General features: G+C 58.1%; 49 protein-coding genes and 1 pseudogene (1 of these 50 only partly in view). 37 read left to right on the plus strand and 13 right to left on the minus strand.

All coding sequences use genetic code 11. From position 1 onward, the window contains the following. From V6N02_RS18390 to V6N02_RS18480, 19 genes are all read left to right on the plus strand, one after another. Positions 1 to 1,429, plus strand: the 3' portion of a protein-coding gene (locus tag V6N02_RS18390) for a GcvT family protein (protein WP_371227992.1). It extends 962 nt beyond the left edge of the window; 1,429 of the gene's 2,391 nt are visible here — the last part of the coding sequence; the start codon falls outside the window, past its left edge; it ends in the stop codon at positions 1,427 to 1,429. A gap of 4 nt (positions 1,430 to 1,433) precedes the next feature. Next, positions 1,434 to 2,192: a beta-keto acid cleavage family enzyme gene (locus tag V6N02_RS18395; protein WP_371227994.1), complete on the plus strand. Its 759-nt coding sequence runs from the start codon at positions 1,434 to 1,436 to the stop codon at positions 2,190 to 2,192. Next, complete coding sequence (locus V6N02_RS18400; RefSeq protein ID WP_371227996.1) at positions 2,189 to 3,529, plus strand: aspartate aminotransferase family protein; 1,341 nt, start codon at positions 2,189 to 2,191, stop codon at positions 3,527 to 3,529. Before V6N02_RS18395 ends, V6N02_RS18400 begins: the two co-directional genes overlap by 4 nt. Before the next feature lie 667 nt (positions 3,530 to 4,196). Further along, complete coding sequence (locus V6N02_RS18405; protein WP_371227998.1) at positions 4,197 to 4,559, plus strand: hypothetical protein; 363 nt, start codon at positions 4,197 to 4,199, stop codon at positions 4,557 to 4,559. 43 nt (positions 4,560 to 4,602) lie between these two features. Then, positions 4,603 to 5,232: a lytic transglycosylase domain-containing protein gene (locus tag V6N02_RS18410; protein ID WP_371228000.1), complete on the plus strand. Its 630-nt coding sequence runs from the start codon at positions 4,603 to 4,605 to the stop codon at positions 5,230 to 5,232. Continuing rightward, on the plus strand, positions 5,229 to 5,513 hold the full coding sequence (locus V6N02_RS18415; protein WP_371228002.1) for a TrbC/VirB2 family type IV secretion system protein: 285 nt from the start codon (positions 5,229 to 5,231) through the stop codon (positions 5,511 to 5,513). The genes V6N02_RS18410 and V6N02_RS18415 overlap by 4 nt, the downstream gene beginning before the upstream one ends. A 12-nt stretch (positions 5,514 to 5,525) precedes the next feature. Further along, on the plus strand, positions 5,526 to 5,804 hold the full coding sequence (locus V6N02_RS18420) for a VirB3 family type IV secretion system protein (protein ID WP_371228004.1): 279 nt from the start codon (positions 5,526 to 5,528) through the stop codon (positions 5,802 to 5,804). Beyond that, positions 5,794 to 8,175: a VirB4 family type IV secretion/conjugal transfer ATPase gene (locus V6N02_RS18425; RefSeq protein WP_371228006.1), complete on the plus strand. Its 2,382-nt coding sequence runs from the start codon at positions 5,794 to 5,796 to the stop codon at positions 8,173 to 8,175. The genes V6N02_RS18420 and V6N02_RS18425 overlap by 11 nt, the downstream gene beginning before the upstream one ends. Then, on the plus strand, positions 8,172 to 8,339 hold the full coding sequence (locus V6N02_RS18430) for a hypothetical protein (protein ID WP_371228008.1): 168 nt from the start codon (positions 8,172 to 8,174) through the stop codon (positions 8,337 to 8,339). Before V6N02_RS18425 ends, V6N02_RS18430 begins: the two co-directional genes overlap by 4 nt. A 58-nt stretch (positions 8,340 to 8,397) precedes the next feature. Then, complete coding sequence (locus tag V6N02_RS18435; protein WP_371228189.1) at positions 8,398 to 9,486, plus strand: lytic transglycosylase domain-containing protein; 1,089 nt, start codon at positions 8,398 to 8,400, stop codon at positions 9,484 to 9,486. Next, positions 9,486 to 10,313, plus strand: coding sequence for a type IV secretion system protein (locus tag V6N02_RS18440; protein WP_371228010.1), 828 nt, complete (start codon positions 9,486 to 9,488; stop codon positions 10,311 to 10,313). The genes V6N02_RS18435 and V6N02_RS18440 overlap by 1 nt, the downstream gene beginning before the upstream one ends. A gap of 18 nt (positions 10,314 to 10,331) precedes the next feature. Further along, the gene (locus V6N02_RS18445; protein ID WP_371228012.1) at positions 10,332 to 10,985 is read left to right on the plus strand and encodes a VirB8 family type IV secretion system protein; all 654 of its coding nucleotides are present in this window, start codon (positions 10,332 to 10,334) and stop codon (positions 10,983 to 10,985) included. Between the two features lies 1 nt (position 10,986). After that, entirely contained in the window at positions 10,987 to 11,679 is a 693-nt protein-coding gene (locus tag V6N02_RS18450; RefSeq protein ID WP_371228014.1) for a TrbG/VirB9 family P-type conjugative transfer protein, read from the plus strand. Further along, positions 11,679 to 13,070: a TraB/TrbI/VirB10 family type IV secretion system protein gene (locus tag V6N02_RS18455; protein WP_371228016.1), complete on the plus strand. Its 1,392-nt coding sequence runs from the start codon at positions 11,679 to 11,681 to the stop codon at positions 13,068 to 13,070. The genes V6N02_RS18450 and V6N02_RS18455 overlap by 1 nt, the downstream gene beginning before the upstream one ends. A 2-nt stretch (positions 13,071 to 13,072) precedes the next feature. Next, positions 13,073 to 14,062, plus strand: coding sequence for an ATPase, T2SS/T4P/T4SS family (locus tag V6N02_RS18460; protein WP_371228018.1), 990 nt, complete (start codon positions 13,073 to 13,075; stop codon positions 14,060 to 14,062). Then, entirely contained in the window at positions 14,059 to 14,271 is a 213-nt protein-coding gene (locus V6N02_RS18465) for a hypothetical protein (protein ID WP_371228020.1), read from the plus strand. The genes V6N02_RS18460 and V6N02_RS18465 overlap by 4 nt, the downstream gene beginning before the upstream one ends. Beyond that, positions 14,268 to 14,669, plus strand: a complete 402-nt coding sequence (locus V6N02_RS18470) for a hypothetical protein (RefSeq protein ID WP_371228022.1) — start codon at positions 14,268 to 14,270, stop codon at positions 14,667 to 14,669. Before V6N02_RS18465 ends, V6N02_RS18470 begins: the two co-directional genes overlap by 4 nt. 14 nt (positions 14,670 to 14,683) lie before the next feature. Then, positions 14,684 to 15,769, plus strand: coding sequence for a TrbL/VirB6 family protein (locus tag V6N02_RS18475; RefSeq protein WP_371228024.1), 1,086 nt, complete (start codon positions 14,684 to 14,686; stop codon positions 15,767 to 15,769). Between the two features lie 95 nt (positions 15,770 to 15,864). Next, positions 15,865 to 16,824, plus strand: coding sequence for an IS481 family transposase (locus V6N02_RS18480; protein ID WP_371228026.1), 960 nt, complete (start codon positions 15,865 to 15,867; stop codon positions 16,822 to 16,824). Between the two features lie 389 nt (positions 16,825 to 17,213). On the opposite strand, the gene V6N02_RS18485 is transcribed toward V6N02_RS18480, so the two are convergent. The 4 genes from V6N02_RS18485 to V6N02_RS18500 all read right to left on the minus strand — a co-directional run bounded on the left by V6N02_RS18485 (position 17,214) and on the right by V6N02_RS18500 (position 22,631). Then, a complete protein-coding gene (locus V6N02_RS18485) occupies positions 17,214 to 19,235 on the minus strand; it encodes a dipeptide ABC transporter ATP-binding protein (protein ID WP_371228028.1) in 2,022 nt (673 codons plus the stop codon). Then, positions 19,232 to 20,119: an ABC transporter permease gene (locus tag V6N02_RS18490; protein WP_371228030.1), complete on the minus strand. Its 888-nt coding sequence runs from the start codon at positions 20,117 to 20,119 to the stop codon at positions 19,232 to 19,234. Before V6N02_RS18490 ends, V6N02_RS18485 begins: the two co-directional genes overlap by 4 nt. 4 nt (positions 20,120 to 20,123) lie before the next feature. Next, positions 20,124 to 21,083 carry an ABC transporter permease gene (locus V6N02_RS18495; protein WP_371228032.1) on the minus strand — a complete coding sequence of 320 codons (960 nt, stop codon included), beginning with the start codon at positions 21,081 to 21,083 and terminating at the stop codon, positions 20,124 to 20,126. A gap of 69 nt (positions 21,084 to 21,152) precedes the next feature. Continuing rightward, complete coding sequence (locus tag V6N02_RS18500) at positions 21,153 to 22,631, minus strand: ABC transporter substrate-binding protein (RefSeq protein WP_371228034.1); 1,479 nt, start codon at positions 22,629 to 22,631, stop codon at positions 21,153 to 21,155. A gap of 210 nt (positions 22,632 to 22,841) precedes the next feature. Here V6N02_RS18500 and V6N02_RS18505 point away from each other — a divergent pair, with 210 nt between their 5' ends. Then, complete coding sequence (locus V6N02_RS18505; RefSeq protein ID WP_371228036.1) at positions 22,842 to 23,537, plus strand: Type 1 glutamine amidotransferase-like domain-containing protein; 696 nt, start codon at positions 22,842 to 22,844, stop codon at positions 23,535 to 23,537. Here V6N02_RS18505 and V6N02_RS18510 read toward each other — a convergent pair. Next, entirely contained in the window at positions 23,529 to 24,587 is a 1,059-nt protein-coding gene (locus tag V6N02_RS18510; protein WP_371228037.1) for a LysR substrate-binding domain-containing protein, read from the minus strand. The genes V6N02_RS18505 and V6N02_RS18510 overlap by 9 nt on opposite strands. Between V6N02_RS18510 and V6N02_RS18515 the strand changes: the two genes are divergently transcribed. From V6N02_RS18515 to V6N02_RS18550, 8 genes are all read left to right on the plus strand, one after another. Beyond that, positions 24,571 to 25,509, plus strand: a complete 939-nt coding sequence (locus V6N02_RS18515) for a ketopantoate reductase family protein (protein ID WP_371228039.1) — start codon at positions 24,571 to 24,573, stop codon at positions 25,507 to 25,509. The genes V6N02_RS18510 and V6N02_RS18515 overlap by 17 nt on opposite strands. Continuing rightward, positions 25,506 to 26,360: a fumarylacetoacetate hydrolase family protein gene (locus V6N02_RS18520; protein WP_371228041.1), complete on the plus strand. Its 855-nt coding sequence runs from the start codon at positions 25,506 to 25,508 to the stop codon at positions 26,358 to 26,360. The genes V6N02_RS18515 and V6N02_RS18520 overlap by 4 nt, the downstream gene beginning before the upstream one ends. Positions 26,361 to 26,370: 10 nt before the next feature. Next, on the plus strand, positions 26,371 to 27,618 hold the full coding sequence (locus V6N02_RS18525; protein WP_371228043.1) for an aminomethyl transferase family protein: 1,248 nt from the start codon (positions 26,371 to 26,373) through the stop codon (positions 27,616 to 27,618). A gap of 19 nt (positions 27,619 to 27,637) precedes the next feature. Further along, a complete protein-coding gene (locus tag V6N02_RS18530; protein WP_371228045.1) occupies positions 27,638 to 31,045 on the plus strand; it encodes an indolepyruvate ferredoxin oxidoreductase family protein in 3,408 nt (1,135 codons plus the stop codon). A 731-nt stretch (positions 31,046 to 31,776) separates the two neighbouring features. Beyond that, on the plus strand, positions 31,777 to 33,063 hold the full coding sequence (locus V6N02_RS18535; RefSeq protein ID WP_371228047.1) for an ABC transporter substrate-binding protein: 1,287 nt from the start codon (positions 31,777 to 31,779) through the stop codon (positions 33,061 to 33,063). A gap of 89 nt (positions 33,064 to 33,152) precedes the next feature. Beyond that, entirely contained in the window at positions 33,153 to 34,007 is an 855-nt protein-coding gene (locus V6N02_RS18540; protein ID WP_371228049.1) for an ABC transporter permease, read from the plus strand. 10 nt (positions 34,008 to 34,017) lie between these two features. After that, positions 34,018 to 34,842 carry an ABC transporter permease gene (locus tag V6N02_RS18545; RefSeq protein ID WP_371228051.1) on the plus strand — a complete coding sequence of 275 codons (825 nt, stop codon included), beginning with the start codon at positions 34,018 to 34,020 and terminating at the stop codon, positions 34,840 to 34,842. Between the two features lie 28 nt (positions 34,843 to 34,870). After that, on the plus strand, positions 34,871 to 35,977 hold the full coding sequence (locus V6N02_RS18550; RefSeq protein ID WP_371228191.1) for an ABC transporter ATP-binding protein: 1,107 nt from the start codon (positions 34,871 to 34,873) through the stop codon (positions 35,975 to 35,977). Here the strand turns inward: V6N02_RS18550 and V6N02_RS18555 are convergent. After that, positions 35,974 to 36,882, minus strand: coding sequence for a LysR family transcriptional regulator (locus V6N02_RS18555; protein WP_371228053.1), 909 nt, complete (start codon positions 36,880 to 36,882; stop codon positions 35,974 to 35,976). The genes V6N02_RS18550 and V6N02_RS18555 overlap by 4 nt on opposite strands. 199 nt (positions 36,883 to 37,081) lie before the next feature. Here V6N02_RS18555 and V6N02_RS18560 point away from each other — a divergent pair, with 199 nt between their 5' ends. From V6N02_RS18560 to V6N02_RS18575, 4 genes are read left to right on the plus strand one after another with little or no spacing between them, the layout of a single operon-like run. After that, positions 37,082 to 37,801: an isochorismatase family protein gene (locus V6N02_RS18560; RefSeq protein ID WP_371228055.1), complete on the plus strand. Its 720-nt coding sequence runs from the start codon at positions 37,082 to 37,084 to the stop codon at positions 37,799 to 37,801. Between the two features lie 54 nt (positions 37,802 to 37,855). Beyond that, the gene (locus V6N02_RS18565; protein ID WP_371228057.1) at positions 37,856 to 39,928 is read left to right on the plus strand and encodes a hydantoinase/oxoprolinase family protein; all 2,073 of its coding nucleotides are present in this window, start codon (positions 37,856 to 37,858) and stop codon (positions 39,926 to 39,928) included. 14 nt (positions 39,929 to 39,942) lie between these two features. Next, positions 39,943 to 41,718, plus strand: coding sequence for a hydantoinase B/oxoprolinase family protein (locus V6N02_RS18570; protein ID WP_371228059.1), 1,776 nt, complete (start codon positions 39,943 to 39,945; stop codon positions 41,716 to 41,718). A 6-nt stretch (positions 41,719 to 41,724) separates the two neighbouring features. Next, complete coding sequence (locus tag V6N02_RS18575; protein ID WP_371228061.1) at positions 41,725 to 42,795, plus strand: GlxA family transcriptional regulator; 1,071 nt, start codon at positions 41,725 to 41,727, stop codon at positions 42,793 to 42,795. Positions 42,796 to 43,400: 605 nt separating this feature from the next. Here the strand turns inward: V6N02_RS18575 and V6N02_RS18580 are convergent. Both V6N02_RS18580 and V6N02_RS18585 read right to left on the minus strand, forming a co-directional pair. Then, on the minus strand, positions 43,401 to 44,081 hold the full coding sequence (locus tag V6N02_RS18580; protein WP_371228193.1) for a LysR family transcriptional regulator substrate-binding protein: 681 nt from the start codon (positions 44,079 to 44,081) through the stop codon (positions 43,401 to 43,403). Positions 44,082 to 44,120: 39 nt separating this feature from the next. Continuing rightward, positions 44,121 to 44,324, minus strand: a pseudogene (locus V6N02_RS18585) (helix-turn-helix domain-containing protein); the annotation flags it as partial. Positions 44,325 to 44,425: 101 nt separating this feature from the next. Here V6N02_RS18585 and V6N02_RS18590 point away from each other — a divergent pair. From V6N02_RS18590 to V6N02_RS18610, 5 genes are all read left to right on the plus strand, one after another. After that, a complete protein-coding gene (locus tag V6N02_RS18590; protein ID WP_371228063.1) occupies positions 44,426 to 45,994 on the plus strand; it encodes a sulfatase family protein in 1,569 nt (522 codons plus the stop codon). A 27-nt stretch (positions 45,995 to 46,021) separates the two neighbouring features. Beyond that, positions 46,022 to 47,578, plus strand: a complete 1,557-nt coding sequence (locus tag V6N02_RS18595; protein ID WP_371228065.1) for an ABC transporter substrate-binding protein — start codon at positions 46,022 to 46,024, stop codon at positions 47,576 to 47,578. 79 nt (positions 47,579 to 47,657) lie between these two features. Next, entirely contained in the window at positions 47,658 to 48,605 is a 948-nt protein-coding gene (locus tag V6N02_RS18600; protein WP_371228067.1) for an ABC transporter permease, read from the plus strand. Further along, positions 48,602 to 49,450, plus strand: coding sequence for an ABC transporter permease (locus V6N02_RS18605; protein WP_371228069.1), 849 nt, complete (start codon positions 48,602 to 48,604; stop codon positions 49,448 to 49,450). The genes V6N02_RS18600 and V6N02_RS18605 overlap by 4 nt, the downstream gene beginning before the upstream one ends. Further along, complete coding sequence (locus tag V6N02_RS18610; protein ID WP_371228071.1) at positions 49,450 to 51,102, plus strand: ABC transporter ATP-binding protein; 1,653 nt, start codon at positions 49,450 to 49,452, stop codon at positions 51,100 to 51,102. Before V6N02_RS18605 ends, V6N02_RS18610 begins: the two co-directional genes overlap by 1 nt. 676 nt (positions 51,103 to 51,778) lie before the next feature. On the opposite strand, the gene V6N02_RS18615 is transcribed toward V6N02_RS18610, so the two are convergent. The 5 genes from V6N02_RS18615 to V6N02_RS18635 all read right to left on the minus strand — a co-directional run bounded on the left by V6N02_RS18615 (position 51,779) and on the right by V6N02_RS18635 (position 57,592). Further along, positions 51,779 to 53,791 carry a type IV secretory system conjugative DNA transfer family protein gene (locus V6N02_RS18615; RefSeq protein ID WP_371228073.1) on the minus strand — a complete coding sequence of 671 codons (2,013 nt, stop codon included), beginning with the start codon at positions 53,789 to 53,791 and terminating at the stop codon, positions 51,779 to 51,781. Further along, positions 53,791 to 55,653 (minus strand): relaxase/mobilization nuclease domain-containing protein, encoded by a 1,863-nt coding sequence (locus tag V6N02_RS18620; RefSeq protein ID WP_371228075.1) that lies wholly within the window; start codon positions 55,651 to 55,653, stop codon positions 53,791 to 53,793. Before V6N02_RS18620 ends, V6N02_RS18615 begins: the two co-directional genes overlap by 1 nt. Beyond that, a complete protein-coding gene (locus V6N02_RS18625) occupies positions 55,640 to 56,218 on the minus strand; it encodes a helix-turn-helix domain-containing protein (RefSeq protein WP_371228077.1) in 579 nt (192 codons plus the stop codon). The genes V6N02_RS18620 and V6N02_RS18625 overlap by 14 nt, the downstream gene beginning before the upstream one ends. Before the next feature lie 293 nt (positions 56,219 to 56,511). Then, complete coding sequence (locus V6N02_RS18630; RefSeq protein WP_371228079.1) at positions 56,512 to 56,715, minus strand: hypothetical protein; 204 nt, start codon at positions 56,713 to 56,715, stop codon at positions 56,512 to 56,514. Between the two features lie 361 nt (positions 56,716 to 57,076). Beyond that, the gene (locus V6N02_RS18635) at positions 57,077 to 57,592 is read right to left on the minus strand and encodes a hypothetical protein (protein ID WP_371228081.1); all 516 of its coding nucleotides are present in this window, start codon (positions 57,590 to 57,592) and stop codon (positions 57,077 to 57,079) included. Positions 57,593 to 57,671: the final 79 nt, after the last annotated feature.

Below are 57,671 nucleotides of genomic sequence, written 5' to 3' on the forward strand. Positions count from 1 at the left end.
ACCCGAAAGCTTTACCCCCGACGGGATGTTCATGCTGGGCGAAACCGCCGAAACGCGGGGACTCTTTCTGGGCTGTGGCCTGAACTCGGTTGGCATCGCCTCGGGCGGTGGGGCCGGAATGAACCTGGCCCATTGCATCGTGCATGGTCACACTGCCTATGATCTGGGGGAAACCGATGCCAAGAGGTTTGCACCGGTGTTCAATTCGCTTGATCACCTGATGGCGCGGGCGCCGGAAATCCTGGGCACTCATTACGAGATCGCTTATCCGGGTCGCCAGCTCTCAACGGCGCGGAGCCTGCGCGCCCTGCCGCTTGAGCTTGAATACAAGGCGGCAGGAGCGCATTTCGGTCAGTTCTATGGATGGGAGCGCCCGCTTTTTTTCAACAAAACCACCGAGCCCGAGATGAAGTTTGGCAAGCCGGACTGGTTCGACAACGTGGCGTCCGAAGTGAAGGCTGCGCATGAACAGGCGGCCATTTTCGACGCCTCCTCCTTTGGCAAGATCGAGATTCAGGGCCCGGATGCTGAGGCGTTCCTGCAGTACACCTGTGCCTCAAACATGGACAAAGCCCCCGGCAGCGCAATCTATACCGCCGTTCTGAATGAACGCGGCACTTACGAATCCGACATCACCGCGCACCGAATTGCCGAGGACCACTATCGCCTGTTCGTAGGAACCAACGCTATCAAGCGCGATCTGGCCTGGTTCCGCCGCCATTCAGAGGAATTCGATGTGGCGCTGACCGACAGTACCGAGAATTATGCGGTCCTGGGGTTGATGGGTCCGGAAGCCGCGCGCATCGTGTCTGAGACCGGCGCTCCCGAGCTGACCGAGTTAGGCTATTTTAAGGTTGGCCCCGCACATATCGCCGGTTGCCATGTCCGCGCGATACGTATGTCTTACGTGGGCGAGGCCGGTTGGGAAATCACCATGAAGGCGGAGAACGCCAAAACGGTCTATGCCGCGCTGGTGCAGGCCGGGGCGACACCGGCGGGAATGTATGCCCAAACTTCAATGCGGATCGAAAAGGGTTTTGCGGCCATGGGGCATGAGTTGGACAGCGATATTTCGCCCATCGAAGCCGGGCTGGACATGCTGGTGTCCAAAAGGAAGACTTTCGTCGGCTCGGATGCGCTGGCTGACCGTCGTAAGACTGCAAAGCGCCGCCTGGTCACGGTCATTGTCGATGATGAGGCCGCCGTGCCGCTGGGGCAAGAGCCGATTTATGCCAAAGACAAAATCATCGGCCACACCACTTCAACCGGTTTTGGGTACCGGATTGGCAAGCCGGTAGCGTTGGCCCATGTGCATCTGGAAAACGTCGACGGCGCCGCAGTAGAACTGGACATCGCAGGCCAGCGCTTTGCCGCCACGTTGCAACTGGCCTGTGCCTATGACCCTGCAGGAACCCGAATGAAAGGCTGATCCAATGCCATTGCCTTATGTTCTGGTATCCACGACCGGGTCCCGCAAAACTCCGTGCGATCATCATGCCTTGCCCATCACCACGGGCGGGATTGTTGCCGAAGCGCAGGCCTGTTTCGCGGCCGGAGCCAATGGCATCCATCTGCATGTCCGGGATAGTGATGGCCAGCACTCGCTGGATCCAGGCCGGTACCGCGAAACCATGATTGAATTGGCGCGAATTGCCCCCCGCCTCGAAGTGCAAATCACGACCGAAGCCGGGGGGCATTTCGACGTCGAAACCCAACTGGTCTGTTTGCAACAGGTTGCGCCGGAATGGGCCTCGATTTCAGTCCGCGAGATCAATCGCGATCCGGCGTTGGCCAATCGAATTTACGCCGTATGTGCCGATCAGGGTACACGCGTGCAGCATATCCTTTTCGATGCAGAAGACGAGGCGCTGCTGGATCGTTGGCAGGCAGATGACACCGTGCGCGCGGGTCAGACAGACCGGCTGCTGGTTCTGGGCCGCTATTCTACGGGGCAACGGGCCACACCCGCTGATCTGTCAGGTTTTGGCACTCCCGAGAAACAGAACTGCACCTGGATGGCCTGTGCCTTTGGAGCGCGCGAACATGACTGCCTTGAGCAAGCGGCCCACCAAGGCGGAGACGTACGGGTCGGATTTGAAAACAGCACGACACAATCAGACGGCACCCCATGGGTAGACAATGCCGCCTCGGTCGCCGCGCTGGTTGCCAGGCTGAAAGGAAACACCGCATGAGCCATGTTTTTCCTCGCCACACCAAGTCGGACTTGCCAGTCGCTGCGGCTGGCGACGGACCGTATCTGATCGACACCAACGGAAAGCGTTATCTGGATTTCGGCGACGCTGCCGTATCCTGCCTCGGCCATTCCGATGCAGCGGTGATCAAGGCGGTGCAGGATCAGGTTGCGCAGGTCGCCTTTGCACATTCGGGCTTCATGACCTCGCAACCAGCCGAGGCGCTGGCCGACCTTCTGATCAAACATGCGCCAGGGGATCTGGACCGGGTGTATTTCGTCTCGGGTGGGTCCGAGGCAACGGAAAGCGCCATCAAACTGGCCCGTCAGTATTTCCTTGAAATCGACCAGCCAGAGCGACGCCGTATCATCGCGCGCAAGCAAAGCTACCACGGCAACACCTTGGGGGCGCTTTCCGCAGGCGGCAATGAATGGCGGCGGACCCAATTCGCCCCTCTTTTGATTGAGATGAGCCATATTGCACCCTGCTACGAATATGTCGGCAGGGAAGACGGCGAAAGCAGCTTTGACTATGGCCAGCGCATGGCCAACGAGCTAGAGGCCGAAATCCTGCGGCTTGGGTCTGACACCGTAATGGCCTTCATGGCCGAGCCGGTGGTGGGCGCAACCCTGGGCGCCGTGCCCGCCGTTGATGGCTATTTCAAGCGCATCCGTGAGATCTGCGATCAATATGGGGTGCTCTTGATCTTGGATGAGGTCATGTGCGGCATGGGCCGCACCGGGTATCTGTTCGCCTGCGATCATGACGGGATCGCCCCCGATATCCTATGCATTGCCAAGGGGTTGGGCGCGGGCTATCAGCCGATCGGTGCGATGCTGTGCAGCAAGGCGATCTATAAGGCCATCGAAGACGGCTCAGGCTTTTTCCAGCACGGTCACACCTATCTGGGTCACCCGGTCGCCACGGCAGCGGCACTGAGCGTGGTGAGCGAATTGACCAGCCGAGATCTGCCTGCCCGGGCGAATGCGATGGGGGACAGGCTGCAATCAGCACTTGAAACCGCCTTTGGTCAGCATCCCCATATCGGCGATATCCGCGGGCGCGGTCTGTTTCGCGGTATCGAAATCGTCGAGGATCGCGACAGTAAAAAGCCCTTCGACCCCACGCTGGGGCTGGCCGCGCGTATCAAGAAAACCGCGCTGGCCAATGGATTGATCTGTTATCCCATGGGGGGAACCAGAGATGGACGGGTAGGGGATCATATCCTGCTGGCCCCACCCTTCATCATCGGCGACGACCATATTGACGAAATGGTCGAGAAACTGTCGATTTCCATCGACACAGCGCTTTTGGTCTTGAAAACCCAGCTTAGTTAGGGCGATCGTTTTTACCATATGTGCGATTTTGATCGCAGACATGCACACTGACAACCGAATGTTTGTCCTGCTCCTCAATGATCGAAGCCGATCACAGCAAATGGCTGGTTTGAAATCGGACAAAAGCAGATCAGATAAAGGACCACTTGGGTGAAACCTGTTGCACTTGCGAACCTTTCGCGCCGCAGGGGCTAGTGCTTTTCGCATCAGCACAAGCCGTATCAGAAAAAGGCGGCAAAACATCGAGTTTTTTAGTTCATGTTGTGTGCAGCGAAAATTGCAAATTATCTTATGATACGATTTCGCCCTGAGCCGGTTTCGACCCCTATAGAGATCAAAGTCAGACCGAATCAGGTCTCCGTATTCGCGAATGTCATTGGCATCGGTCGGCACGAAGGGCCGTTCCGGCGCGTAGCAACTTTGTGCCACCGCAACCCCTGGAAGCCATATGAACAAAAATACAGCAATATAGCAGATACTGGTGATCTGTTTGCGCATAGGTAAAGACCTTCGATGCTTGAGGAAAGCCGCTAGCCATGCGTAATAATGGCGTCGAGCGAAAGCTTGCGCAAGACAAAACCGCATCTTGCATGCAGAACAGTATTATTGTAATCATGGCGCATCGGACCCATTTGCTCCGGTGCGCCCAAAGACGAAAGAGCGCGCCGTGGCGATAGATTTACAAAAAGAAGCGCCAAATGTGGTTACAGAAGCGGGATTCAAGAAGCTCGTTGAATCCGGATACAGCGTCGAAGTGGTGTGCAAGCAGGATGCCTATCGGAAGAACTCCGTCTGGCATGGCATCTGGCTGTTGCGTGCCGTCAACGAAGAAGGTGTCGAGAAAGAGCTCGTCACCGCGCGTGCCCGTCCCGATGGCGACTTCATTCAGCTCAGAGTCTTCAAGACTGTCACGGGCCTCACCTCTTTCCTCATCGATCTCGGTTTCTCGGTGGTGGCCTTCCCGGTCTACGAAGGACAGCGCTGGACATATACTTTGGCAGATACGCCCGACGACGACAGCGACGGCTAGCGCCGTCCTTCTGCTGCTTGCGGCACATGCCGCACCGGCGCAAATGGTCTTAACGATGGAAAGCAACGGATCGCTTTCCCCTTCTCGCTCCCAAGACAGTTTTGCCCGCAACTACAATGACGGGGTCGGTCAGGGCGATCCTGACGCGCCGCTGCATATCTTTGGAAACGGCGCTAAGTCCGCGCTTGAGTCGGGCGATGGCACGTTCCGCATCGCAGTGGTCGCCCCACGCATCGCGGTCCCGCGCCCGGACATCCTCGCTGCTATAGACGAGACGGCGCTCCGCTATGCCGGGCATCAGGGTTTGCGTACATCCGGCCTTTCGGTGACAGAGTGGCACCTCCTCTTTCGCGCCAACATCGAAATCGAAAGCGCATACAATCCCAATGCCCGGTCGCGGGTCGGTGCTATCGGCCTCGGACAGCTCATGCCGGGAACCGCAGAGATGCTCGGCGTCGATCCCTCTGACTGGCGGGCCAATCTCGATGGCTCGGCACGCTATCTCGCCGCACAACTCGAGACCTTCCGGGACACGCGACTCGCGCTGGCGGCCTACAACGCCGGACCCGACGCCGTCCGCGAGCATGATGGCATTCCCCCATATCGAGAAACGCAAAACCACGTTCAGCGGGTGCTGGCCGTGTTCAAAAGGCTTGAAGGAGAAAACCCATGAGGCCCCTACCCCTAATTCTGACCGTGCTGACGGTCCTCGTCATGCTGGCCGAGCCCGCTATGGCCCAATCGATTGATCTGTCACCGATCCAAGAACTCCTGCAAGGCATCGTCGATGCCCTCACAGGCCCGCTTGGGGTCGTCATCGCCACGCTTGCTGTGATCGGCGTGTTTCTCAGCTGGTTCTTCAACATTATCGACCTGCGCCAGGCGCTCTGGGTGCTTGTCGGCATAGCTGGTGTCGCTGCAGCGCCCACGATTGTGGCGGCGGTCTTCAGCTGACAGGATCGAGACGTGGCGGAACGATCCCCTCTCTTTCTCGGCCTTGTGCGCCCGCCGAAACTCTTCGGCCTGCCGATCATGTATGCCGTGGTCTGGCTCTTTGGCTCCGTTCTCTTGTTCGTCTGGATCCAGAGCTTCATCGTCCTTGGCATCGCGGCGGTTCTCTATCCGCTCCTCTGGAAGGCCGCGGATTGGGACCCGCGCTTTATCGATGTCGCGATGACCACGCTTCAGGAAACCCCGCCCACCCGAAACCGCAAAATCCATGGGGGAGACAGCTATGCCCCGTGATGACGTCAGCGGACGCGGCGAGCGTGATGAGCGCACGCTGATGCCAAAATGGTATCAGCAAGAAAAACACCTCGCACATATGCTGCCCTATGTCAGTCTCGTCGATGATCGCACGGTCCGCACCCGGGCGAACGAGCTCTTCCAATGCGTCCGGATCACGGGGGTCAACAGCTACACGAAAGATGACGAATATCTTGACAAGCTGCGCGCGCTCTTCGCCCGGATCGTCGCGCAGCTCGGCGAAGAGTTTTCCTATTACGTCCACAAGGTCTCGAAGGGCATCAAGGTCGATCTCGAACCTGTCGGAGGCGACAATTTCGCGGCGATTGTAGACGCGCAGTGGCGCAAAAAGATGGAAGACAGCGGGCTTCGGGACAAGACGCTCACGCTCACCGTCATCCACCGCCCGCGGAACAAGAGCTTCCTCAGCTTCATGCGGAGCCCCTCCCCCGAACGGCTCAAAGACGAGACAGCGAAGCGGCTGCGTCGGTTGAATGAAGCCGTCGGGATCTTCACATCCGGTCTGACGGAGCTGAGGCCGTCCGTGCTCTCGGCCGAGACCGGGGATCTCGTGGGCTTCCTAGGTGCCTTGAACACCGGCCAGGAGCGCCCGCTCTACCATACCTCGCAGTTCGGCTTCCTGGCCTCCTCGGCTGCGAATACGCGCGTGACCTTCTTCGGGGATCATTTCGAACTGAGCGAGGGCGTCGCGGGCCGTCGGTATGGCAAGAGCTACTCGATCAAGGATTACTCCGAGCAAACAAGCTGCACGATGTTCGACACGCTCAACCTGCCCGTCGACATGATCGTCACACACTCCTTCACGCCTGTGAACACGAACATGACGATCTCGCGTATCAAGCGGCAGATGAAACAGATGCAGGCTGCCGATGATGCCGCTGTCTCGCTCCGGGAAAACCTTTCCTTCCTTGCTGACGATCTCGAAGCCAAACGCGCCAGCATGGGCGATCACCACATGGTGGTCACTGTCTTTGCCGAAACGCTCGACGCCCTGGAAACCCTCGGCGCCGAGATCGTCAATGCTGCGGCCTCCGAAGGCGTGACCATGGTCAGCGACCGCTTCGGGGCCAACACGCATTACTTCAGCCAGCATCCGGGCAATCAGCCCAAGCGCCTGCGCCCAAGCACGATCACAAACCGCAATTTCGCGGATTTCGCGGCCTTCCACCACACGCAGCTTGGCAAGTATGGCGACGGGGTGCCCTGGGGCAAGGTGATCTCGCTCTTTCCCACGCCGGAGAAGAGCGCCTATCGCTTTTCGTTCCACGAAGCGGGATTACCCGAGAAAGAACCCACCAGTGGACACACGCTGATCATGGGCCGTCCCGGCTCCGGAAAATCGGTTTTGGCGGCCTTCTTGATGACGCAAGCCAAGCGCGCCAGGGCACGGGTCTTCGTCTTCGACTATCGCCAAGGCATGGAAATGGCCGTGCGCGCCAATGGCGGGCGCTACACCACCATCCAGGGCGGCATGCCCACGGGTCTCAACCCGCTCTGGACCGAGACCGACAGCCGCGGGATCGCCTGGCTTGCGGACTGGTTCGGCTCGCTGCTCCACCGCGAAGACAAGCCGCTGACCCCTGCCCAGACCAACCGGATCATGGAATGCGTGCGCCAGAACGCCCAGGCCACCGACCCGGGTCTCCGGGATTGGCAGAACTTCGCCTCGCTCTTCATGTCCATGGATGACGAGGGGGATCTGAACCAGCGCGTCCTCGAATGGGCCGAGAAAGGCCGGTTTGGCTGGATCTTCGGCCATAGTCTCGAAGATACCTTCTCGCTTGATGGCGACATGGTCGGCTTCGACCTCACCGGCATCCTCGACAGCGAAAGCGACAAGGAACGCATGGCGGTCTTGAGCTATCTCTTTCGCCGGATCGAGCGGAAGATCGAAGACCGCCGCCCCACGTTCATCCTCATCGACGAGGCCTGGAAGGCCCTCGACAACGCGTATTTCGCCGAGCGGCTATCGCAATGGCTCGTGACGGCCCGAAAACAGAACACAGTCGCCGTGATGATGACCCAGTACGCGAGCCAACTTGAGCGCACGCGCACCGGCAAGACCATCGTCGAGGCCGTGCCAACCCAAGTGCTGCTGCCGAACATCCGGGCCAATGCGTCGGACTACCAGATGCTCAATCTCTACCAGAAGGAGCTCGATACGCTGCTGAACACCGGCACGAATTCCCGGCTCGCGCTCATCCGCGATGACCAGGGCTCGGTGGTCGTCGATGCTGACCTGAGCGCCCTCGGGCCCAACCTCACAATCCTTGGCGGCATGGAAGCAGGCGAAAAACTCGTCGGCACCGAATACCGTGACCGACCCGATTTCTGGAGGCTCCAGCCATGAAGACATTTTCGCTTGCCCTGCTCATTTGCGCGCTGGCCGCCTGTTCCAACTACCGCGAACCGAAAGCGAACTGCTTTGCTTTCGTCTCTCAGGGCCCTGCCCCGCTCGACTGTGACTTCGAGGCGCTTGGCGGTGCAGATTACGAGGACATTGCCAATGAGTAAGCGCGCCGTTGCCACGTTCATTCTGATCGGCGCAGCCTCCGGCACGCTGGCCCAGGGCGTGCCGGTCAATGACAGCGGGCTGACCGCGCGCGATCTGATCGAAACCGGAGATCGGGAAGCCGATCTGGCTGTGCAACGGGAAACTCTGACAGTCCAGGAACAGATCACCGAAATCGAGCGCGAGCAACTTGCGGTCCTCGATGCCATCCTGGATGCGCAGACCAGCTTCGATAGCGCCTCGATCACTGGCATGGTCACAGATCTTGAGGGCGGCAATGGCGATGCCGACCGCTCGTTGGCTGCCGTTTATGGAACCGCCGAGATCGATCCGAACCCCGCTGGCGATCAGATGTTCGGGGATGCGGCGGAGAATATCGAGCAACTCATCATCCGGGTTGCCCAGGAAACCCACGGGCGGCCCGGGGTATCTGCCGCCGGTCTCTCGGTCGTCCAGTGGCGCGCGCTTCTCCAGGCTTTGATCTGGCAGGAGAGCCGCTTCGTGATCCGCGCTGAAAGCCCCGTCGGCGCTTACGGGCTGACACAGATCATGCCCGGGACCGCCAGCGATCTCGGGATCAACCCGGAATACCGCACAAGCCCCTATCTGCAAGTCGACGGCGGTGCGCGGTATCTGTCAGACCAGCTCGCGCGCTTCGATGGTAACATCATCTTCGGGCTTGCGGCTTACAATGCAGGCCCGGGTCGCGTGATCGAATATGGCGGCGTGCCACCGTTCCGGGAGACCCAGCACTACGTCACCGTCATCCCTCAGCAGTACAATGCATACCTTGCCCGCATCGGGGGGATAGAGGCGCTCGGCACCATCGACCCGGCCCTGCTTGCCAACTCGAACCTCTCACTCACCGGTGCAGGCGCGGCGTTCTACGGCAGCAACTCCCCCACCGCGGTCCGACAGGCCGCCCTTCGCGTGCGCGATATCGTGACCCGGATCGGTAGCACTACTGACGTCCAGGAGTCCATGGCGCTCAACACCTACGCACGGGCCGAACTGGCCCGGCTCATCGCTGCCATGACGCGTCTCCAGGCCGCGCGCACGCAACCGCTTAGCGCCGAGCAGATGCGCCTCGCCGCCGCCCGCATGCGGGAACAAGACTTCATGACCATCATCATAGAGGAGTTGGACTGATGCCCGCCCGACCACTTCGCAAAACACTTCGCACCCTCACAGCCCTGCTGCCGCTCAGCGCCATCGCCCTTCGCGCGATCCTTCTCCCTGCTTCTGCTACCGCACAAGGCGTCCCAGTGGTCGACACGCAAAACATCGCCCAAAACATCCAGCAATTGCGCCAGATGATCGAGGACGAGCTTCTGCAGAACGAACAGCTTCTACAACTGCGCGAACAGCTAACCACCCTCACGGACCAGCTCGCCGAACTGCAACGCACCTATGAGGCTTTGACCCGTCTCGCAGAACTCCCCGAAGTGATCGCCACAGAAATGGAAGCCGAACTGAACGGCATTCTCGACCAGGAATTTGGGGACATCCAGGCGACGATCCAGGCCATTCGCACAGGCGACTTCTCGGGCCTCAGTGGCTCAGGTGCGGCCGAGATCGAAACCCAGATGGACCGCGTGCTGGCCGAGCTTGGCTTCGACGATAACACGCTGCGTGAGATGGCCTCGAGCGGCAACGCCGGGGCCGAGCGGATTGCGACGCAAGCCGCCACAGGCGCTCTCGTCTCCGCCGCGGCGCAGAACAGCTACGACGATGCGGGCCAGTCGCTCGAACGGGTGGAGCGGCTCGTCGGTCTCATCGGCGACATGGACGAACTCAAGGAAAGTGTCGATCTCAACACCCGCGTCACCGCTGAACTCGCCATAGCGCTTGTCGCCATGTGGCAGCTCGAGGCCGTGCAGACCGTGGGCGACGGCACCGGCAGCGTCATCGATGCCGCCACCATCGCCGAGGAACAGAACTTCATGGAATTCACCATTCCGGATTTGGGCGACTGACCATCGAGGCACGAGACTTTGAACAGCGAACGCGAAATCATCGAAGAGGAACTGGTCTACGGCGCACTGCGTCGCGAACGGCTCTGGCAGCGATTGGGCCTGCTCGGGATCATGTTCGGGCTGGTCGGTTGCCTCGGCGCAGTGATGGTCGCCATTCTCGACGTCGATCCGCCGCCTGTTGTTGTGCCATATGATCCCGAGACCGGGTTTGCCCTGCCTGAGGCGTCTGTCGGGGCAACACAAGTGACCGACAATCAGGCCGTGATTGAGGCAGAGATCTTCCGCTATGTGACCGACCGCGAAGTCTACAACCAGCTCGACAATGACGTGCGGATCCGAAGCATTCTACAGCGCTCCGATGGCCGAGCGGAAGCCTCCGTCACGGCGCAATGGAACAGCGCGAACCCGCAATATCCACCCAAGGTCTACGGCGAGGATTCCACGCTTGATGTCGAGGTTCTCAGCATCAACCTGATCGGGGAGAACCGCGCCACGGTACGTCTCCGCAAGCGCCTCACCTCGATCCAAGGCATCCAGGCAGGCCTCTTCACCGCAACACTGCTTTTTGAGTTCCGACCCGAGACCGCACGCACGATCGATCAGGTCTGGACCAACCCCTTTGGCTTCACCGTGCTCGAATATTCGATCCGGTCCGACAGATTGGAGAACTGATATGCGACGCATCGGGCTTGGCCTTAATATCCTGATCTTCACTGCCTCAAGCGCTCTTGCCGAGGCGACGCCTAGACGCGGCGCGCACGATCCACGTGTCCGGGTCGCGACCTATCAGGAAGGTCAGGTCTTCCGCCTCAACGTCTCGCTCACCCATGTGACCACCATCGAGTTCGGCGAGGGCGAAACCATCCGCTCGATCCTGGCGGGCGATACCGAAGGGTTCGAGCTCGATGGCGTCCCCGGCGGCCAAGCCTTCGCGATCAAGCCGCTCGCGCGCGGTGTCCACACCAACGTCACCGTCTATACCAACCGGCGCAGCTACTATTTCAACGTCCAGGAGGTCTCGACACCCACATTCTACGTGGTGCAGTTCCATTATCCGGATGAAGCGCGTCGCCCGCAGAATGCCGTCGCGGCGCAAGCTCCGAACTACAACTATGGAGCCAGCGACCGCACGGAAATCACGCCCGCGCGTGTTTGGGATGACGGCACATTCACCTACTTCCAGTTTGCCCACAACGCGCCTGTCCCGGCGATCTTCCGCTACGCCAACGGGCGCGAGCGCACCGCTAATACGCAAGCCACCGAACCCGGTGTGATCCGAGTCTCGGGCGTGAATGCCCAGTGGGTGCTGCGCCTCGGCGATACTGTCGTTTGCATTCAAGCCAATTCACTGACGGGAGGCACGTGATGAGCGACAAGCCGAACCAACCTGACATGTCCGAACGCCTCGCCCGGCTTGAGGCGAGCGCCTCGGGCAGCCCAGGGACCACAACCCGCCGCTCGCCTCTGACGGCCCTTCTTGTCGTCGCGCTCGTCGGTCTCGGCGGCACCGTCCTGTACTTGTTGAACCAGCCAGAAGAAGTGACCCTGCCCACGGCGACACCGGATGAATTCCAGCCGGAAGGCGATGGCTTCGGCACCATCGAACCCTTCGAGCCCCCTGCCCCGCCAGAGCCCGAAGTCGTTGAGGTGCCTGCCCCGGCACCCGAACCCAATGCCGAACTGCTCGCCCAGATCGCGGCTCTGCAGGCACAGATCGAAGCCATCCAGAACACGCCAGACTCAGTTCTTGAAGAAGACACGGCAGCCGCGGAGGCCATCAACGCGCTGACCGCCCAACTCACGGAACTGCAGGCGGCCTCGGAAGCCGCGCAACAGCAATTCGCGGATGAGCTGGAAGCCCGGGATCGCGAACTTCAACAGCTGCGCATGGATCTCGATCTGGCGCATCTTGAAGCTCAAAAGCCAACTCCTGCCCCTGCCGGTCCCACGGACGAAGAGCTGCGGCGAATGGAAGAAGAACGGCGACGGCAAGAGGAAGAGGCCCGCCGTTTTGCCGACTTGCAACGTCGGGCCGAAGAAGAGCGCGCCTTTCAGGAGCGCCGTATCCTCTCGCCTGTCATCGCCTTCGGCGGCGCGACCGGCGGCACAGATGGTGCCGAACTGGCAGAACGTACCTTTGGCGAAGTCACCGACTTCGTCCTGAACGGGGCCTTCCCGAGCCCCGTCACACAATCCGAGGTCATTGCGAACCCGTCCAACACGGTGATCCAGGGCACGGTGGTCCAAGCCGCGCTCGAGACCGCGATCACCAGCGAGTTGGCCGGCCAGGTCCGCGCCATCACGTCCGAGCATGTCTACAGCTATGACGGAACCCGCCTTCTGATCCCCGCCGGATCCCGGCTGATCGGGCGGTATCGCTCAGGGGCGAATATCGCACAACGACGGCTGACGATCGCCTGGGACCGGATCATCCTGCCGAGCGATCAAACCATACAGATCAGCGCCTTCGGGGGCGATGAGCTCGGGCGCTCCGGCACCACAGGCTTTGTTGACACGCGATTTGCCGAGCGCTTCGGCTCGGCCGCGCTGATCTCGTTGATTTCCGCCGCACCCACCGTTGCGGCCAATGAGACGGAAGATGAACTCGCCGAAGACGTCCTCGAAGACATTGGCGACGATCTGGCCGACGCAACCGAAAGCGTGATCGGTGAATACCTCTCGATCGGCCCTGTCATCTATGTCGACCAGGGCGCGCGGATCACCGTCATGGTGGACCGGGACCTGGAGATCTTCTGACAATGTCACTCAGTTATCTCCAAGCCTCCATCGACAAACTTGAAGACGCCAAACGCGAGGATGTCATCGAGATCTGCATCAACCCCGATGGCACCTGTTGGGGGGAGTTCCAGGGCGATCACTTCATGCGTCGCCTGGATCAGACGCTGACAGAAGACCAAATCAAAGACCTCGGAAACCAGATCGCCTCGGACGCCGCCACACCGCTTTCCAAGGACCGACCGATCGTCTCTGTCTCGATCACCTATCGCGACCGCCCGGTCCGTGCGCAGGTGATCACGCCACCTGCTGTCAGCCGTGGCATGTCGATCAGCCTGCGCTTCTTCTCAAGCCTGCCACTCGAGGCAATCGAGCTGGGCTTCCTATTTGGCAAGGAGCGGAAGCTGGAGGAATTGCGCCAGGAAAAGAACCGCCAGCTTCGGGATGTGGTAGTCAACGGCGACATAGAGGCCGCGATCCGGCATTGCGTCGAGAACAAGCTCAACATGATCGTCTCTGGCGGCACCTCCACGGGCAAGACAGTGGCTGCTCGAAAAATCCTTTCCTATGTCAGCGATGACGAGCGGATCGTCACGATCGAAGAGGCCGCCGAGCTTCTGCCGAAACAACCCAATGCCGTAACACTCATCTCGAACCGGGATGTCGTGAACCAAACGGCGGATGTCTTGCTCACTGCCACCCTTCGGATGCGACCTGACCGTATCATCCTGGGCGAGGTCCGCGGGAAAGAGGCCATGACCTTCCTCGAAGCCATCAACACGGGTCATGGCGGCTCGATGACCACTCTCCACGCCGAAACCCCCCAATTGGCGGTCCAACGCCTAGCGATTGCAGCCCTCAAGACCGAGGTCCCGATCCCTTATCGCGACATGATAGACTACATCGAAAGCTCCATCGATGTGATCATTCAAGTCGGACGTGAAGACGGAAAACGGGGGATCACGGAGTTCTATTTGCCCGGCATCGAATTGGAAAAGGAGGCCTATACATGAAAAGCTACATGCCAAAGATCCTGACGTTCACCGGTGGCAAAAAATTCAGCTACCAGCAGATGGAAGACGAGATTGCGAAATACACACTGGACGGCTGGAAAATTGTTTCAATGACGCAATTTCAGAGCCATCAGCCGATGTATACGGTTCTCTTGCAGTATGAATTTTCCGAAGAGGAAATGCAGCCAAAAGCGGAGAAGCGGGCATGAAGATCTGCAACCTACTCCTATTGGCGGCGATTAGTTTTTCCTCGGCGACTGCCTTTGCTCAGGGCTTGGTACCCACAATGGACAGCGAGTATGAGTTCTGTCAGCAGCGCCCGCCCGAACCTGAGTGGGTGCAAAATCTGCACGTGCGAGAGAGCTACAAACGGCTTCTAATCCAGTCGATCTACCGTCTTGAAGGATACCAGCGTGTCGCTGCTTCTGATGATTGCAGGTGCGACACCTTGTTTCCGCCATGGTCCAGTGCTGTCCAGCACTACAACGACAACTTCCTCCATCTCGAACAGTTCGAGGCGATGCAAACCCGCCGTGATTTTCAAGATCAAGGCTCTGCCGTGCGTCGCTCCGTCCAGGAACTCTGTGAAGCAGAAGGCAATTGGTGATTTAGGAGAAAGTCATGAGCGTCGTTTCATACCTTGTTGATACCGCCCAAGGCTTCTTGGATAACTCAGCCGAGACACAGTTTGGAGCGGTGGCCGCAACAGTTGGAACGATAACGACTGTGGCCGTCAGTCTCGTCGTCATCCTCGTTTGCATCAACATGGTATTCCAATATCGAGCCATGGATGGACGGACGGCTTTTTGGCTTGGTGTCAAAATAATTCTAATTGGGATATTTGCGCAGAACTGGACCCAGTTTAATGCGCTCTCTTCAGCTATTTTGAACGGCATCGACAGCATAGCCGGATCACTCATCGCCGCTGTCGGTGGGGGCACACCCGGCCCGTCTGGTACATATGCAGAGCAGTTCGACGAAATGATTGCTGACTTCGGCAACTATCTTAACGCCGCCGGTGAAGAACTGAACTGGATGGCCGGGGCGATCCTCTCCAATCTGGGAGTCTTCCTTCTTTCGCTACTCGGAGCACTTGCCGCTTTCCTCATGGTCGCGTCGCGCTTGATGATTGCGCTGCTTCTCGGTTTGGCACCGATCATGATCTTCCTCACGCTCTTCGATGTGACGAAGGACTACTTCGCGCGATGGCTCTCTGCCGTGGTTTCATTTGCGATGTATCCCATCATCATTGCCGGAGTGTTCTCAACCATCACTGGCGTCTCCGTGTCGCTACTGGGGGAACTGGGTGATCCAGTAGCTGCTCCCAACATTGGCGCGCTTGTCCCGTTCTTCATGATGGTCCTGATGGCAAAGGGATTCATTATCGCAACGCCGTTCATCGTTCGGGCTGTATCAGGTAACATCATGATGCCGGCGATTTCAGGTGGGCTTGGAGGAAGCTATGCGTTCAACCGGGCTGCCCTGGGATCGCAGCAAGCAATCAACCGTTATCTAGTGGGCAACGCAAGCGGGTCGGAAGTGGCCGCCTTGCGCTTGCGCGCCGCTCTTGGAGTGTCAGGCATGCCAGAGCGCAGCTACGGAACAAGACCACCACCAAACACGCAAGCAGGTACACGCAACCCAAATGCCGGCACATCACCAGACTATCAAGCGCAAATAGACCGCAATCGGCGCATAGGTCGGTAGCTGAACTGACGTGCCTAGGTCGCCGCTGAGTCGCCTAGGTGTTTGATCCCAGGGTTTGATGGTGCGATCCATTCGAGCAAATGGAAGGAAGCACTATGGGACAAGTTCGTCACGGGAGCGCCACGACCACGCACGCCGTCAGAGCAGCAATACAGCGATCGCAAGCTTCGACCGCGGAGCTGAGCCGGGAGCTTGGGATCAACGCCAAGACCGTAGCGAAGTGGCGCAAGCGGCAGACGGTTGAGGACAGGAAGACCGGCCCGAAAGAGCCGCGTTCAACCGTTCTCAGCGAGGAGGAAGAAGCGATGGTCGTTGCTTTCCGACGGCACACAATCTTGCCTTTGGATGACTGCCTCTACGCTTTGCAGCCGACGATCCCGCACATGACACGCTCTTCTCTGCATAGATGCTTGCAACGGCATGGTATCTCGCGCCTGCCTGAGGTGGACGGCGACAAGCCCAAAAAGCTAAGGTTCAAGCGCTACCCAATCGGATTCTTTCATATTGATATTGCCGAACTCAGGACTGCAGAGGGTAAGCTCTATCTCTTCGTGGCCATTGATCGAACCAGCAAGTTCGCCGTGGCGCAGTTGGTCGAGAAGGCGAACCACAAGACGGCCTGGGAGTTCCTCGAGCTTCTCCTCGAAGCCGTTCCCTACCGCATCCACACGATCTTGACGGACAACGGCATCCAGTTCGCTGAGCAGCCGCGAAACCGAAACACGATCAATTCTCGGCCGATGCGTTTCGACATGATCTGCGAGGCCAACGGCATCGAGCATCGGCTGACCAAACCCAACCATCCATGGACCAAGGGCCAGGTTGAGCGCATGAACCGCACGATCAAAGACGCGACCGTCAAACGCTATCACTATGAAAGCCACGACCAGCTTCGTACGCATCTGGCCGACTTCCTTGATGCTTACAACTTCGCTCGCCGACTCAAGACGCTCTCTGGTCTCACGCCCTACGAATACATCTGCAAAATCTGGACATCAGAGCCGGATCGATTCATCCTAAATCCGATCCACCAGATGCCGGGACTGAACACCTAGGCCCTATTAAACGTTGGTGCCAGAATCCCAGCAACTTCAAGAAACGTGCACTGCGTAGAGAGTCCGAAGCCGAAAACTGACCGCTGTTCCGCGCAACATGAATAGTGGCTTTGCGGAACGGCAATGCAACGGAGTTTCCCAAAGTGGTCGTTCGCCGCGCGGGCGCCGTATGTCTCACAAGCGGGACTTTGCCGCCTTTTGCTCATGCAGCGTTTGCTGATGCAGAAACCCTTCGCGCCTGCGGCACGTTCCTTGATGCGAAGTAGGCTGTGTCGTCTAAGCAGTCTTTAGGACACGCCATCGAACGTAGTGCGCAGGTGGGACCAGAAAGGTACGGGACTTCGTAGCCGTAACACTCTCAACCTCTCACAGTGCGCAGGCTCGATTCCTCAGCTAGCGAGGTCTTCGCGATGGCACCAGATGGTATGCCCTCCTGCAAATTCCCTGCGTGGCGGTGCCGTGTCTTCACAAACTGACCCCACGCGTTTCGGACAGCGGCGCTGAAACGGGCAGCCGCGCTCGGGGGGGCTAAGCTCGACCACATCACTTGCCGCGAGGGATGGCGTATAATCCGGGTCAGGCTCTAGAACAGCGCCCAAAAGAACCTCTGTATAGGGGTGCGAAACAGATCCGTAGACTTCTTGTGTTGGACCAAGTTCGCACAGGCGTCCCTGATAGAGAACGGCGACGCGGTCGGACAAAGCTTTAACCACAGCAAGGTCGTGGCTGACAAAGATATAGCTGGTCTCATTGACACGCCGAAGATCATCCAAAAGTTCCAGCACGGCGGCCTGAACCGACACATCAAGCGCTGATGTGATTTCGTCGCAAAGCACAAGTTCGGGCTGGGCCGCGAAGGCGCGGGCGACGGCGACGCGCTGCTTTTCTCCGCCCGACAGTTGGCTGGGCAGCCGGTCTAGATAGTGAGCCCCAAGGCGGACCTGCTCCAGCAATTCGGATGAGCGAGCCAGCAAGGCTTGCCCGGATAACCCGAAATAGAGTTTCAGTGGCTGGGCGAGTATCTGTGCGATTGTCTGTCGCGGATTCAGGCTTTCATCCGGATTCTGAAAAATTAGCTGCACCTGACGTAAATGCCGCCTGTCTCGATCCTCTACCTTTGCGGGCAGCTTTTCATGATCTTTGAGCGTGGTTGCTCCGCGCAGCGGAGGCAGCAAACCAGAAATTGATTTCAGGATGGTCGATTTTCCCGACCCGCTTTCTCCGACCAGCCCCATGGTCTCACCATGGCACAGCGCGACGTCTATGCCGTCTACAATGGCCACTGTGTGCGTCTTGCGTCCCAGTAACCAATCGACAAGCCCCGGCTGGGTGTAAGAAATCGCCATGTCGTTCAAGGTCAGCGACAGCGCCTCGGGCAGCTTTCGCACCCCGGTTTCCCGTTCTCCGGTCAATGGGATGGAGCGAACCTGTTCAGGCAGGTGACAGCGTGTGGAGGTGCCATCGGGCTGCAGTGCGAGCTCAGGCCGGCCCGTTCTGCACGGTTCGCTGGCAATGGCGCAGCGAGACACAAAGGCACAGCCCATTCCCGCTTGACCCGGTGCTGGCGGACGTCCGTCAAGCGCGCGAGGCAGACACTTGTCCGACAGCTTGGGAATGGAGGCAAGCAGGCCACGCGCGTAGGGGTGGCCCGGGTCGCGCAGGACTTGCCGCGAAGCACCTTCCAAGACGACCTCACCCGCATACATCACCACAACACGGTCACAAACGCGCGCGATCGCGCCCAGATCATGGCTGACATAGACCATGGCCATGCCTGTATCACGGGCAAGATCGCGCAAAAGTTCGAGTATATGCGCCTGTGTCGTCACATCCAGACCCGTTGTCGGTTCGTCCAGCAACAGTGCCTCAGGCTCCCCGGCAAGCGCCATTGCAATCGCCACCCTTTGCTGTTGACCTCCCGAAAGCTCGTGCGGGTATCTCCTTGCAATTGCCTCCGGATCTGGCAAGCGCACCTGACCAAGCAGGTCGATGACGCGCCCGTCATATTGGTCTTCACTCAAAGAACTGTGTAGCCGCAGCGCCTCGCGGATTTGCGCGCCAACCCGTAGGCTTGGGGTCAGGGATTGACCGGAATTTTGCGGGATCAGCCCCAATCGCCCGCCGCGAATACGCTCAAGCGCGCCCCGGTCTTGCGCGAACATGTCGACCCCGTCAAAATGGGCCTTGCCGTCAAGGACCCTGAGACCGGTCTTGAGATACCCCATCATTGCGAGGGCAAGCGTGCTCTTTCCCGAACCACTCTCGCCGACCAGACCTATGCTTTCACCGGGGCCAACGGACAACGTGATATTCCGCAAGACTGGCAGCATCCCTCCGGCACGCCCACGGAAACCGATACTCAGGTCATCCACGTCAAGGACGGTTTTTGAAGTTTCAGTAGCTCGCATCATACGGGTGCCTTTTGCGCGCGGTCGATGCCAAGGGCCTTGGCCAAAGCGTCCGCAGTCAGATTGATGCCGATGATCAAGGACGACAGTCCGACCATCGGGGCGAGAACCCCAAGCGGCGAGAACGACATGAAGCCGCGCGCATCGGCAATCATGAGCCCCCAGTCGGGCGTGGGTGGTGAAACACCAAACCCCAGAAAGGACAGTGATGAGAACGCCAGCAGCATCCAAGACCAGCGCATCGCGCCCTCGACCAGCAGCGCATCGCGGACATTCGGCAAAAGTTCGCGCCATATGATCGTTGGTCGGCCATGCCCCCTTGCACGGGCGGCCTGAATGAAATCACGGGCAACAACGTCATGGGTGGCAGCGCGTGCGATCCGGATGACTGGGATGCCGTAAAAGAACGCCAATGTCGGGATAAGAACCTCTATCCCAGTCCCGAAAGTAACGATCAGGACCAGCATTTTCAGGATCCATGGCAGCGAAAGGAACGCATCCACGATCCGCATCAGAACCTCGTCCAGCCGCCCCCCTGCCAGTCCGAAAAACACCCCAACCAGACCGCCCCAAAGCACCGCAAGCGGTGAGGCGATACCGGTCACTAGAATAGCTTCACGTCCGCCAAGCAGGGTTCGTGTCAAGGTGTCGCGACCCAGATGATCCGTCCCGAGCCAATGCTCGGCCGAGGGTTTGGAGAGCATCAAGCCTGCGTTCATCTCGGTATAATCATAGGGCGCGAGCCACGGGCCGATCAGGGCCAGGATCAAGTGCGCTGACACCAACGCCAACCCAATTGCCCCCGAAGGGCGCGCTACGATGTCTTGTAAAACAAGAAGAAGCCGCTGGACCGGACCCGGACGCTGATAGGTAGGAATATCTGTCATTGGCCTAGTTCCTGCGCATGTGAACTGTCCGCAGACGCGGATTTGCAATCATAGTCAGCAGGTCGGCCAGTAAGTTTACGCAAACATAGACCGACGCAATGATCAGGGCTATTGCCTGTGTCACCGGCAAGTCGCGATCCGAGATACTGTCGATCATCATGCGACCAAGGCCCGGATAGTTGAAGACGGTCTCGATCACGACGACGCCCCCCAGCAACCACGCGATTGTAAGGGCCACCACGTTGATCGTGGGCAGAAGCGCATTTGGCAGAATATGCCGGAACACGATTTGCCAGTACGGGACACCTTTCAGAAGCGCCATTTGTGAGTAATCTGAAGCAAGCGTTTCAATGACGGATGATCGCACTGTGCGTAAAATATGCGCGGTCATCACCAATGTCAGAACCCCGATTGGCAAGAGCACTTCTGGGAAGAACTCGGTCAATGGTGCATTGGCAGAGGTAAGGACGATACCCGGCACCCAACCCAGCCAGACCGAGAATACAAGGATCAGCAAGGTTGCCGAGACGAATTCAGGGATCGTCATCGCGGCAATCGCCGTGGTTGAAACGATGATATCAACTGGCCGATCGCGCCACAGAGCCGCAACAATGCCAAGGAACAAAGCCAGAGGGATACCCACCAGCATCGCGCCCGATGCAAGAAGCAAAGTGTTTCGCAACCGGTATCCGACAAGTTCAGAAATCGGTTTTTGTCCGTTGGCCGATAGGCCCAAATCGCCCTGCAACGCGTTTCCTGCCCATTCCGTGTATCGCGTAAGTGCCGGGCGGTTCAGCCCCAGATCCTCGCGACAATTGGCAAGCAACGTGCCTTTTGCCTCGCGCTCCAAAAACGCTGTGCAGGCATCACCGGGCAACATTTCAACACCGGCAAAAATGATCACGGACACGAGCCAGACGGTAATCGCCCCAAGGCCCAACCGTCGCAAGAGCATGGACAGCATCACTTTATCCAATCACGAGAAAAGGGATGAAGGAGATGAGGGCGCATGTTGCGCCCTCATCAAACAAGGTCAGTTGACCGTTACAAGGTGCCAGCGTACCGCGTTGTTTTCAACCGCATCAAGATTATCAACCCGCGAGGTTGTTCCGACCAAACGTGTCACGTGATACGGAATAAGCGTGCCTGCGGTTTCCCAGAGATGCTCTTGTGCCTTAACATAGAGTGCACGACGTTTGTCAAAATCCAACTCCTGCCGGGCCTGCGCCAGAAGCGCATCGAATGCAGGATCCTTGTAGAAGCTTTCATTCCACTTGGCCGTGCTTAGGTAGATTTCGTTCAGCGCCTGATCAGCCGGGCGTTCATTCCAGCGGGTCGTGACTGCGTCTTTTTGCATCCAGACTTCGCTCCAGAAACCATCAGACGGCACTTGGACGATATTCACCCGAATACCTGCAGCCGCAGCCTGATTCTGGTAAACTTCGGCCAGAATGGGCCAAGTCGGCTCTAGTGTTGCCACGTGCAGATCAATGTCCAACCCGTCAGCATGGCCTGCTTCTGCAAGAAGCGCCTTGGCACGCTCGATATCCTGCGGGCAGTCAATGTCGGCGCGGTACTGATCGCCGGGGCCGACGGGAGTGTCGCAAGCAACCACAGCGCGACCTGCCATCACAAGATCAACCATGCCCTGGCGATCCGCCGCCAATCGAAGAGCCTGGCGCACGCGCGGGTCGTCAAACGGAGCCACATCAGTGCGGAATATCAGGCCACGCCAATTGCCGGTCGGAATGGTCTGAATGTCAAACTTGTCCGAGCCTTCCAGCATCACGCTCTGCTGGGCGGTAATCCCGCGCTCCATGTCAATCTGACCGCCAAGCAGAGCCTGAAGGCGCGCCTGCCCGTCGGTGATACCGATGATTTCCATTTCGGCCACGCCCGGAGCACCCTCAAAGTAGTCCAGGTTGGCTTCGAGTTTGGTCGTGCCTTCTGCATTAAAGCTGACAACCTTGAAAGGTCCGGTGCCAATGCCAGTCGTTGCGATTGTGTCGCCCGCACCTTCGGGGATCATGCGCAAACGATAATCCATCAGTAAAAGTGGCAAGTCAGCGAACGAGCCATCCAGCGTCAGTTTCACTGTATCGCTATCTACTGCCTCGACCGTGTTGATCATGGCGATGGCCGACCGCGCCGGGCTGTCCATCTCCGGGTCGAGTACGCGCTCCAGCGAATAGACCACGTCTTCAGAGCCAAACGTAGAACCGTCATGGAACGTAACTCCATCGCGTAGTTCCAGCGTCCATTCTGTAGCATCGTCGTTTGCCGACCAGCTTACGGCCAGATCCGGTGATGGACGGCCATCCATGTCAGGCCGTACAAGGCGGCTCATGATTTTCTCAGTGATCTGAAACACACGGCCCTTTGAGATCGGGTCAAGGCTTGAAGCCGATCCCGATCCAACTTCATGCGCCTGACGAAAGACGCCGGTAGGTTCAGCCCAGGCCAATGAAGCTGAAAGTGCCAGACCAGAGACCACTCCTAGAATAATTCGCATTTTTTTCCTCCCTTTGGTGGCCCCCCAATCCGAAATAGCGAGGCAGAGGAACCTGTCTGAACATTCCTGCGAGCCTGATTTTTGGTCAAACGAAAAAATATACGGATATGGATGGTGAAATATTTATCTATACGTGGTTAAAATTAGATTTGCCCCAACGCGCCAAACCAGTTTTGACTAAAGCCGCCAACGGGCCCCTGGGAATGAGAAATGGGCGCAAACAATATCATTTTGACAATCGGCGGGGGTGGTTTCACCCATGCATCGGATCCGGAACTTGACGATTTCTGCCTGCGTTTCGTACCGGAAAAACCGAACCTTGGGTATATTGGTTGGGCAAACGAGGACAACGAGGTGCGGACAAACCGGTTCTACGATCGTTTCCGCGATGTCGCCGGATCCTCGTCGCACCTGCCTCAGGGCACATCGGGATCCGAGACGCGCGAATGGCTTGCGGGCAAGCACATGGTCTTTCTGGGAGGTGGCAATACTGCTAGTCTGATCGCCGCGCTGTCGTCAGACGGACTGCTGGCTCATTTTGCAGCGGCAAATGTGAATGGTTGCGTGCTGGCCGGTGTCAGTGCCGGTGGCATTTGCTGGTTTGACTGGATATTGTCGGACTCGGATGGGCGCGGATACGCGCCTATGCAAGGCCTGTCTCTGGTGTGTGGCGGTGTCTGCCCACACTACAGTTCCGAGGTTGCCCGAAAGCCACAATTTGAAGCTGTCGTCGCACGCCGCGCTGATGGGGCGGCCTATGCGGTCGATGACGGCGCATGCACTGTGGCCATCAACGGTGAGGTCAAGGGATACTTCTCGGCACGTGATAATAGTGCAGCCTATAGGTTAACACGCCAGAACGGAGCAGTCGCATCAACACGCCTCCCGATCTTTGGGTCAAAGTGAGCTGTCGGAATCGGCTTCGGCTTCAATCCATTCACACACGGTGCGGATTGCGCTGCTCCTGCGCGCCTCATGTTGCTCCAGCAGGTGAAAGGCCCGGGTTGGCAGCAAATCAATATCGAAGGGTTTGATCAGCTGACCCTGCGCGACATCGCGATCCATGAAAGGAAACACACCAAGAGCAACCCCTTGCCCATCCTTGACCGCGCGCTGAACCATGTTGGAATCAACAATGGTCACTTCGCTTTCCAGCTTCAGGTCAGGACAGTCAGCCAGCGCGAACCAATTTTCCCATTCACTGCGGTCATGTTGATGGATGATCGTCAGTCCGGCCAACTGTCGGGGATCCGTCAACGGGCCTGTTTCACGCGCAAGATCAGGGCTGATGATCGGAGAATAACGAGCCTCAACAAGGCGCGTCGCCTCAAGCCCTCGCCATTCTCCGACGCCCCAATCAACCGCAAGATCCGATTGCATCTGGTTGCTGTCAGTGATCCGTGATCCGTGATGCACCACAAGGTCGATCTTGGGGTGCTCCTTGCTGAACTGCGTCAGCCGTTGACCCAACCAGCGTGATCCGAAAATCGGACCAACAGCAATTGAAACTGTTTTGCGCGGCACCACAATATGATTTTCGACTTCGGCCTGTATCTGGTCAAATGCCGAGGTAAGTACCCCCGCTAGCGAACTGCCACGCTCTGTCAGGCTGACCGCTCGCGTGTGGCGGTTAAACAGCTTGCAACCCCAGTCCTTTTCAAGCTGTCTGATCTGATTACTAACCGTCGTCGCACTGACGCAGAGTTCAGCTGCGGCGTCTTTGAAACTCAGATGGCGTGCGGCAGCCTCAAAGGTTCGAAGTGCGGTGAGCGGCAATCGTCGAGCATTTCTTGGCACCTCGTTCCTCCGGATGAATAAAGAATTTGCAATCCATAGCCCTGACAAATCTCGTTTGTCAAAATCATTGTGAACCATGACCCTGCGAATTGAATGAAACCCAGTTCTGTCATGCGGCAGAGCGGCATATAAGGGAAATGCCTTGGTCAAGATCGCCATTTTCGGAATTGGAGCAATGGGTTCGGTCTATGCTGCCCATTTCGCCGAGGCAGGCCATCAGGTTGTGGCGATTGATCCATGGAAAGCCCACGCAGATGCGATTTGTGCAAACGGGCTACGGCTGGAGGGTCCCGGCGCGGATCGTATCGTCACCGGCATCACCGCCTCTGACGATCCCGATCTAGCGCGTGGGGCTGATCTTGTTGTCATTGCGACCAAGGCATCGGGGGTCGGATCGGCGGCTCGCGCCCTGTGTCCATTGGTGACCCCTGACACAACCGTGCTGACCATTCAGAATGGGCTTGGTGCAGACGAGCGGATCACGCACCACTTGCCCGGTGAAAACGTGCTGCTGGGTGTCGCCGACGGGTTTGGTGCGTCGATGCAAGGGCCGGGTCATGCCCGGCACACAGCCATGAAGCTGATCCGGTTGGGAGAACTGACAGGCGGCCTGACGCCGCGGCTGGAACGTATCGCAGCACTTTGGCAGGGCGCGGGCCTGACCGCGCGCGCTTTCAGTGACATTCATCAACTGATTTGGGAAAAGCTGCTGTGCAACGTGACCCTGTCTGCGCCTTGCACCGTGCATGGCTGCACCGTCGGAGAGCTGATGGACGATCCCGCAAAATGGGCTGAGGCTTTGGAGTGCACGCAAGAGGCCTATGCCTGCGGTCAGGCTCGGAAAATTGCGTTTTCATTTGATGATCCGGTGGCCTATGTTACCGCCTTTGCCGAGCTGGTTCGTCATGCCAGCCCGTCAATGCGGCTGGATCATCTGGCTGGTCGCGCTTCCGAAATCGACTTCATCAACGGGGCGATCCCGAGTATCGGCCAGCAATTGGGCATCCCAACACCCACCAATGATCGTCTGAGCGCAGAAGTCCGAGCTCGTGAGGCAAGCTTCACAGGAAGAGCGCAATGAAGATCGCCAGTTTCAATACGGCCTCGGGGCAAAGCTACGGCCTTGTTGCTGCGGACGGGGTGAATCCAGTGTCGGCAGATTTTGCAGCGCAGTTCCCCAGCCTCCGCGCGCTTCTGGGTGCCGGGATGCTGGAAGAGCTCGCCGATAATTGCACGAGACAATCGCTGGATTTGTCCTCTTTGGAATTCCTGCCGCCAGTCCCATCACCATCAAAAATCCTCTGCGTTGGCCTGAACTACCGCAAGCCCTACCCCGTGGCTGGCGCGGCGGTTCAGTCGAACGATATCGTCATATTCGGACGCCACAACGACACGCTGGTGGGACATAGCACGCCGCTTGAAATGCCGCTGGGCGATGCCGCGCAAAGCTATGACTTCGAGGGCGAGATCGTGGCCGTGATTGGCAGCACATGCCGCCATGTGTCTGAAGCCGACGCCCTGTCCTTTGTAGCCGGCTATTCCTGTATGAACGAAGGATCGGTACGGGGCTGGCAAAAGCACTCGGTCCATGCCGGTAAGAACTTTCATGCCTCTGGGTCATGGGGGCCGTGGCTGACGACGGCTGATGAGGCGGGGCCCATCGGTGTCATGGAACTGATCACGCGGGTCAACGGGCAGGTCATGCAACGGACAATCGGTGCCAAAATGATCCATCCGCTGCCCAAACTGATTTCCTACCTGTCTCATATCACCCAATTGAATCCCGGTGACGTCATTGCAACCGGATCACCTGATGGCACCGGAGGAAGCCGCACTCCACCCGCCTTTTTAACCCCCGGCGACGTGGTCGAGGTCGATATCCCGACCATTGGCACGTTGCGCAATCACGTCGCCGCGCAGGCGAACAAATAGGACGACACTCATGCATCCAGAGCTTAAACAACTGCGCTTTTCGGTTAAACCTTTTCCGGTCGAGGGAAATCGCCCTGTCGAACTGGCCCGCACCATGGCCGTGCATCCCCTGACCTATCAGGAATTGCCCTATGAGCCTGAGTATTCGCTTTATGCCGGGCGGTTGACGCCTGAAAAGATGACCAACGCAACTCCGGACGAGATGTATTGGGCCGCACGTCAGAAAATCATCCTGCGGCACACCGGGGAACACCCCTTCGAAATCGCAGGCCCGGATGCACTAGCGCTGTTGCAAAAGATCTTTCCCCGAGACGTATCCAAGGTAAAGACTGGGCGCTGTTCTTACCAATTCGCCTGTTATCACGATGGTGGCATGATCACCGATGGCCTGCTTTTGCGGGTAGCCGATGACCGGTATTGGTTTGCCCAGGCTGACGGCGATCTGTTTTCCTGGTACATGGCCCATTCCGAAGGGTTGGATGTCACGATCAGTGATCCCGATGTCTGGGTCAGTCAGATCCAAGGGCCGCATTCGATGAAACTGCTCCAACATTTGCTGGACGGCCCAATGCCAGACCCATGGCGCTATTTCGATTGGGCCGAGGTCAGCATGGCAGGCCAAAAGGTCATCATCAGCCGAACGGGGTTCACCAACGAACTGGGTTGGGAAATCTATTTCCGCCCGGAAAATGATATCGAAATGCTGGGCGATCTGATTTTGGACGAAGGCGCAAAGATGGGCATGGTGCTGACCGCGACACCGGGGTTCCGTGGCCGCCGCATTGAGACCGGGTTGCTGTCGGCCGGACAGGATTTCAATCGCCACACCACGCCTTTTGCAGTTGGTCTGGGCAAGTTCATTGACTTCGACTCTGGCGACTTCATTGGGCGCGAAGCCTTGATGGCCGCAGATAAGACCTGCCGTAGTTGGGGAATGCGTGTTGAGGGCGGCACGGCCTTGCGTGGTCAAACACTCCATCAGAACGGTCAGATCATTGGTCGGGTCACATCCAGCACATGGTCGCCCTACCAGGTATGCGGCATTGGAATCGTCCATCTAGACAGCGATAAGTTTGGCCCCGGTAGCATCGTTGAGGTCGATTGCACCGATAGCACTAAACACCGGGCAGAGCTTTGCACCCTGCCGATGTATGATCCGAAAGGCGAAATAGTGCGCGGAATCAATACGACGATCCCGACCGGCCCGGATCCTTGGCCGGGGATTACTGTGCGCACCGACACTGTCAAAACTGCCTGAATCCCAAAGGTTAAGCAGAATGCCTTCTAACGAGACTCTGCGAGAGGTATCTCTCGCCGACCGCTTCGACCTGAGCAAACCCAACGTGCTACTGTCAGGCACGCAGGCGCTGGTGCGGGTCGCACTGATGCAGCGCGCACGCGATGCGGCAGCGGGCCGGAACACTGCAGGTTATGTCTCTGGTTACCGGGGATCTCCTCTGGGGACAGTAGACGCGGCCTTCGAAAAGGCGCGCGCTCTTCTGGACCCGGCGCAAATCCGATTTCAGGCCGGCCTGAACGAAGACCTTGCGGCCACCGCACATTGGGGTGCGCAACAGGCGGAGCTTCGGGGAGAGGGCAAGTATGACGGTGTCTTTGGCCTGTGGTACGGCAAAGGACCGGGTGTGGACCGGTCGGGTGATGTCTTACGTCATGCAAATCTTACAGGAACGTCGCCTTTGGGCGGGGTTCTGGTCGCCGCAGGTGATGACCACACCTGCGAAAGCTCGACCACCTGCCACCAGTCCGAACTGGCGCTGATTGACGCGATGATCCCCATCTTGTCCCCGGCGGGTTTGCAGGAACTTCTGGATTACAGCATCCACGGCTGGGCTCTGAGCAGGTATAGCGGCTGTTGGGTCGGCCTGAAGTCGGTCAAGGATACGATCGAAGCGACGGCCGTTGTCGATGGCGATCCCTTTCGCGTTGAGACACGTATTCCAGATGGCGATCTTGCACAGGCCTGTAACATCCGCCTTGGCGATACGCCTCAGGAACAAGAGGCGCGGTTGCATCTGCAAAAGATACCAGCGGCGCAGGCTTACGCACGCGCCAACGGGTTGGATCGGCGTATGCACGGCAGCAAACGCGCACGGATCGGCATCGTGTCGTCCGGTAAAAGCTGGCTGGACCTTGCCCATGCCTTTGATCTTCTGGGGCTTGACGATGATGCTTTGCACCAGATGGAGATCACGACCTACAAGGTCGGGATGGTCTGGCCGCTGGATCCGGTCGCCTTTGGCGATTGGGCCGCTGGGCTGGATGATGTGATCGTCGTCGAGGAAAAGCGCCCGGTTCTGGAACCTCAGGTCAGGGAAATCGTACCTGCCGGGATGCGCGTGCTGGGCAGCCGTGATCCAGAGGGGGCGCCGCTGTTCCGCTCTGTCCTTGATCTTGATCCGGCAAGCATCGCGCTTGGCCTCGTGCAGGCGCTTGATCAGATCGGCACCGACACCAGCCAGTTAGAGGGCCACTCGAAGCGGCTTTGCAGTTTGATGCAGGCAAGCATGGCCCCAGACCTGACCGACCGCAAACCCTGGTTTTGCGCAGGCTGCCCACACAGCACTTCAACCCGTTTGCCGGATGGCGCACGCGCCTATGCGGGGATCGGGTGTCACTACATGGCGCAGTGGATGGATCGGGAAACCAGCGGCTACACCCATATGGGTGGCGAAGGGGCCAACTGGATCGGAGAGGCGTTATTTTCAAAACGCACGCATGTCTTTCAGAACATGGGCGACGGCACCTACAATCACTCTGGCAATCAGGCGATCCGGGCGGCTGTCTATGCCGGAACCAACATCACTTACAAAATCCTCTACAATGACGCCGTGGCAATGACCGGCGGGCAAACGCATGAAGGGTCCATGACCCCTTATCAGATTGCGGCAGAGTTGCTGGCCTTCGGCGTGCGCAAGGTTGTGGCGGTGGTCGATGAAAAGGAACAAACACCCGCATTGCCAAGCCAGGTTAAATCGCAGCCCCGCAGCAAGCTGCAGGCAGTGCAGGAGGACTTGCAACGTACCGAGGGCGTGAGCGCCATCATCTATGTCCAGACCTGTGCTGCGGAGAAACGCCGCCGACGCAAGCGTGGGAAATTTCCGAACCCGGACAAAAGGGTTTTTATCAACCCCGCTGTCTGCGAAGGCTGCGGCGACTGCGGGCAGGCATCGAATTGCGTGGCGATCCTGCCGCTGGAGACGCCCTTTGGGCGCAAGCGGCAAATTGACCAATCGGCTTGCAACAAGGACTTTTCCTGTCTGAAAGGGTTCTGCCCCAGTTTTGTAACTGTGTCGGGTGTAAACCCCAAGGCAAGCGTCGCGAATTTCGCGGATATCCCAGACCTTCCAGAGCCAGAATTGCCCGAACTTGACCGGGTCTGGAATATGCTGATCACCGGTATCGGTGGCACCGGCGTTGTTACGATTGGCGCGCTGATGACGATGGCTGCACATCTGGAGGGCAAAGGCGCTGCCGAATTGCAGATGGCTGGTCTTGCCCAGAAAGGCGGCGCCGTGTCGATACATTGCCGGATCGCGCCCAACCCAGCCGACATCAAGGCGACCCGGCTGGCAACGGGGGAGGCGGACGCGGTGATCGCAGGCGACCTTGTCGTAGCAGCGGGGGGCAAAGCCCTCAGTCTCATGGAACTGGGCCGGACCCGGATCATTGCCAACGCAGCCACCGCGATGACCGGACAATTCACCCTTGATCCCGGTTTTCAGATGCCGGGGCAGGAATTGAGCCAGCGGATCAAAGAGCGCGTCGGTGCTGATGCCGTCACACTGTTTGATGCCTCCTCTGTTGCGCGTGATCACTTGGGCGACACTATGTACAGCAACGTTCTTTTGCTGGGGGCCGCATGGCAGGCAGGACAGGTGCCCCTTGGTCGTGCCGCGATACGCCGTGCAATCGAGTTGAACGGTGCTAGCGTAGAAGGCAATCTGAGGGCCTTTGAGACCGGACGCTGGTGTTACCTACAAACTTCCGAAGCCGTTGTCGCGCCTGAGCCGACACCTGAAACCGCACAGCAACGGATTGATCGGCTAGCCGATTTTCTGGTCGGTTATCAGGATCCTAGCCTCAAAGCCCGATTTCTCAACATGGTCGCGCGGGCCCGCCAAGCCGAGACATCCCAAGGCCTCACCGGTTTTACTGAGGCCGTGGCCGATGGATATTGGAAGCTTCTAAGCTACAAGGACGAATACGAGGTCGCACGCCTTCATATGCAAGAACTCAACACCCTGTTTGACGAAAATGCCTCGTCTGTAAAGCGCCTGACATTCCATCTTGCGCCTCCCCTGCTCAGCCGAACGGGCAAGGACGGACGTCCGATGAAGTCCGAGTTCGGACCTTGGGTCCGTCATGTTTTCCGGCTGCTTGCACGGATGAAACGGTTACGCGGTACCCCGTTCGACATCTTTGGTTATACCGCTGAGCGAAGGCACGAACGCCGCTTGATCCGTGAATTTGAGCAAGACATTGAACAGGTTATGCCAATTTTGTCCGTAGAAACGATCTCAGACGCGATCGCGCTGGCGCGGCTTCCTGAAACGATCAGAGGTTTTGGGCATGTCAAACAAAGGAATGCGGGCCATGCTTCCAAGCAAAAGGCTCAATTGTTGGAAAGAATGGGCTTGCTGACCGCCCGGGGCAGCCAAACTTAAGGGTGTTGTTTCGATTATACTTCTACCACTTTCAATTCATGGTGTCAGAATTTCTGCACATTGCATGAACGGCCGCAGTTCACGCTGCTAAGCAACGCGACATTTTTGCCTGTGCAGCAAAATTTGTGCTGCGAGCGCGCGCAGCGGGACAATCAAATTCACAGTCAGGGCTCCTCTGCCGACATCCGAAAGTTTTGATCAGATGACCGCTGCCAGTCCGAAGCGGACATTGGATTGTTGGCGCGTTTGGCGGATCAGCGGACTTTGCCGCCGCCCAATGCCGCGAGACGAACGGCTGGTTTTTGCGCATTGCCAGCGCTTAGTAAAGAAAAGACTAGAGTTGGGCGAGTGCCCGGATGTGTCCCAAGAGGACTCTCATGGGCCTGGTGGCTAAGTAACCGTAACTGGCAGCGACTGTAGATCACCCAAATTGGAGACTTTGTTCTTCAGGTGAACAAGATTTACGCAATTCGCCTTTGGTTTCTGTGTGCGAAAGCCGGCAGCACTCTACTATTGTGAAAATCGCATTAATAATTGCCAAACTAGCGCTCTCAATCCGTCAGCCGGCGAACTTATGCTTGGAAACAGAAAATAAGTTCGGGCAACGAGTCGCCGATTTTGGGTGGACAATAACCAAAGGCACAGCGTTCCAGGCCCGTCGTGAACGGATGTGAAACTACAGGTGGAGAACGGCCTTGGGTAAGCCTTGGTATTCAACAGCGGAGAGACAAATGCACAAATCGAATAAATCAACCAATATTTCCCGCCGGAGTGCGCTGAAGCAACTCGGCGCGAGCACGGCATTGGCCGGTGCCGGCAGCGTGTTGGGTGCCCCGATGATCTGGGCCCAGGAAATCAAAGACGTCACCCTGTTGCACTTGGGCCCTTCTTATTCGGTGTTCCCGGACATGGTTGAGCAGGCCTCGGCCGATCTTGGCTTCAAGGTTGAGATGCAACACGCCTGGACCGACGGAATCATGGCCCGTGTCGTCAACCAACCTGACACGCTGGACATTGCCGACCTGGAATTCTGGGCCACCCAGCGCGTCTGGCGCCGGGGCAACATGCAGGCGCTGGACATCAGCAGGATCAACAACTGGGACAAGATCATCCCGATCTTCCGGGATGGCAAGAATTTTGACGGGTCGCCCATGTCGACACAGGGCACGCTGCCCTTCGAAGTGCAATACGTCAACAGCGACGGTGGGCTGGCCAATATCGCCACGGATCAGGCTTCGATCATTCCGACAATTTACAACGCTGATACGCTGGGCATCCGTCCGGACCTGATCGGTCGCGATGTCAACAGCTGGGCCGAGCTGCTGAATCCCGAATTCGCCGGGAAGACGGCGCTGATCAACGTGCCCCAGATCGGCATCATGGACGCGGCCATGGCCATCGAGGCGCGCGGCGACATCACCTACGGCGACAAGGGGAACATGACCCGCGAAGAGATCGACAAGACCATCGCGATCCTGATCGAGCTGAAAAAAGCCGGACATTTCCGCGCCTTCTGGTCATCCTTCGATGAATCAGTGAACTTCATGGCGGCGGGCGAGGTGGTGATCCAGTCGATGTGGTCGCCTGCCGTAACGGCGGTACGCTCGCGCGGGGTTGACTGCGAATATCGCGGCCTGGGTGAAGGCTATCGCGGTTGGGGCAATGGGCTTGGCCTGATGAGCCATCTGGATGGCCTCAAGCGGGACGCGGCCTATGAATACCTGAACTGGATGCTGTCCGGCCCCTATGGCGCCTTTGTGGCGCGGCAGGGCTACTACGGATCGGTGCCGGAAACCACCAAGGCGTCGCTTGGCGCTGACGAGTGGGACTACTGGTATAACGGCAAACCGGCCGCGACAGAAATCAAGGATCCGTTCGGTGGCACAATGGAACAGCCCGGTCGGGTACGTGACGGCGGTTCGTTCGAGCAACGTGTCGGTGGCATCACCGCTTGGAACACGCTGATGGATGAAGGTCAGTACCTGGTCGAACGCTGGAACGAATTCGTCGCCTCCTAAGCAAAAGACCTTAGGAAAACGCGCCGGGCACGGATAACTGCCGTGCCCGGACGATCTGGACTGAACGAAATACTTGGGTGGCGATGCCAATGAACAAGAACCTAATTTCATGGCTACAGGTGTTGCCTATGGCAGCCATCCTGATCGCCTTTGTCGGTATCCCCCTTGCCACCGTCATATCGCTGAGTTTCTGGACCTTTGACGGGCTTGAATATTATCCGGATTTCACCTTTGAGAATTATGCCAAAGTTTTCTCGTCCTGGGTGACCTGGAAAATCTTTCTCAATACGATCCGTTATGCCGCCCTGACATGGGCAATCGCGCTTGTGATCGGGTTTACGGTTTCCTATTACCTTGTTTTCTTTGTGAAAAACTTGAAGGTGCAGATCGCGCTTTTCCTGCTTTGCACCATCCCGTTCTGGACATCGACGGTCATCCGGATGATTTCATGGATCCCGTTTCTGGGCCGCGAAGGTATTTTCAACACGGCGTTGATGTCCGCCGGCGTGATTGATCAACCGCTTGAGTTTCTGTTGTTTTCCGATTTTGCGGTCGTGCTGACCTACGTCAACCTGTTCACGCTGTTCATGATCGTGCCGATCTTCAATGCGATGGTGAAGATCAATCCGAACGTGATCGAAGCTGCCCAGGACACCGGCGCCAGCAATGCCCAGATCCTGTGGAATGTCATCATCCCGCTGACCCGAACCGGTATCGCGCTCGGTACGATCTTTGTCGTGACCCTGGTGATGGGTGACTTCTTCATAGTCCGGGTGATGAGTGGTGGGCAGAGCACATCAGTCGTGTCCGCGATGAAAAACAATATCGATCAGCTGTTCTATCCGCAGGCGGCTGCCATGGCGGTGCTGCTGATCGCGGTGGTTGTATTCATGGTTTCGGCAATCCTGCGCGTCGTGGATGTGCGTGCCGAGCTGGCAAAATAGGCGAGGAACAATGGCAAACAACGAAAAATCTGGGCGTGGGATCGCCTTTTACCTGCTGACCGCCTTTTTTGTCTTGTTCATCCTGTTTCTCTATGGGCCGATGATCGCGATCTTCATCCTTTCGTTTCAGGGTGAAACCGGGGGCATGACCTTCCCGTTGCGGGGCGTATCGACCCATTGGTTCGGCGACCTTTTTGCATCGTCTCGCTATGGAGATCTGGCCGGCTCGTTCAAGCGTTCGATCGCACTGGGACTGGTGGCAATGTTGATCACCGTCGTCGTGTCGTTTTTCGCAGGCCTCGCGTTCCGGCGCCGGTTCCTCGGCTCCGGACCGGTGTTTTACCTGGCGATCATCTCGCTGGTGATGCCCGGCATTCTGGTCAGTCTCGGCATCGGTCAGATGTTTCAAACCATGGGCATCCGGCCACACTGGCTCATCTCGGGGCTGGGTGCACATCTGAGCTGGACGTTGCCATTTGGTCTGCTGATTATGTTCGCGGTGCTCAACCGGTTCGACGGAACCTGGGAAGAAGCGGCCCGCGATGCAGGAGCAACACCACTGGGCGTTTTGCGCCATGTCACCCTGCCGATCCTCTATCCGGGGATGATCGCGGTGGCCTTGTTTGGACTTACCCTATCCTACGATGAATTCCCGCGCTCGCTGCTCGCAGTAGGTACGAAAAACACATTGCCAATCCACATTGCGACACTGACGTCGAATGTCACCACACCGGCACTTTATGCCATCGGCACCCTGACAACGGCGCTGAGCCTGCTTGTCATTGTTCTGGCCTTTACAGGTATCGCAGCAACACAGCGCCGTCACGGTAAGTGATTGGGCAACGGATCAAGGAACGGAAGAAATGAGCAAACAAGGCGAAATCGTACTTGAAAAAGTCACCAAATCCTTCGGCGCGATCAAAGCGGTCGATGCGGTTGATCAGGTCATCGAAGGCGGTAGCTATTGCTGCATGATTGGCCCATCGGGATGTGGGAAGTCCACGCTTCTTAGAATGATCGCGGGGCATGAAACACCCACATCCGGGCGTATCATGATTGGTGGCAGCGACGTGACATCGATGCGGACCGGAGAGCGCGGCACAGCGTTGATGTTTCAGGACTACGCGTTGTTTCCACACCTGAACCTGACGGACAATGTCGCCTTCAGCCTGAAAATCCACGGCGTAGCCAAGGCCAAGCGTCGTGAAAGAGCATTGGAGATGCTGGAGCGGGTTCAACTTGCCCAACTTGCCGAGAGAATGCCGTCAGAACTTTCGGGTGGCCAAAAACAGCGGGTAGCACTTGCCCGGGCGCTGATCACCAATCCCAGTGTGTTGTTGCTGGATGAACCTCTTTCGGCACTGGACGAATTCTTGCGCTTGAAAATGCGGGTCGAGTTGAAACGTCTTCAGGATGATCTGGACATTACCTTCATCCATGTCACGCACACGCAACCAGAGGCAATTGCACTGGCCGACAAGGTGATTGTCATGGACCACGGCATCATCGAGCAGGCCGATCATCCTCGAGTCATCTATGACCAGCCATACAGCCCCTATATCGCCCGTTTCATGGGTGGGCAGAACGTGGTGACAGGGACAGTCTCAGGAAATGCCAATGGCCATATCGTGGCCGAGGTTGAAGGTGGCGATCGCTTTGATCTGCCGGCGAAAGCAGACGTTTCGATTGGCGATCAGGTTCGATTTTCCGTACGCCGTGACAAGATCCGAGTCGTCAAAAAAGCCGAGCAGGATTTGAACACGTTGCGCGGCGAGGTCGTCAATGTGGAATACCAGGGCACCTTCGTCAAAGTTGGACTAGACTCGCACCAAGACGATGAATTCATCGTCTACATGGATGATCGTGAATACTTCGAAAATCCGTTGACAGTGGGTGACGCGGTCATTTCAGAATGGTCAACGGAAAATGTTTGCCATCTGCTGGGCAGCAACAATTCCAGCGGAGATTAAGCTGTATTCCCGTCAGGAAACAGTTCTTCTGCGACAGCCACGAAATTCGTCAGTGCGGGCGTTTTGTAGGCGCGGTTCCAGGCCAGCAGGGTCGATATTCTTGCATCGCAATCGCTGATCGGCTTGGTCATGATGGTTCTGGGTTGGAACCGGGCGATCCCCTGGGAATAAATTGAAACGCCCAACCCGGCAGATACCAGGCCGAGAATGCCGAGCGCGTTCGATGCCTCGTATCTGACCGAGATCGAATGGCCGTCTCGCGAGAACATGTCATTTACAAAAAGGCGAAAGAAATCCCATTCGGCCATGTTGCCCAGAACCATCGGGTAATTCGCGATCTCAGCCAGGGTCACTGATGGCCTCGTGGCCAGACGGTGGTTGGTTGACAAAATGGCGACCGGAGGTTCCGACATCATTTGCCGGGTTTCAAACTGTGGATGTGAAAACGGACCCAGCATGAAACCGGCGTCGAGCTTGTTGCGCGACAATTCGATCTTTTGCCCCTGCGTACGGATATACTGCAACTCAAGCTCGATATCGGGATAGCGGCGCGTGAATTCGCGCACGATCTGCGGCATGATCTCCATCGCCGCGAATGACATATAGCCGATTCTGAGCGATCCGGCTTTGCCTTCTGCCGCAATCCGAGCGGCCTGAACCGCAGCCTGGATCTCGTTACTCATCAGCCTGGTGCGTTCATGAAAGATCTCTCCGGCAGCGGTTAGCGATACTTCCCGCGTGGTGCGGCGGATCAGCTGATAGCCCAGAAGATCTTCGAGTTGGCGGATTCGGCGGCTCAGAGCGCTCTGGTCGATTGCCAGCCTTTCGGCAGCGCGTCGAAAGCTGAGTTCCACCGCCACGACATTGAATGCCTCAATATCCCTGGAATTTGGTTGAACGGCCATTCTGAACTCCGGATTTCTTCTTAATACACCTTATTTTACTTAGAGTTGGCGATAAATGCAAAACCGGCATTAATACTGGGGGATACAACATTTGTTTCCTGCGCTCAACTTGGGTTCACTAGGACGAGGGTGCACAAAGCAGCCGCTTGTTTTGAAACCGACACTTGACCTTTGGAAGGTCGAAAAATGAGGACCGAACATGAGCGACGTAGATGTCAAAGAACTGGATCAAATGCTGCAACAGGCATTCGACGTGGCAAGCGAACTATATAAGGAACGCGGATTCCAAAGGCGCGTGGGTTTCGGTCAGAAACCTGCACTGGTGAGCGTCGATCTAGCCAATGCCTGGACGCGTCCAGGCAATCCGTTCACCTGTGATCAGGAGAAGATGGACAACAAGATCATTCCGGGAATGCAGCGTCTATTGGAGGCTTGCCGGGCCAATGGTCATCCGGTGATCCATGTGACTACGGCCTATGAAATCACCGACCGCAATGCAGAGTTCACCGACATGGGGCTGTGGCATGACAAAATTCCGATCGATGTGGTTGATCTTGCCGACAAAGACCTCTGGGCCATCGACAGTCGTATTGCCCCGATCGATGGCGAATATACGCTGCTGAAAAAGCGCGCGAGTTCGTTCCACGGTACAGAACTGGCGGGAATTCTGCGCGCCAACGGGGTGGATACGATCCTGGTAACCGGCGTGACGGCCTGTGCCTGTGTGCGCCAGACCATTTGTGACGGGATTGCAGACGGGTTCCGCACTATCGCGGTAAAAGAGGCCATTGGTGACCGTGTACCGGGGGCCGTTGCATGGAATCTTTTCGATATCGACGCCAAGTTCGGCGATGTTGAAACGGTCGACACTTGTGTCGACTACCTGAACACCGTCAATCGTGCGAACGACGACAGCTGATCAAGATGCAGGCGGTTGAAGCCGCCTGCCACTATAAAGATTGGGAGACATGGAATGGCGCGTATAGGCGTTGATGTGGGGGGAACCAACACCGATTTGGTTCTGGAATGCGACAAGGGGACCTTTTTTCACAAAGTGCCCAGTACGACGTCGGACCAATCCATCGCGACGGTTCAGGGAGTTGAACAAATATGTGAGATGGCCGGTATCGACAAGCAGGATATCGAAGTGATCAGCCACGGTACTACCGTGGCCACCAACATCACCATCGAACACAACGGTGCTGAAGTCGGTTTCATTACCTCCAAAGGTTTCCGCGACATCCTGCATATCGGTCGTCACAAGCGACCACATAATTTCTCGCTGCATTTCGACGTGCCATGGCAGAGCCATCCTCTGGCTAGGCGTCGCAATCGGTTCGCGGTGACAGAGCGTATTCGCCCGCCCACCGGCGAAGTAGAGGTGCCGCTCAACGAAGATGAAGTCCGGGCCGCCTGCGCCACCTTCAAAAAACGCGGCATCAACTCCGTCGCTATCGGGTTCATGTTTTCCTTCCTCAACGACAGCCATGAAAAGCGTACCCGCGACATCGTGCTTGAAGAAATGCCCGGCGTATATATTTCGATCTCTTCCGAGGTCGCCAATGTGATCCGCGAGTACGAACGGTTCTCGACCGTTGCGATGAACGCCTTTGTCGGACCACAGTCTTCGATGTATCTGCGCAATCTGGAAGCCAAAGTGAAGGGTGCGGGTATTCCGGCCAAACTTCGGGTCATCCAGTCGAATGGAGGAATCTCCACCATCGAAGGCTGCGCCAAAAAACCGGTTGGCATTCTTATGTCCGGCCCTGCTGGCGGAGTGATCGGAGCGCTTTCCGAGGCACGACTGGCTGGAACCGACAACATCCTGACGGTCGATATTGGCGGGACTTCGGCAGACATCTCGACCATTGCCAACGGCCAGATTCGCATCAAGAACCCACGCGATACAGTGGTGTCAGGCCATGCGGTGATGGCACCGATGATTGACCTTGAAACCATCGGCGCCGGGGGTGGCTCAATTGCCTATCTCGACGCGGCAGGAGGCTTTAATGTCGGGCCACGGTCTGCCGGGTCCGAACCGGGACCGGCCTGTTACAACCGCGGTGGCACAGAACCGACGGTGACCGATGCTCAGGTGGTCCTGGGCCGGATGGACGCAGACAAATTCCTGGGCGGCGACCTGCCGTTGGATCCGAAATTGTCCCACAAGGCGATCAAGGAACATATCGCTGATCCGCTGGGACTCTCGGTGATCGACGCCGCGCTTGGTATCATCAGGATCATGAACAATAACATGTCGCTGACCATCCGCTCGAATTCCGTTGCCAGAGGCTATGATCCACGCGATTTCTCGCTGATGCCATTCGGTGGCGCGGGCCCCTTCCATGGCACGGCCCTGGCCGAGCTTGTCTCCGCTCGCGACGTGTTGGTGCCGCTGGCGCCCGGTATAACGGCGGCGATGGGCCTGTTGGGCACCGACCTGCAATACGAGCACACACGGTCGGTCATTACCAATCTCTATAGTGCCGATCAGGCGAGCATCGAAAAGGTGAACGCGGTCGCCGAAGAACTCAAAGCCATGGGCAAGGAACTGCTCGACGGAGATGACATTGATGAGGCCGATCAGGTATTCGAGGTTATCGCCGAGATCCGTTACCACGGACAAGGTTTCGAGCTGCGCATTCCAATACCCAAAGGCGGGTTGACGGCCGACAACAAGGCGGCGGTGATTGACGCCTTCCATAAGCAGCACATGGCTGATTATGGCTATTCCTTCGACGACTCGCTGGTCGAGCTTTACACGGTCCGGGTTATTGCGACGGCCGATGTGCGCCGTCTGGAACTAAGTCCCCTGTTCAAAGGAGGCTCGGATGACGTCGAAAACGCCTTCATGTATGAACGCGAAACCGTGTTCGACGATGGGTCTACCCATATGACCCCGCGTCTGGATCGTGGCAGGTTGGGGGCCGGAACAACGGTCAACGGACCGGCAATCATCATTCAGCACAATTCCACCACACTGCTGCCGCCCGGCTACACAGCCAAGGTTCTGGAATATGGCAGCATGCGGCTCACGAAAGCCTAAGGGAGGACAGATCAATGGCCAAAGAAGACAAGAAAATTGATCCCATCACCCTACAGGTGATCCGGGGTTCCATCGAAACCATTGCCGAAGAAATGGCGCATGTGCTGTTTCGGATGTCATTCTCTTCGATCATTCGGGAATCCGAGGATCTGGGCGCAGGTTTGTTTGATACGGAGTTCAACACGCTGTGCGAATCCGAATCCACGCCGATGCATATCGGTTCGATCCCCGGCTACCTGGGCGGTATTCAGGACACGCTGGATGACGGCGAGTGGTATGAAGGCGACGTGGTGGTCCATAACCATCCCTATCACGGCGCATCCCATACGCCCGACCTCGCCATCGTCATTCCGATTTTCTATCAGGGTGAACTGGTCGGATATTCCGGCAATACGGCGCACCACATTGATATTGGCGCGGCGACGCCGGGCCTGATCATCGATGTGCCGGATGTCTATGCCGAGGGCATGTTGTTTGCCGGAACCAAGCTGTATCGCAAGGGCAAGCGCAACGACACGATGTGGAACTTCATCAACAACAACAGCCGCGCAGCGCGGCAACTTGTCGATGATATCGAAGCGCAGATCGCCTCGGCCCGGCTGGGGGTGAAACGGTTCAGGGAACTTCTGGACCGGTATGGCAAAGACCTTGTGTTTGGCGCCTGCAACCAGTTGATGGATTATTCCGAGAAGATGCTTCGCCAGCGGATCGCGGACATCCCGGATGGTGAATACCGTGCCGAAGGCTGGTTGGATGACGATGGCCGCAACCGCGGACAAACCCTGCCGGTCAAGGTCTGTGTTCGGGTGATCGGTGACCGGGTCGAGGTTGATCTGACCGGGTCATCGCCGCAAACGCCCACGGCCTATAACGTGCCCTTTGAAGGGTCGACCAAAGTGGCGGCTTTTGCGGCGTTCCGCAAGCTGCTGCTCGACACCGCGACCAGTGACACACGGGTGCCGTCCAACCAGGGCTCTTTCCGTCCGATCGAGGTCATAGCTCCCAAGGGTTCGATCTTCAATCCCGAGGCCCCAACCTCGGCCGAGGCGCGGTTTACCCAGTGTAACATGATGATTGACCTGATCATGAAGGCCATGGCGCCGGTCCTGCCGGACGAGATCATCGCGGGCTCTTCGGCATCCATCTCATTTGCGTCTTATGCGGGCGTACGCCCCAATGGCGAATACTGGGTGTTCCTGGAGGTCAACGAAGGCGCCTACGGCGGGCGGCCCAATTCGGACGGGCCTGACAGTATCGACAACCTGATGGCCAATACACGCAATAACCCGCTGGAAGATCTGGCGATGCACATCCCGATGATCTGTGAACGCTACGAGCTGCGCGATGACGTACAACCCGGAGCGGGCAAGTATCGCGGCGGTATCGGCGTCGTCAAAAGCCAGCGCATCCTGACAGATGGCATCATCACCCATGAAAGCGAACGTCACACGAATGTGCCTTGGGGTATTTTCGGTGGCAAGGAAGGCGCCGCTGGCAAGTGCGAGATCTACAATGTCTCGTCCAACGAACCCGCCCGCGAGATGCATTCCAAGTTTCACGGGCTCGAGGTCAGGAAAGATGATGTCATGGCCTATTACAGCCCCTGTGGCGGCGGCTTCGGCAGCCCGCTGGAACGTGACCCGCAAAAAGTACTGGATGATGTCCTGGATGGGTTCTGTTCTGCTGAACAGGCGCATGATGTCTATGGTGTGGTGCTCGATCTTGACGCCGAGACCGTTGATCTGAGCGCCACAACTATCCGCAGAGAGCGTATGGACGCTGCGAATTGACACGTCATGGTAACCACGACGTGCTCCCCGACTGAAAGCGCCTGCCAGAGCGATTCAATTGTTCCGGCCGGTGCTTTCTTTTTTCCGGTAGAGCGGTTCGAGAAAACGCGTCACTTTGCGTTTCTGCTATTGCCAGAATTTACCTTGCTTGCATTCAGTTCCGCAATTGATCCACTTCGAATTGCCAACCAACTTGCACAAAAGCCACTCTACCAGTGGCAGGTTTTGTCGGAGGGCGGTGGCCCGGTCAGATCTTCCTCGGGAATACTTGTTGGTGCCGACCAACGCCTCTCCGAACCGGACCGTACCGCACAGGTACTGATCTGTTCGGGCAATCTGGGTAGTGTGGCTGCATCCGAGAAGACGTTGGCGTCACTGCGGCGTCACAGCAGGATGGGGGGCACTTATGGTGGTATTTGCACCGGTGCCATGACCTTGGCGCGTGCTGGGCTACTGCGTGATCGCACGTTCACCCTTCATTGGGAAAACCAACCGGCATTTATCGAGACGTTCCCCGACCTGATGCCGACATCGCGTCGGTTTGAAACCGAAGGCGGAATGCTGACGTGTGGAGGAGGAGCTGCGGCAACCGATATGATGTTGTGGGTGATAGCCCGTGATTTCGGCGAGGAGTTCGCGATTGCCGTGTCTGACGTGTGCCTTCGTGGGGTCGGGCTAGATTCTCGGCCGGAACAACGTTCGTCATTAGCGACAGCGATCAGCACCAGAAATCCCAATGTTGTTCAGGTTGTCCGCGAGATGCATGAGACAATCGAAGACCCGCGGCCCTTAGACCTTCTGGCTCAGAATGCAGGCTATTCGCGCCGCCAGATCGAACGGCAGTTCAGGCAGGTGTTTGGTGAAACTCCCCTGACCGTCTATCGCAACATTCGGCTGGATAGGGCGCGCAGTATGTTCGCAGAAACTGACATGACGGTACTAGAAGTGGCCGTTGCTTGCGGTTTTAAGTCGAACTCAGGGTTTTCCAAACACTACAAAATGCGGTTTGGCGTGTCACCGTCAGCCTTCAGAAATCACGGCGACAGGCGCCCAAGTTCTGCGTTGGAAGGTCGTTAGCCCTAAGTCTGTGGGTCGCGGAAATGCGGTGGCGCGACGAAAAAACCGGCACTCTGACGTCCGATTTCTACCGGATTTCGGCTTAGTCCCAAAGGCCGGTTTCCACACAAACTACAAATTTGATTGCAACGCAGCATCGGTCGACTAGGGCTCGCTCCAGACCTTAGCTGCAAGGCAACCGAAGGTCTTGAAGGCGGGACAAAATTGCCTTTTGCAGGTGCGGCTAGTGCGTGCGCAGAAATGCTTCGCAGCGGCAACCGGCACATCGCAGCGTTGCGGGCCATGACATCAGATCGGTCATAGCGTACAATGGTGAACCTTGGATTTCAAACTGCCGATTGTTGCTTCCGAGATTGACCATCAGAGCGCCGGACATTCCAAATTATTGGAATTGTGATTGCAACAACCGGATTTCGGCGGCATTGTATTTTCCGGATTGTTGATTGAGGGGCAGAGATGTTGATCGGTTTCGAACAGCCCTTTGTCTTGGACGGCCCCGCTGAATAAGCACTTCGAAGGGTATCCCCGAGCGTCGCTGTAAACACTTTCCTTCAAAACAGCGTTTCTGTGCAAACCCAGACGACGCCGGATAAGCCGTAGTTAAACTAGAATTGCAAACCGATTTCATCTAGGAACCGAGCCACCCCGGGGCTTATCGGACGTGTGCTGGCAACAAACGCGCCATAGTCCCTGCTTTCAAACAAATGGTTGATCGGATGACAGACCATGCCGTCAGGAATATCCCCAAGCATTTCTTGAGTGCAGAGCGCAAAATAGAGGCCGATATGTCTTCTGGCATATTCGATGCTGCGCTCCACGTTCGGGCATTCAAGAGCGACCTCAGCCGTCAATCCGTGTTCGCGCAGCTTGGTATGAAGATCCGATGTCGTACGCGTAAATTCGGCAACCGGTGGAATGATCAGGGGAAACCGTGCCAGATCGCGAAGCTCGATCTGTCTTGCCTCCGACCAGATGGGGTGATCCTGCGGACCGATCAGGTAATGATCAAGGCTGCGCCACGGGATACCGGAGAGATCCGCAGGCAATTCGTTGATCCGCCCAAAGCACAGATCCGCCTTGCCTTCGCGTGCCAGGGCAACCATCTGATCGAAGTTCACCTGGAGAAGCTGTGTTTTGATGTTCGTCTCACGCAGGCAGAACAGTTCAATATGTTCCGCAAGGACACTTGAAAAACTATCGCCGGTGGCGGCAATGACTAGGCTGCTTTCGCGGGTGGATCTGAGGTCGGCGATACGTTGCAGCAGGTTGTATTCCTCTGTCTGCATCCTGTCTGCAAAGCCATAGACCAGACTGCCTGCCTCGGTCGTCGAAATCCGGCCCCGTCCACCGCGGATGATCAGACTGCAACCGATCTGTTCCTCAAGTTTTCTGACCTGATGACTGACAGCTGCCTGGGTGCGGTGCATTGCCTGCGCAGCTTTGGAAAAGCTGCCGAGTTTCACAACAAAATAAAAGCCCGCAAGCTGTTGGCTGTTCAGAGGCATCACATACCTGCATGTATCAAGCATTATTATTAGTAGTATTTTCCAAATACATTACAACTATTAAATTCGTTTAAATATGACAGCATGATAAATAGCCCCCTATGGCGCATTAAAAGGGGGATAAGATGAGCAGTCAGACAAATCGGAAACGACCGAATATCGTGATGATCTGCGCCGACCAGCTGCGTTACGATGGTTTTGGCTGCACCGGAAGCCCGGTGGCCCGCACGCCCAATATCGACAGTATCGCCGAACGCGGCTTGTCACTGGACAACCATCACGCGCCTTGCACCATCTGCGCTCCCAGTCGGGCCAGTCTGTTTTCGGGGCTGCAACCGCGACGTCACGGGCTGGTCAGAAACGGACTGGCGCTGTCGCCGTCTCTGGAACTGTTCACCCATGTCATGATGGATGCGGGCGTGAACACCCATGCTGTCGGCAAGCTTCATTTTCAACCCATTCTGGCCAATGCATCCTATGCCATGCCGGAATCGAATGCGTTCTGGGATCTGCCTGAGACACAGGATTGGGTCGGACCTTTCTACGGGTTTCGCAGCACCGAACTGGTCATTGGCGAGTCGTTCTCATCGGTGCGCGGTGGGCATTACGCCAAATGGCTAAACGAAAATCACCCGGATATTGCGCCGCTTTATCTGCGGGAAAACAGTCTGGACGAAGAACCCGACGAGATGGACGAGGTCTGGCGCTGTGCTGTTCCAGCCGACCTGCACTACAACTCATGGATTGCCGACCGGTCGGTGCAATTTCTGGAAAACCGCAAGGATGACGATCCGTTCTTTCTGTTTCTGTCCTTTCCCGATCCACACCACCCCTTTGCGCCGCCGGCCCCTTATTGCGACAATTTCGATCCCGGCGACATGCCGATGCCCCGGGTCGTTGATGGGGAACTTGACCGCATGCCGGACTACATCCGCGACGAGGAGTGGGGACAAAGCGACGGAGAAAAGCTGAGCTACAGTGATTTTTTAAACCGTGGCGGCGGAACCATGGAGCAAGGCTCCTGGCAGCGCACGGCAGACTTCAGCAACACCAGTCTGCGCAAGATCATCGCCTATACCCATGCGATGGTGCAGATGATTGACGATGGCGTGGGCCGGGTGCTCAAGGCGATCGAGGATCAGGGCCTGGCCGACGATACCTATGTGATAATGACCTCGGATCATGGCGAATTGCTGGGGGATCACGGGTTGATCCGCAAGGGGCCGATGGCCTACCGCGAGCTTCTGCACGTCCCCTTTGTCATTTCTGGGCCGGGCATAGAGCCGGGAAAGCGTTTGAACCGGCTGACAAGCCATCTCGACATCAAGAATACCCTGCTTGATCTGATGGGGCTGTGCGGCGAAACCGTCGGTGACGGCATGTCGCTGAAGCCAATTTTGCATGGCAGTGATGCGACGACCCGAGATCATCTGTTTGTGGAGTATTTCCCGCGCGTTCTGGACAAGCTGTACAACATCTCGGTGATCCAGGATGACGCGAGGCTGACGCTTTATCCGCGAAACAAGAACGCGTCCTGGGGCGAATACTTCGATCGACGCGCAGACCCCGGCGAACATGACAACAAGTATGATGATCCGGACTACCAGCAAGACATCGGCGCGCTGACCGCATTGATCAGGGAAGAATTCGGACCGGCGCCGCCGATCGGCGGCCGTGTTCTTGGCGCCTATTGAAATCAAAATAACCGGGAGGACTGAAGAATGAAGACCGCAATCAAACGCAGAACTTTTCTGGGAACCGGAGCCGCAGCCGCAGCGACCGCTGCGGGTTTTGGCCCGCTTGCTTTGACAGGGCGGGCCCATGCGCAAAGCCCGCAAACCGGCGGCGTCTTGCGCCTTGGACTGGATGGTGGCAGCACGTCGGGCGACAGCCTTGATCCGCGCCGGACCGTCGGAGTTTTCAGCAACGTCACATCGCGGCAGATCTATAACGGGCTGGTTGTCGCCGGAGTTGACGGCAGCGCGACGCCCGAACTGGCCGAAAGCTGGGAAGTTTCCAACGGCAACACGGTCTGGATCTTCAAACTGCGCCCGGGCGTCACGTTCCACGATGGCAAGGCGCTGACCTCGGCGGATGTTGCCTATTCGCTGAACCTGCACCGGGGCGAAACGGCGGAATCGTCGTTCAAAAGCCAGCTTTCCAGCGTGGCCGAGATTGCAACGCCGGATCAGGCAACTGTCGTAATCACACTATCAGGTGGCAATCCGGACTTTCCCTTCACGCTTACCGATTGGCGCGCCGCGGTTGTTCAGGATGGCACAACCGATTTCACGCTTCCGGTTGGCACCGGTCCGTTCAAGCTGACAAGCTTTGAGCCCGGCGTGAAATCGACCGGCACGCGCAACCCAGATTACTGGAAGGAAGGCCAGCCCTATGTCGATGAGGTGCAAAACATCGTGATCAACGATGCGACGGCACGTTCTGCTGCGCTGCGCAACGGCGATGTGGACATCATCGACAATGTCGATTTCAAAACCGCCGGCCTGCTCGGGCGACTGGACGACATCAATGTGTGGGAAACCCAGGGCCGCCAGCACTTTACCTTTCCGATGAACGCGCAGCTTGCTCCGTTTGACAATGTCGATGTGGCGCTGGCGATCAAACACGGGTTTGACCGCGAAGCCTTTGTCAAGACGATCCTGCGCGGCCATGGCTCAGTCGGAAATGACAATCCGATCCCGAAATCCGATCCGTTCTACAGCGCCGAACTTGAACAGCGCATCTATGATCCCGAGCGTTCCAGGTTCCACCTGCAAAAGGCTGGGTTGGAAAGTATTGATGTCACGCTCGATGTGTCGCGCACGCCTTACGGGCAGGCGGTCGACGCGGCCATTCTGATGGCCGAAGGAGCGAAAAACGGCGGTGTCAATATCAAGGTCAACCAGGTGCCGGAGGACGGCTACTGGAAAAACGTCTGGCTGAAATCGGCCTGGTGCGCGTCATTCTGGAGCGGGCGGCCAACCGCAGATCTGATGTTCTCTGCGGCCTATTCACAAGGCTCTTCCTGGAACGAGACAAGATGGCATAACGAGCGCTTCGAGCAGCTTCTCGTCGAGGCGCGTTCAGAGTCCGACGCTGCGGCGCGCAAGGCCAAATACGCGGAAATGCAGCTATTGGTACATAACGAATGCCCGACGGTGATCCCTGCCTTTGCCAGCTATCTCGACGCCGGGCGGGCAAATGTGATGGGATGGGAACCAAACCCGAACTTTCGGCTGCACGATTTCCGCATTGCCGAAACCGTCTGGTTCGGGTGATCCCGGCAACCTATCTACGATGAAACGTGGCCGGAGAAAGGTTCCGGCCACGAACTCGGTCGAAACGAGGGCACCCTGAATGACCAAGCTGATCCTTTGGCGACTTCTGGCTGGTGCTGGCGTGTTGTGGGTGGTTTCGATCCTGATCTTCGCAGGCACACAGCTTCTGCCCGGCGACGTGGCTGATGCCATCCTTGGACGCAATGCCACACCGGAAACCGTAGCTGCGCTGCGCGAGCAGCTTGGCCTCAACCAGCCGGTGCTGACCCGGTATTTCAATTGGATGTGGGGATTCGTGCGTGGCGATTTCGGCACCTCGGTCGCGACCGGTCGTGACATCGGCGAAATGATCGGCGGTCGGGCCTATAACACGGCTCTGCTGGCGGGCGCGACCGCGCTTTATTCTGTTCCATGTGCTATCCTGCTTGGCATCATTGCGGCGATCCTGAACGAGAAACACCCGCTGGCGGACCGCGGCATCTCTGCCGTGGCCCTGCTCTTCATCAGCATGCCGGAGTTCCTGCTGGCCTATCTGCTGATCTTCTGGCTTGCGATCGGACTGGGCTGGTTTCCGGTCATTTCCGCACCCGGAGAAACCTGGGTGGAAACCGCAAGGGGACTGGTCATGCCATCTCTGGCTCTGGCGGGTATGGTCGTTCCCTATGTGATGCGCATGACGCGGGCTGCGGTGCTGAACGAATTGCCCAACGCCTATTTTGAAATGGCCCTTCTGAAAGGCGTGACGCGCAATCGTGCAGTCTTCAAGTATGCGTTCCCCGTCGCTCTGGCCCCGATCCTCAATGTTGTGGCCATCAACCTGGCCTATCTGGTGGTTGGTGTGGTCGTCATCGAGGTTATCTTCAATTATCCCGGGTTAGGGCAATTGATGGTCGATGCGGTCGCATTCCGAGACATCCCGACGGTGCAGACCACCGGCATGATCTTTTGCACAGTCTTCGTTCTGCTCAATCTTCTGGCGGACGTGCTTGCAATCATCTCGAACCCCCGCCTGAGGCATCCGCGATGAGCACACAGAGTTTTAGAAAATCCGACCTTTTCGATGTGTCTCTTGCCCTGATGCTGGGCATGGGCATCGTCGCGATCTACCTCATGGTGACGATTGCGGCGCATTGGATCGCCCCTTACGGGCAAACCGAGATCGTTGGCGATGTGTGGGAGCCGTCCTCGGCCCGGTTCTGGCTTGGCACGGACAATCTTGGCCGCGACATGTTCAGCCGGCTCATCTACGGCACGCAGACGACGCTGATCATTGCCATTCTTGCCACGCTGATCGCATTCGTCGGGGGATCGTTCCTCGGGACGGTTTCGGCGCTTTCGCAGGGCGGGTGGACGGATTGGATGCTGAGCCGGGCCGTCGATGTGATCATGGCCTTTCCAGTTCTGATTTTCGCGCTTGTGGTGATTTCCGGTCTCGGGTCAAGCCCTGCTTTGATTATCGCCATCATTGCAGTGGTCCACGGTTCGCGCGTTTTCAGGATCTCGCGGGCGGTGGCGATGAATATCGTGTCCCAGGACTACATCGAGATCTGCCGGTTGCGCCGCGATCCCATGCTCTATGTGATCTTTCGCGAAATTCTGCCGAATGCGGCCCCGCCATTGGCCGCGGAATACGGCGTGCGGCTCAATTTCGCGATCCTGTTCGTCAGTTCGCTGAGTTTCCTTGGCCTTGGCATCCAACCACCTGATGCCGACTGGGGCAGCATGGTGCGCGAAAACAGCGAAGCCATGGCCTATGGCATCCCGACACCGCTCTACCCGGCATTTGCGCTCATGATCTTTTCCTTCGGCATCAACCTGATCGTCGACTGGTCCCTGTCCCGGACCACACGCGCCGCGAAGGGTGAGCACTGATGCCAGAGAATGTGCTTACCGTCCGCAACCTGGAAATCGAAGCCCGGGACCGACATGCCCAGACTGGCTGGAAGCGGATCGTCGATGATATTTCATTCGATCTGCCGCGTGGGTCGGTACTTGGTCTGATCGGTGAATCCGGCGCAGGGAAATCGACGATCGGGCTTGCCGCACTGGGATATACGCGCGCGGGTTGCCGGTTTGGAACCGGAAGCAGTGTCATATTGGGCAGCAACGAGATGACGGCGCTGACACCGCTGCAAGCAGCGGCTCTGCGTGGCCGCGAGGTTGCCTATATCGCGCAAAGCGCCGCGGCCTCCTTTTCCCCCACATATCGTCTGATCGACCAGATTTGCGATGTTCCGGTGCGCCGTGGCCTGATGCGCCGGGATGCGGCACGCGACAGATCGCGAGAGCTGTTCCACCGGCTGCACTTGCCCGATCCGGAGATTTTCGGCGAGCGGTATCCGCATCAGGTGTCGGGCGGACAGCTGCAACGGGCGATGATCGCCATGGCCTTGTTCAACAATCCCGACTTGGTTGTCTTTGACGAACCCACGACGGCGCTTGATGTCGTCACACAGGTTGAGGTTTTGCTGATCGCGCGTGAAATCATCGCCGAATTCAACGTCGCGGCACTATATATCTCGCATGATCTTTCGGTGGTCGCGCAGATCGCCGACGAAGTCATTGTGCTGAAGGACGGGCGCGAGGTGGAATTCGACGACACCAGAACGATCATCGAAAACCCCGAACAGGCCTACACCAAAGCTTTGGTCACCAATGACTTCGGCGTGAAAAATGATGCCGAGCTGGACACAAGCGGCATGACCGACACTGCCTTGCAGGTCCGTTCGGTGACGGCGGGCTACACCCCGGAAAGCGCTGTGCTCAGCAATGTCGATGTCACGCTGAAACGTGGCAAGGTCCTAGCCATAGTGGGTGAATCCGGAAGCGGCAAATCGACATTGGCACGGGTCATAACCGGTCTTCTGCCGGCACGGTCCGGGCAAATTCTTCTTGACGACGCCCCGCTGGCTGCAGACCTGCGCGACCGGTCGCACTCGGATGTCAGCAAAATCCAGTTGATCCACCAACTGCCCGACACAGCGCTCAACCCGCGCATGCGGATCGGCAGTATACTGGATCGTGCGATTCGCGTGTTTCGCAAGGTGCCAAAAACCGTACGCGGCGAGATTGCGCGCGAATTGATGGCGGCGGTCCGACTCGATGCGGACCTGTTGACGAGATATCCGTCTCAGCTTTCAGGCGGGCAGAAACAGCGGGTCTGCATTGCCCGGGCACTGGCCGCGGAGCCTGAGGTTCTGGTTTGCGACGAAGTGACCTCGGCGCTGGACCGGCTTGTGGCCATCGACGTGCTGGCGCAACTTGAAGAATTGCGCGTTCTCAAAAATCTGTCGGTTATCATGATCACCCATGACATGTCGGTGGTCAGGGCTGTGGCCGACGAGGTCTGTATCCTGCTGCAGGGCGAGGTAGTCGAGTTCGGCCCGACCGACGAGGTTCTGAGCGAACCCTACGGTCACGACTATACTGAGCGCTTGTTGACCTCGGTCCCGAAACTCGAGGTCGACTGGCTGGACGGGTACCTTGCCGGACGGGTCCGGCAGCCCATGACGGATGTCCGGTGAGCAGGCACGAACTACGGACACTTCATGATGTTCCGAGTCACAGGCGCGGCCACTACATGCGCTCCGTGCAATCCAGCCATCACCGATTTCGGTTCCGCAGCTATTCGGGCCCGCGGCCAAACCATTCCCCCGGTTCTGGCCTAGTTTATGCTGCCCCGCAACATGCGTGGATATTCAAGAGAAAGAGAATAATCATGGCTAGTCGCGTAAAGACCTTATGTTCAAAAGGGTCTTGCGTAGTTTCGGATTTGGATATCGACAAACAAGCGGACCTTCATGGTGTCTTCATGAACGGTAGAACTGTCCGCAACCTGAAAGTAGGTCGGCTGAAAGTTTCTGCGCGGTCACCGAATGTCCCGTTTTTCCGCTGCCCTGCGGCGCTAAGATCGGAGTGCGTGCGGCAATTTCTGTGCTGCGAGCGCGTGCAGCGAGAAATCCCAAGGCTCATGTAGGGCTCAACCCGGCCCCTGGCCGCCGCCGTGCCAGCGCCGGACCGGCCGGATGGGCCGGCGCTTTGGCGAGGCTGGGCGCTTCGTTCCGAGCGTGCGGGGTGCCTGGCTGCCATAAAGTGCGAGGCACATAGGTTGGATGCGCCGCCCCCCCGGTCCGGCGCTGGCACCGCTCGGTCGCTTTGGGCTCGTTATTGCCGTTCGTCGCAACCAGCTCCAATGTCCGTTCAGCGCACCACAGCCTTTTCAGCGCCATCTAATGCACCCGCGATGTCCCCTTCGAGCTGATCCAAGTCGCTCAACGCGTCCTGAACAACGGCTATGTCATCCTCGCTCGCGACCTCGACATCGAGCTCGACCTGACCTTCGAAACCCATCTCGAACTGCCGCTGATCGTCCGCGATTACCGCTGCGCACACCCGCCGACCATCCGGAGCTGGTTCCGGGTAAGCTGGCGTGTCCACACCACGCTCGCCAATCCCCATCCGCGCCTCAAGGTCGCGTTCCGTCAGCCCCGGCCCCATTGGCGCTGTCGGTGTCGCCCGAACGCTCAAAGGCAGATCTCCCATTGGAGGCACGGGTCCTTCCGGGAACGGCAGGTCCCCCTCCTGCGCGGCATGAATGCTCTTGAAATACGGATCCTCAAAATACACCACGCGCTTAGCCTTCACCGGCATCTGCGCATCGACCGCGACGATGATTTCGTCGAGCGGCAGCCGCCGCGCCTCGTCCTCGGGGAGGAGCGAGACCTCTTCAGTGCGCTCGGACTGGCTGCGCCCCTCGAAGGGGTTTTTGCCGATGGCGCGGGAGCGCGTGACCACGGTCTTGGTGGTCTTGCCCACCGCTTTGCTCAGCTCCTCGACGGTCTTTTCGTCGGATGGTGTCAGGTAGAGCTTGATGCCGGCATTGCCTTGCAGAGCGCGCCGCGTGTTCTCGCCGTAGATCTCATCGATTGCGGGGATGGTCTGGGTGACGATGGCGAGATGCCCGCAATACTGCCTTAAGATCTCGATGCTTTCGGCCACGATCGGCATCTTGCCGAGACGATTGAACTCGTCGAGCAGGATCATCACCGGCCAGGGCTCGTCCGGTCCCGGCTCCTTTTCCATGAGCGCCGAAAGCAGATCGGAGAAGAAAAGACGGATGAGCGGCGCCAGGGGTTTTACCATGAGCGGCTGGACCACGAGATAGACGCTGAAGGGTTGCTTGCGGATCGTCCGGAAGTCGAAATTCGAAACCGAAGTGGCTTCATCGATCGCCGGGTTCTGCCATTGATCGAGACCGGACGTCATCAGCAGCGAGACATAGGAGGTCAGCGTGTCGTTGTTGGTCGACGCGAGCCGGGTGAAGATCAGCCGTGCGGCCGGGTTCCAGACTTCGTGAGCGCGCGCGAGATATTCCTTCTGCTTATGCCCGCCCGAAGCTGCGATCCGGTAAATCTCGCCCAGCGTTGGTCGCTGCCGCTGAAAGGCCAGCAGCCCCGCGGCGACAAAGAGATCGATCCCGCCCTTGAGAAGCCCCTGCACACGGTCGTTATCGTTCTGCAGAAAGAGCGTAGCGAGGAGCAACAGCTCCATCTGCTGGCGTGCCGGGTCTTTCAACTCGTAGATCCTGAGAAGCGGATTGTAGCGATGGGTGCGCTTGGTCTCCCAATCGGTCGGGGCAAAGCGGTAGACCGTATCGCCGGCCGCCGCGCGATGGCGAGCCGAGGCCTCGTAGCATTCGCCCTTCACGTCGAGGACGACAGCCGAACCCTGCCAGGTGAGCAGGTTCGGAATGACGAAGCCGGTTGTCTTACCGCGCCCTGTGGGCGCCACGATGAGAGCATGCGGAAAGGTCTTCGAACAGAGGAATGGCGCGCGCGACGTCGGCTTGCCGAGCTTGCCGATCACAAAGCCCGTGCCGGGGTCACCGAAAAACCCGTTCCGCTTCATCTCCCGGCGGGTCTGCCAGTGGGTGTAGCCGAAGCGCGTGAGCGCCGAGCCGGACATCGCCAGGCTCATCAGAAACCCCAGAACACCCGTCCCGCCCATGATCAAGTTGATGAGCCGGAAGTCGTCTGGACGGGTCTCCCGGAGCCACAGGTAGTTTTCAGCGATGAAGGTAAAATCGGGATCGGCCTGGAACCCAATATCGCGAAAGGACAGCACGGCTGAGGCGAAGACGTAGCCAATCGCCACGGCGACGATCGTCACCAGAACGACGCCAATGGCCAGCCGTCCTTTCACAAGACCACCCATCAGTGGGACTCCCCGCGCTCTTTCTCACCATCGGTGAGGTCAGCCCGATGCAGCTCGTATTCCCGGTCTGCGATCTCCTCGACGACGGCCCGCGCTGCCTCGCTGTTCGCGGTCGCCGCGTCGGATTGCAGATAGACCTTGGCGGTATAGAGCCGGTCCAGCCGATCTGAGATCTGATCCCTCAGGACCTCCACGTCGCCGTCCCTGAGCCGGTCGATCTGCTCGGAATCGAGCTCGCGCTCGACCGCTTCCCGATAGGCCAGCCGCTCCCCGACATCTGCAAAGGGGTCCGACATCTCACCCGCGCGCTCGTGCTCGAGAACCCGCTGCAGCTCCGGATCGAGGACGGGTTGGCGCAGGCCTTCTCCGGCAGTCCGTGACTCTATCTCTCCGGCGGCACGCTCCGTCAAGCGCTTGTCGCGCTCATCATCAATCAGCCCGTCCTGGCGCAACACCTCGTTTCTCTCGAGCGTGATGCCAAGCTGGACATGGGCGCGGTTGAGCGCCTCTGTCGCGGTCTTGAGATCGGCGCAGCGTTCGAGGTTGAGCCCGTCGGTCTCGGCCAACCGCTGCAGATCATCCGCAATCCATTGCCGCTCGAGCGCGGCGTTCTGCGCCCCGGTCTCCATCCGCGCGATTACGACCGAGGACCGGATCCCGGTGCCTCTGAGCGCGGTGTCGATCTGGGCCCGGACATCGGGTTCCCGCAGGCGCACGAGCTGGCCCCGGTCGATGTTGGCCTCGGAATAGACCCCGCCGTCGGATGGCCGCTCGGTCAGGGTCACCGACCGCAGCCCCAAAGGCTGCATATGGGCGAGCCGCGCCTGGATCTCGTTGAGCTTCCGTTCCAGCTGCGGACGCTCCGTCTTGGGCTTTTCCGCGATCATGCCTTGCACACGCGCGACCTGATCGGCATAGCGGGTTCTAAGTTCATCGAATGATTGCTCCTCGGCCATGTAGACCTCTCCTTGTAGGTTCAGCTTGTCGCCCTGCGCCAGAAGCTCCCCAGCCCGGAAGAGGGCGTCGGATATTTCTTCTCGGGCCTCTCGCGAGGCCTCCGAGGCCAGCGCATGATAGACCGTCCGGGTGTTGGAGATCTCGGCAAGCGCACGCTCCAGATCAGCCCCGACCCGGGGCCGCGGCTCTGCCGCACGGTCCTCCTCTTTCGCCGCATAGACCTCGCGCGTGCGCGGCGGATAATGCACGACCCCGCGGTCGAGCCGCCGGGTGGCTTCCAGCCGCACGCCGAACCTCTCCGCTTCCTCGACCATCGCCAATCGGAAGTCGTCATAGTTGAACCGATGGTCTCGCCCGAGGAAGAAGAACTCCCCTTCCTGGGACCGTCGGTTCAGCACGATATGCGCATGCGGATGATCCCGGTCCTCGTGAACCGCGATGATGTAATCGAAGTGGCCCTTTTCGGTCTGGAAGAACCGTTCGGCGACGTTCGCCGTGATGTCCCGGACATCCTCACCCCGGGTCCCGATCGGATAGGAGAGAAGCATATGGGTCGTCTGCCCGAGCTTGGGTTTGAACCCCGCACTCCAGCGCTTCGCGAAGCGCTCCGTTAGGTCTTTGATCTCCTTGTTGCCGAGTTTCGCTTTCCCATCAAGGAACCCTGAACTGTCTACGATGTGGGTGGTCTTCGTTGTGAGATATCCGAGCTGGTTCGAGAGCTCGGATTTGGAATGTGTGCCGCCACCCCGGATGGCCTTGAAGACCGCCGCACGATGCCCTGCCGCCGCCCGGATCAGCTGTCGCTGCTTCCTGACATGGAGCCCCTGCATCGATCCCCGGATCCGGCTCCAGCCCTCCCGGAAGACCTCCCCAGTCACGTCGTGGACAGCATCATTCAGCCGCATGGGCGAACTCCCTCAAGGCGGCTGTGGCTTGCAGCTGCATGGCGTCCCTACGGCGGCGCACAAGAAGATCAATCTCGTCCGCAGAGTCCAGGATGAAGCGGGCCAAGCCCCGCAACTGCGCCAGCTGCAGGTCGGAGAACACCACCGCCCCCTGCCCCATCCGATTGGCCTCCGCCATACGTTTGGAGAGCTGCACGACACCATTGCCGATATCATGCAGCGAGACCCGGTACCGTTCCATCTGAGCCGTCAGTTGGGCGTCGGGGACGAAGGTCCCACCAGCAGCCTGGATGAGCCGTCTCAGCCCTTCAGTCCGGGTCTCGATCCCCGCTGCCGAGAACACGGCATCCAGCGCCGCAAGCTCCTTCGGCGTCAACTTCACGGTCACCGCCGCCGTCGCGACAGCGGTATCTTTCTGCCTCTCGGCATCCGCCTTGAGCGTGTACTGGACGGCTCTCTGGGAGACCCCAAACCGTTCAGCCAACTCCGCCGTCGAGATGCCTTCCGCAGCCTCGCGCACGATTTCCATCTTCTGGTTGGCGGTTAGTCGTTTCATCTGGGACACGCGAAGAAAGCCCCCCTATTTCCTGCCACCTTCAGCAGCGATCCCTCCACTTTCACAAAGCTAGTGCATTGTGTCAATAACGTATTTTTGTATGTAAACATGATTTATGTATTTGAGCCGTTTCTTGCCGAACACCATAGACATGCGTCCACCCGGAAACTGCTCACCCTCACTGAAGACTATCTGGGGGCATACTGGGAAAGCTGACCGCCGCTCAGATCCCGACAAGGGCGCTCAGTTCAGGTGAACAAATCACGCTTAAATTGGGGAGGGTTGCCCCTCCCCCAAAGCCGTCACTCGGTGACCGGATCGTTGTCGGCATCGTCCGACCGAGGCTCGAAGAGGACGAGCTCCCCGTTGATCGGTGTGGCGAAGAGTTGGATTGTCAAATGCGACTTGGCACTCTCGCTTTGTGGAAAGGCGACGCCGACCTTGTGGAAGCGGGTTTTGCCGTCTTTGCCGGTCTCGGGGGTGGTGACTATGAAGTACTTGGCCATATCGATCTCCTTTCGTTTTCGATGCAAACGAACAGGCGGGACCGCCCGGACCGGATGTCAGGCAGAACTTTGCCTCGCGAGGAATGGGCGCGTAGCGCACAGGGGAAAGTTCTGCTTGAAAGGCGCGGCACGCGACCGGCAGACAGGCCAGGTCCCGCAGGTTGCATCAGGAAGAAGACGAATGGAGATCGATAGAACAGCCGCGTTCTGAGTGTCACGACTGCCCGGCAAAGGCGAGGCGTTGTGCGCCTCCACAAAGGTTTGACGGCGATATCTAGATGCGCGCAACGCATCGCCCCTGACGATCCAGAAGTAAGCCTTCTGTGTCGACGTGAATGCAAGCCCAGAGCCTCGGCGGCACCTACCGATCTTTGGAGATCAGACCACGGCGTGTGATGGCTGAGATGTTGTCCGGAGTTCGGCGGGACAATTCGGTGCCGTCCGCAGACATGGCTGCATCGATAAACTCGGTCTTCTTGAGAACGCCACCATCAGCCTCGACCCAGGTTGTGCTTCCACCGTCGTCGCGGGTGATGGACCCATCGTGGTTGATGCGGATCGAAACACCGCCGGTATTGACCGAGACTGTGTATTGATCCACGGCAACGCCCTCCCATGCATCGGCGCAATCCCGTCGCAAGACGATCACGTCGGGGCGCAGCTTGATCTGCACGTCCTGCGCGGCATCGCCCTCGGCTGATTTGAGAACGGCAAACACCTCCTGCTCTGCTGGGTCTTCGTGGATCGTCGCGCGCCCGGTCTTGGGCGACCAGACATGCGGCGCTTCGCGCTCTCTTCCGTCCAAGTCGCGATGGAACCCGATATAGAGCTGAGCGGACCGCCAGACCCTGTGCAGTGACTTGGTGAGCCTCGTCATCTCAAAACATCCTTCTCGTTCAGCAACCAGCCTCAAGATCGAGGCTGCTGTCCTTCAGGGGGTGTGGTTGTCTTGCTCG

Origin of the sequence: Roseovarius conchicola, from assembly GCF_041403425.1 — a bacterium.
GTDB lineage: Bacteria > Pseudomonadota > Alphaproteobacteria > Rhodobacterales > Rhodobacteraceae > Roseovarius > Roseovarius conchicola.

Coding starts and splice junctions, on each gene's coding strand:
- V6N02_RS18395 (WP_371227994.1), top strand. CDS start 1,434: ATGCCATTGCCTTATGTTCTGGTATCCACGACCGGGTCCCGCAAAACT.
- V6N02_RS18400 (WP_371227996.1), top strand. CDS start 2,189: ATGAGCCATGTTTTTCCTCGCCACACCAAGTCGGACTTGCCAGTCGCT.
- V6N02_RS18410 (WP_371228000.1), top strand. CDS start 4,603: ATGGTCTTAACGATGGAAAGCAACGGATCGCTTTCCCCTTCTCGCTCC.
- V6N02_RS18415 (WP_371228002.1), top strand. CDS start 5,229: ATGAGGCCCCTACCCCTAATTCTGACCGTGCTGACGGTCCTCGTCATG.
- V6N02_RS18425 (WP_371228006.1), top strand. CDS start 5,794: ATGCCCCGTGATGACGTCAGCGGACGCGGCGAGCGTGATGAGCGCACG.
- V6N02_RS18430 (WP_371228008.1), top strand. CDS start 8,172: ATGAAGACATTTTCGCTTGCCCTGCTCATTTGCGCGCTGGCCGCCTGT.
- V6N02_RS18440 (WP_371228010.1), top strand. CDS start 9,486: ATGCCCGCCCGACCACTTCGCAAAACACTTCGCACCCTCACAGCCCTG.
- V6N02_RS18450 (WP_371228014.1), top strand. CDS start 10,987: ATGCGACGCATCGGGCTTGGCCTTAATATCCTGATCTTCACTGCCTCA.
- V6N02_RS18455 (WP_371228016.1), top strand. CDS start 11,679: ATGAGCGACAAGCCGAACCAACCTGACATGTCCGAACGCCTCGCCCGG.
- V6N02_RS18460 (WP_371228018.1), top strand. CDS start 13,073: ATGTCACTCAGTTATCTCCAAGCCTCCATCGACAAACTTGAAGACGCC.
- V6N02_RS18465 (WP_371228020.1), top strand. CDS start 14,059: ATGAAAAGCTACATGCCAAAGATCCTGACGTTCACCGGTGGCAAAAAA.
- V6N02_RS18470 (WP_371228022.1), top strand. CDS start 14,268: ATGAAGATCTGCAACCTACTCCTATTGGCGGCGATTAGTTTTTCCTCG.
- V6N02_RS18475 (WP_371228024.1), top strand. CDS start 14,684: ATGAGCGTCGTTTCATACCTTGTTGATACCGCCCAAGGCTTCTTGGAT.
- V6N02_RS18480 (WP_371228026.1), top strand. CDS start 15,865: ATGGGACAAGTTCGTCACGGGAGCGCCACGACCACGCACGCCGTCAGA.
- V6N02_RS18485 (WP_371228028.1), bottom strand. CDS start 19,235: ATGATGCGAGCTACTGAAACTTCAAAAACCGTCCTTGACGTGGATGAC.
- V6N02_RS18490 (WP_371228030.1), bottom strand. CDS start 20,119: ATGACAGATATTCCTACCTATCAGCGTCCGGGTCCGGTCCAGCGGCTT.
- V6N02_RS18495 (WP_371228032.1), bottom strand. CDS start 21,083: ATGCTGTCCATGCTCTTGCGACGGTTGGGCCTTGGGGCGATTACCGTC.
- V6N02_RS18500 (WP_371228034.1), bottom strand. CDS start 22,631: ATGCGAATTATTCTAGGAGTGGTCTCTGGTCTGGCACTTTCAGCTTCA.
- V6N02_RS18505 (WP_371228036.1), top strand. CDS start 22,842: ATGGGCGCAAACAATATCATTTTGACAATCGGCGGGGGTGGTTTCACC.
- V6N02_RS18510 (WP_371228037.1), bottom strand. CDS start 24,587: ATGGCGATCTTGACCAAGGCATTTCCCTTATATGCCGCTCTGCCGCAT.
- V6N02_RS18520 (WP_371228041.1), top strand. CDS start 25,506: ATGAAGATCGCCAGTTTCAATACGGCCTCGGGGCAAAGCTACGGCCTT.
- V6N02_RS18525 (WP_371228043.1), top strand. CDS start 26,371: ATGCATCCAGAGCTTAAACAACTGCGCTTTTCGGTTAAACCTTTTCCG.
- V6N02_RS18530 (WP_371228045.1), top strand. CDS start 27,638: ATGCCTTCTAACGAGACTCTGCGAGAGGTATCTCTCGCCGACCGCTTC.
- V6N02_RS18535 (WP_371228047.1), top strand. CDS start 31,777: ATGCACAAATCGAATAAATCAACCAATATTTCCCGCCGGAGTGCGCTG.
- V6N02_RS18540 (WP_371228049.1), top strand. CDS start 33,153: ATGAACAAGAACCTAATTTCATGGCTACAGGTGTTGCCTATGGCAGCC.
- V6N02_RS18545 (WP_371228051.1), top strand. CDS start 34,018: ATGGCAAACAACGAAAAATCTGGGCGTGGGATCGCCTTTTACCTGCTG.
- V6N02_RS18550 (WP_371228191.1), top strand. CDS start 34,871: ATGAGCAAACAAGGCGAAATCGTACTTGAAAAAGTCACCAAATCCTTC.
- V6N02_RS18555 (WP_371228053.1), bottom strand. CDS start 36,882: ATGGCCGTTCAACCAAATTCCAGGGATATTGAGGCATTCAATGTCGTG.
- V6N02_RS18560 (WP_371228055.1), top strand. CDS start 37,082: ATGAGCGACGTAGATGTCAAAGAACTGGATCAAATGCTGCAACAGGCA.
- V6N02_RS18565 (WP_371228057.1), top strand. CDS start 37,856: ATGGCGCGTATAGGCGTTGATGTGGGGGGAACCAACACCGATTTGGTT.
- V6N02_RS18570 (WP_371228059.1), top strand. CDS start 39,943: ATGGCCAAAGAAGACAAGAAAATTGATCCCATCACCCTACAGGTGATC.
- V6N02_RS18575 (WP_371228061.1), top strand. CDS start 41,725: ATGGTAACCACGACGTGCTCCCCGACTGAAAGCGCCTGCCAGAGCGAT.
- V6N02_RS18580 (WP_371228193.1), bottom strand. CDS start 44,081: ATGCAGACAGAGGAATACAACCTGCTGCAACGTATCGCCGACCTCAGA.
- V6N02_RS18590 (WP_371228063.1), top strand. CDS start 44,426: ATGAGCAGTCAGACAAATCGGAAACGACCGAATATCGTGATGATCTGC.
- V6N02_RS18595 (WP_371228065.1), top strand. CDS start 46,022: ATGAAGACCGCAATCAAACGCAGAACTTTTCTGGGAACCGGAGCCGCA.
- V6N02_RS18600 (WP_371228067.1), top strand. CDS start 47,658: ATGACCAAGCTGATCCTTTGGCGACTTCTGGCTGGTGCTGGCGTGTTG.
- V6N02_RS18605 (WP_371228069.1), top strand. CDS start 48,602: ATGAGCACACAGAGTTTTAGAAAATCCGACCTTTTCGATGTGTCTCTT.
- V6N02_RS18610 (WP_371228071.1), top strand. CDS start 49,450: ATGCCAGAGAATGTGCTTACCGTCCGCAACCTGGAAATCGAAGCCCGG.
- V6N02_RS18615 (WP_371228073.1), bottom strand. CDS start 53,791: ATGGGTGGTCTTGTGAAAGGACGGCTGGCCATTGGCGTCGTTCTGGTG.
- V6N02_RS18620 (WP_371228075.1), bottom strand. CDS start 55,653: ATGCGGCTGAATGATGCTGTCCACGACGTGACTGGGGAGGTCTTCCGG.
- V6N02_RS18630 (WP_371228079.1), bottom strand. CDS start 56,715: ATGGCCAAGTACTTCATAGTCACCACCCCCGAGACCGGCAAAGACGGC.
- V6N02_RS18635 (WP_371228081.1), bottom strand. CDS start 57,592: ATGACGAGGCTCACCAAGTCACTGCACAGGGTCTGGCGGTCCGCTCAG.